This is a genomic window from Chryseobacterium capnotolerans (genome assembly GCF_021278965.1).
Lineage (GTDB): Bacteria > Bacteroidota > Bacteroidia > Flavobacteriales > Weeksellaceae > Chryseobacterium > Chryseobacterium capnotolerans.
The window spans coordinates 4,903,076-4,960,746 of record NZ_CP065589.1 but is presented as its reverse complement, the minus strand read 5'-3'; the positions used below and the strand labels follow the sequence as shown (position 1 = coordinate 4,960,746).

Here is a 57,671-nt window from a genome sequence, read left to right as displayed (position 1 = left end):
AAGTTATTATTATAACCAACTTAAAATTAAATATTTATGAAAAATTTATTAGCAATCATTTCTCTCGCTTTCTTATGTACAGCATGTGAGAAAGGGAAAACAAGCGCTTTAGATAGTTCTGATAAAAAAGATTCTGCAGCCACCACATCTGAATGGAAACCAGTAGATTCTGCAGCCGCAACAAAAGCATGGATGGAATTTGCAACTCCAGGTGACATGCATAAAATGCTGGCGAAATTTGATGGAAACTGGACGGGTGCAACCAGTATGTGGATGGATGACAGTGGAAAAGCAGTGACTTCTACTTCTGAATGCACTAATAAAATGATTTTCGAAGGCCGTTATCAGGTAAGTAATTACAAAGGTAATTTTATGGGAATGCCCTTTGAAGGTATGAGTATTATGGGCTATGATAATGCCAAGAAAAAGTTTGTAAGCACATGGATTGATAATATGGGAACAGGATTAATGCATGCAGAAGGAGACTGGAATCCAGCTAAGAAATCAATTGATTTTAAAGGTAAAATGACCGATCCAAGCCGGCCGGGCAAAGAATGTGAGGTAAGAGAAGTTTATACCTTTACTGATGATAACAACCATACTTTGGAAATGTATGGACCCAATCCAAAAACAGGAAAGGAAATGAAAACAATGGAAATAAAATTCACCCGTAAAAAATAAAATAAAAACCCCGTTTCAAGCTGAAATGGGGTTTGTTTTTATAATGATATTGAATTAGTCATTAAGCTTTAATACAGCCATGAACGCAGACTGTGGTACTTCTACCCTTCCAATCTGTTTCATCTTCTTCTTACCTTCTTTCTGCTTTTCCAATAGTTTACGCTTTCTGGAAATATCTCCACCGTAACATTTTGCAGTAACGTCTTTTCTTAAGGCTTTGATGGTTTCTCTGGCAATAACCTTCGTTCCTAAAGCTGCCTGAACAGCGATATCAAACTGTTGTCTTGGGATCAGCTCACGAAGCTTTTCACACATTCTCTTACCGATATAGTAAGCATTACTGTCGTGAATCAAAGATGAAAGGGCATCTACCATGTCACCATTGATCAGGATATCCATTTTTACAAGCTTGGAAGCTCTGAATCCGATTGGGTGGTAATCGAATGATGCATATCCTTTAGAGATTGATTTTAACCTGTCATAGAAGTCGAAAACTACTTCTGCCAATGGCATATTGAAAATTAATTCAACTCGTTCTGATGTTAAATAACTCTGGTTAACGATTTCTCCTCTTTTCTCGATACATAAAGTCATTACTGCTCCAACAAAGTCAGATTTTGTAATGATAGATGCTTTAATGAAAGGCTCTTCTACTCTATCCATTGTAGAAGGATCCATCATTTCAGATGGGTTATTGATCAAAATCGGAACTTCAGGTTCTTTTTTAGTATACCCGAAGTAAGATACGTTAGGAACCGTTGTAATCACGTTCATATTGAACTCTCTGTCCAAACGTTCCTGAACGATTTCCATGTGAAGCATTCCTAAGAATCCGCAACGGAATCCGAATCCAAGAGCGGCAGAACTTTCCGGTTCGAAAACCAAAGAAGCATCGTTTAATCTTAATTTCTCCAAAGAGAATCTCAACTCTTCAAAATCCTCAGAATCAATTGGGTAAATACCTGCAAATACCATCGGTTTTACTTCTTCAAATCCATCAATAGGTCCATCTGCTGGTTTCTCAAAAGAAGTAATGGTATCTCCTACTTTTACTTCACGGGCATCTTTAATCCCTGAAACCAAATATCCTACATCTCCACATTGAATGGTTTTCTTTGGAACCTGCTTCAGTTTTAGGGTACCTACTTCATCAGCTCCATATTCTTTTCCAGTTGCAAAGAATTTGATCTTTTCATTTTTGGTAATACTTCCATTCACTACTTTGAAGTAAGCTTCAATCCCTCTGAATGGGTTGTAAACAGAGTCAAAGATCAGAGCCTGAAGAGGGCCGTCAGGATTTCCTACCGGTGCAGGAATTCTTTCAACAATCTGTTCCAGTAAGTGATGAACACCTTCTCCCGTTTTTCCAGAAACTCTCAATACATCTTCATATTCACATCCGATAAGATTCATGATCTCATCAGTTACTTCTTCGGGGTTAGCAGACGGAAGGTCAATTTTATTTAAGATTGGAATGATTGTTAAATCATTTTCCAATGCTAAATACAAGTTACTAATAGTTTGTGCCTGAATACTCTGAGCGGCATCTACAATAAGAAGAGCTCCTTCACAGGCAGCAATAGAACGGGAAACTTCATAAGAGAAGTCTACGTGTCCCGGTGTATCAATCAGGTTTAGAATATATTTTTCTCCTTTATATTCATAATCCATCTGGATCGCGTGAGACTTAATCGTAATCCCACGTTCCTTTTCCAAATCCATATCATCAAGCGTCTGAGACTGTAATTCTCTTTGAGTAACGGTATTCGTGTACTCCAAAAGACGGTCTGCCAAGGTACTTTTACCGTGGTCGATATGAGCGATTATGCAAAAATTTCGTATGTTTTTCATTTAAGAATCTTGTAATTTGCAAAGATAAAAAAAAGCGAGAGATTATTGTCTTTCATCATCTTATTGTATCAATTTATTTAAAATATCTGGGAAAATCTAAAGAAGCAATCCAGTATTCTATCTTTAAAACTATTCAAAAACGGAGTTTTCCTTTTCTCTATGAGTTCGGTCACCAATGAAAGTTATTGATTTTGTAGAAAATTAAACGGCTCTCACAAAAAAGATCTGTAAGAGCCGTCCAACATTAAAAAAATAAACTATTATGGGTTTTGTTTAGGTCCCGAACTATTATTATGTACATGAGGTTTTCTTTCATTCATTTTATCTCTCATCATGCCCTCAGACTGAAACAGCTTCAGAACTTTCTGGCAGGGAATTACCTCCTGCATTTTCTCTGCGTATTTTTTTCTGTTATCCAGAAGCTTTTGTCCAATTTCAAAGCTTTGCTGTAATTTAGCTTTTGCTTCATCATCCGTTAAGGTTTCAGGGTTAAAGCCTGGATCAAATTGACTTTTTATCTGTTTCTGACTGTCAAGATACTCATTATAAAGCTGTGTAAATTCTGCTTTATCTCCCGGATCTACATTCAGATTATCCATGATCATATTATTCCGGAATTTCTTAAGGAGCTCTTTTCTTTCTTCAGGAGAAAGATTATTGATGACCTCCTTCCTTTGTTTAGGATCCATCTTTTTCCAGTCATAATCCGTTCTTTGAGCATTTAAGCCAAAGCTAAAACCATAAATAATAAAAAACGTCAATAGTATCTTTTTCATCTTTCTTTATTAATTATATAAATCCAAATAAACATCCTGAGTTGAATTATTTGCCAGTTCTGCAATTTCAGAATTGGAGAATGAATCCAAATATTCATTCATCCGTGTTTCTTCTTTTTTAGTTACAGGTTTCACTATTTTTTGTGAAACAGTTTGTTGTTCGTTTCCTCCTTCACTTTTTGAAGCTAAAGAAGTATTATTTTTCTGATTTACAACTGTTTGATTATTATTTTCAACAGAAGTTAAATCATTTTCCAATGTTTCATAAGCCAATTCGGCTTCCGTTTTAGGTCCCCCTTTATGAGCAGCATAGGCTTCTTTTGAATTCAATTCTTTATCTGCAGAATCGTTATTGGAATTATAAATAAAAGTGACTCCAAAGATCAAAGCCAAAGATGCCGCTGCGGCATACATCCAATTTAACTTAAAGACCGGTGCTGGTGCTTTTTGCTCCGGCTTTATATCATTCATAACCCTCTCCTGAATATTTTCAAACAAATTTTCAGGGACTGTGTAAATGTTTTTACGTTCTAGTTTTTCTAAGTCGAACTCTTTCATCTTTGTTTTGTCAAAAATTATCTTTCGTAATTTTCTTTAATATACTCTTCTATTTTCTGTTTGGCATAATGATAATTTGTTTTCAGCGTGCCTACTGACATATCTACAATTTTAGATATTTCTTCATAAGGCAAATCATCATAATACCGCATCATAAATACCAGTTTCTGCTTTTCCGGCAGGCTTTGTATGGCGTTCTGCAGTAAAATCTGTATTTCTTCAGCATCTCCTTCTACATTATCGGCAACGAGGTTTTGCATGTGATACTCCGGATCTTCATCTGTTTTCTGCATTTTCTTCAGTTTGTTTACCTGTTGCAGTGCCTCATTGGTTGCTATTCTATACAGCCATGTGTACAACTGGCTATCATTTTTAAACTGATGAAAATTCTGATAAGCTTTAATAAAAGTTTCCTGCAAAGTATCCTGAGCAAGATCTCCGTCCACAATAATTCTTCGTATGTGCCAGTACAATCTGCTTTGATAGGCATCCATCAAGGCACGAACACCTTTATCCTGTGTCCGTGGATTCTGCATCAACGAAATAATTTCCGCGTCCTTAATCTTCATAAGATGCCTTTCATTGTTTTGGATTACAAAAATAACTGAAAGTTAAATTAAAAATTCAATTTTCAGTTTAAATATTAAAAATAATATGAGACACTTACGCAATAAACGTGCCTATATTTAAGTTTGAAGTTTCTATCCTCTTCTTCCTTTCCCGGCTCAGCTTAAAATCCTATATTTGTTAGATGCAAATTGTAATAATCGGTTCTGGAAATGTGGCTTATCATATGGCCAAAGCGTTCACTTTGAAAGGCATTTCCATTGCTCAGATTTTTGGGCGGAACGAAAAAGAATTGAGTAAAATTTCTGAAGAACTTACTATTCCATATTCCACGGAACAGCTGGATGATGCAGATCTGTATATCATCTGTGTGAGTGATAATTCTGTAGAAGAGGTTTCTAAGATAATTTCCAAAAAAAACTGCCTGGTTGCCCATACTTCAGGCTCACTTCCAAAAGAAACTTTGAGCGGTGAATATAGAAAGGCCAGCTTTTATCCATTACAGACCTTTTCGAAATCGAAGGAGCTGGAATATGAAAAAATTCCGTTTTTCATTGAAACTGAGAATGAAGAGGATACAAAAACCCTCTTTGAGCTTGCTTCCAAAGTTTCGAAAAATGTGATGGAAAGCAATCATGAAAAAAGAAAGTACATTCATTTGACCGCCGTTTTCGCCTGCAATTTTGTGAATCATCTTTTTTCAAGAGCTAAGGAAATTTCAGATTCTCAGGAAATTCCATTCGATTATTTTTTACCGTTGATTGATGAAACGGTTCAGAAAATCCATGAGATAGAACCTAAAATGGCCCAAACAGGACCAGCGGTAAGAAATGACTTAAGGGTTTTAGAATTACATGAGCAATTAGTACAAGACGAAGAAAGTCTTGCTATTTATAAGACAATGAATCATTCTATTCAAAAAATGTATGAGTTATAAAGAGAAATTAAAGGATATTAAGGCCTTTGTATTTGATGTAGACGGTGTTTTCACAGATGGAAGCGTTTATCTGATGCCGGGTGGAAATATGTGCAGGGTAATGAATGTACTGGATGGTTATGCAGTAGTAAAAGCCTTAAAAAACAATTATTTGATTGGAGTTATTACAGGAGGAAATGATGAAATGGTAAAACACAGGATCAATTACCTCGGTATTCAGGACTATTATCCGAAATCCCATAATAAAATGGAGGATTTTGAAGATTTTAAGAGGAAATATAACCTTAAGAATGAGGAGATTCTCACTATGGGTGATGATCTTCCGGATATTCATATCATGGAAAGTTCAGCGATTGCAGCATGTCCTGAAAATGCAGTTCCTGAAGTAAAAGGGGTAGCAGATTATATTTCTCCAATAAAAGGAGGAAGTGGTGCTGTACGCGACGTCATCGAGCAGGTAATGAAAGTTCAGGGGAACTGGCATGATGATAATACTCAATCTGTATAATTCTACCCTATGAAATTACTTTTAGCATCGCAATCGCCAAGAAGAAAAGAACTTCTTTCAAGCCTTGGTTTTGAATTTGAGGTTGTAAAAATTGATTGTGAAGAAATTATTCCTGCTCATATTGCCATAGAAAATGCAGCGGGCTATTTATCTGAATTAAAAGCGGATGCTTTCAGAAGCCTGGAACCGGATGAAGTTTTACTGACAGCAGATACTGTAGTTGCCGTTGATCAAGAGATCCTGGGTAAGCCTAAGGATGAAGCAGATGCCCAAAGCATGCTGAGAAATCTTTCAGGAAGAACACATCAGGTTTATACAGGAATCACTATAAAAACTGCGGATAAGGTTTTTACAGAAACGGACGTTGCGGATGTAACCTTTGATGAGATCACTGATGATGAAATACAGTATTATATTCAAAATTACAAACCTTTTGACAAGGCTGGAAGCTATGGGATTCAGGAATGGCTGGGGATGGCAAAAATCAAAAGCCTGACAGGTAGTTTTTATACCATTATGGGCCTTCCTACCCACCTTGTTTACAAGATTTTGAATGAAATTTCCAAAATTTAAAAATCATATGATTTTTTACTTCAACAAAGATGAAATAAAATATTTCGGAGAGAAATATAAATATTATTCATTATAAAATTTTATTATTTTTACAAAATCATCAAACTGCTGATAATAAAAAGCAGATTAGCAAGTTATATTGAATAATGAAAAAGAATATATTGTTCCTTTTAGTGATCTGCCTTGTTGCTTCCTGTGGTACCAAAGTAAAAAAGCCGGAGCAGCGATCCAAACTATTGAAGGGATTTTCTACATACTACAACACACTATTTAATGCTAAGGACGCATTAAACAGTGAATTTACAACCAGGGATAAAGCGCATAAAGATAATTTTTATGCTCCTTATATCCCTATTCTTACTTTTGAAGATCAGCCTTTGGGAAGTGACCTGGGGCAATCAGCTGCTTTTGCAGAAAATTCCATGAAAATGGGAGAAGTTGCCAACAGGCCATCCGGAAGAAACTCCGGAATTCCTAACATGCCAAATGGTCCGGGAAGTGACCCTACCAATATGGATGGAGCAGCTCCTGCCAAAGGAGCAACTACTCTGGAAATTGCTGAAGCTAAGGCCTTAAAAGCCATCAATAAATATTCTGTTACCAGAAACGGTGAAGAGAAAAACAAACAGATTTTTGATGCCTATATGATCCTGGCCCAATCCAGAATCTATCGGAATAAACCTTTGGAAGCCATGGATGCTCTTAATTATGTCTTCGCTCATATGAAGGATGATAAAAGGATTCCGCTGGCAAGAATTTATCAGGGAGTAGCTTATGATAAAATAAAAGATTACCACAGAGCTCATGAGACTTTTGCTAAACTAAAAGGAGAAAAGATCAATAAAACTTACGCCAAATTATTGAGCATTTACTATGCTGAGTCCCTTTTGGATGCCGGAAAAAAAGAAGATGCTGCCAAAGAGCTTGATTTGGCTTTTGAGCTGAATTCTAACAGGAAGCTGAAGAGCAGAATTGCATATTTAAGAGGACAGGTCCTTGAAAATCTGGGGCAGAATGATAAGGCAAGAGAAAGCTATACTGCAGCCTATAAATATTCCAGTGATTTTGAATTTGAAGTGAAATCCCAAATTGCCATTGCCAAAACATTTAATGGTAAAGGGGATTATAATGGTGCTAAAAGCTATCTGGAGGGAATTAGTAAAAAAGGGACTTACGGTTCCAGAAAAAACGAATTTTTATATGCTTTAGGACTGATGGCCAATAAGGCCGGAAAAAAGGATGAAGCACAGCAGTTTTTCAGAAAGTCTTTGTTTGAAAAGGTTTCTGACCCTCAGATCCGTGGATTGGCATATTATGAGATAGGAAAAGGTTATCTTGAAAAGAATGATTATATCGGTGCGGGAACTTATTATGATTCTGCACTTGCTGTAATGACCTACGAGCCTTCAAAGATCTTGTTAAAAGATCAGTCTGCATACATTAAAAAAATCTCTAAGAACTATTATCTTATCAAAAAGAATGACAGTATTCTTTCTTTAGCTAAGATGGATAATGCTCAAAGAACAGACTTTTTCACAAAATATATTGCTAAACTAAAGATCAAAGAAGAGAAAGAGGAACAGGAAAGAAGACGTGCAGAACGAAACAAAGGATTTGATACCGGAGATTATAATGCCAATTCTATTTTTGCCAATAACAACTCTAATTCTTTCGAGGATTTTGGGGTTACCACAAAAGGTTTTTATTTCAACAATACCGGAACGGTAAGCAAGGGAACTTCTTCATTTAAGCAGGTTTGGGGTGAAAGAGCACTTTCTGACAACTGGCGTTTTTCTAAAAAAATGGCTTCTATTGAAGATATGAAAAGTGAAGCGCTTGGGGTAACTGCCGCTCCTAATCCGAGACGTTTTGAACCGGCTTATTATATTGAGCAAATTCCAACCAATCAGGAAAAACTGGGACAGCTTAAAAAGGACAGAGATACTGCATCTTTGGGATTGGGTATTATGTATCAGAACTATTTTACCAATACTCCCCTTGCCACCAAAACTCTGTATGATCTTGTAGATGTAAAACCGGAAGAAAAGGTAATGCTTCAGGCCTTGTATGAGATTTTTGCTATGAATTATGAAAAAACTCCTCAGTCTGCTGAAAGAGCCAAACAAATTCTATTAACTGATTATCCTTATACTTCCTACGCTGAATTTGCAAGAAACCCTAAAAACAATTCATTCGTAAAATCTACTGAGGATGTTGAAAATGAATACAAAAAAGCCTATGCTTTATACGAGTCTGAAAAGTTTGCGGAAAGTAAGGAAGTCATTGATCAAACTATTCAGAAGTATCCGAAAGATGCACTGGTACCTAAATTATACCTCCTGAATGCTTTCAATACAGGAAAATCCAGTGGAAAAGAAGTAATGATTTTACAGCTTGAACAAATTGCTTTAAATTACGCTAAAACTCCGGAAGGGATAAAGGCTAAAGAAATGCTGAATTATCTGAAAAGTGATCTCAGCTTCCAGGCTACTGACAATAAAGGAAACTCAATCTCTCAACAGCCTGGCACTCCTACCCAACCTACCGTTAAAAGTAAGAATATTCCGCAAAATGCGCCTGGGCAGCTCAATAGCCAAGGAAACTTAAATGTTACCCAGCAGGAAATAAAACAGGATTCTTTCCCTGCAGGAAATAATAATATGAATAATCCTCCTCAACAACAAAAAACAGACAAACCTAAGGCAAGAAACAGAAATGTTCCTGATGGGCCACAAAAACAATAAACAAAAAAGCGAAGAATACATCTTCGCTTTTTTATGTAATTATCTTTTTCAAAAAGATAGAATCTATGATCCTTTTTTCTTTACTCCATGGAAGTCTTTAAGATAAAAGGGCTCAAAATAAGCCATATCTTCAAATTCTTTGTTTTCTATTTTCTCCAATGTTTTTTTAATCAGGTATTGAGCAGACGGATAAATATCTTCTCTAAAATCGGCATCAGGCAGATTTAAAATATCTTTAGCTTTCTTCGCCCCATCTCCTACAAAGACCACTCTTCTACCTTTAAATTCTTCAAAAGAATTTTCATCCAGAATCTTTGCTTCCGTTGCAGAAATTTCTTTTCCCGTAGAACCGTCATAAACGGCCGTATATACCTCCATTCTCCTTGCATCGATTAATGGCACTATGAATTCATAGTTTTGGCCTAAAAAAGACTCTAACATGCTTTCAAGAGAATTAACGGCAATAAACGGAATCTTCAGTCCATAACAGAACCCTTTTGCAGAGGCAGCTCCAATTCTTAATCCGGTATAAGAACCCGGTCCTTTACCCAGAGAAACCGCTTCAATGTCCTGCAGTGATATCCCTGCCCCTTCTAAAGCCCATTCTACATAAGTATGAAGACTTTCAGACTGCTTATAGTTTTCAGAAACTTCCTCGCACAGACACAGCAGCTTTTCGTTATCTGATATGGCCACTGAACAGTTTTTAGACGATGTTTCGAGATATAGAATTTTCATTTTCTTATTTTAAGCTAAAATATAACCTTGCGGAAAAGCAAAATCCATTTTAAAATTTTCCACAAATTTAGTCCTTTATTTTGAGACTATTTTTTATAGATTGTTCTTGGTTCGGCCTGAGCGCATGGATAGATACACATATCGGCAATGGTAACATGTTTCGGAGCATTTACACAGTACGCAATTGCATCTGCAATATCTTCAGCTTTTAATGCCTCATATCCTGCATAAACCGTTGCAGCCTTTTCACTGTCTCCTTTGAATCTTACCAATGAAAAATCTGTTTCTACAGCTCCCGGCTGGATGTTGGTTACCTTAATTCCGAATTCAGTAAGCTCTAATCTCATTCCTTCAGAAATAACATCTACTGCTTTTTTGGTAGCACAGTACACTACTCCATTCGCATAGGTTTGTCTTGCTGCCACAGAGCTGATGTTTACGATATGACCTAAATTTTTAGTTTTCATTCCAGGGATAATCATTTTGGAAACATAAAGAAGTCCTTTTACATTTCCATCAATCATCGAATCCCAGTCATCAGTCTTACCGGATGAAAGCGGATCAAGCCCGTGTGCATTACCTGCATTATTAATCAGAACATCAATATCTTTCCATTCTTCGGGCAGCGAGTTAATCGCAGTTTCCACCTCTTGAAGATTCCTTACGTCAAATATTAAACTAAATATTTCGGTATATTGAGATAATTCGTCATTTAAAGATTTAAGTACGTCCTCTCTCCTTCCACAAATGATAATTCTGTTTCCTTGTTTTGCAAGAAGCTCTGCAGTAGATTTACCGATACCGGAAGTAGCTCCGGTGATGAATATTGTTTTCATACAACTGATTATTATTTTAAAGCAACAATACATTAGTCTAATATTATACCAATGTCTCATCTTTATTGTTACATTGATATGTTGCTAAACTGATACATTATTTATCGTTATTTTTATATTTGATTAATTGGCATCCAAAGCATGGAAAGCATCGCTTATATGATCAATAATTAAGTTCTTCTTTTCGTCAGGCAAGACGGAAATAATATCAAATCTCACCTCATTCTGTTTATTGAATTCTTCCAAATAATGGTTTGCAGCCAAGACAATAGACTTGATTTTTGCTTTGGTTACTGCTTCCTGAGGCAGGATGAAAAAATCGGTAGATCTTGCCTTAACTTCAACGATAATAATCAGTTCATCTTTTTCAGCAATAATATCAATCTCTGCTTTCTGAAATCTGAAGTTTCTGGCCAGGATTTTATATCCGTTTTTCTGAAGGTAACCGGCAGCCATATCTTCAGCTATCTTTCCAAAGTCATTATGATCTGCCATAATTCTATTTTTAATAAGTGAATAGGAGAGTGATACTCCTTAAAATTCGATCTTAACCTTAGTACCGGCTTTTACTTTAACCGTTCCCCCAATTAAAAGAGGTCGGTTGTCTTTAATGTGTCCGTTTGGAAAACCAAATACTGTAGTGAATTTGTATTTTGAAATCCTATCTGAGATCAATTTATAGGCAAATTCATCAAAGCTGGCTTCATACTCCTTATTGTCTTTTTCATCACCCATATTGGTCATTCCACCAACGATAAGTCCTTTGATCTTGTTGAAAACTCCTGCCAGTTCCAGGCTCATTATCATACGATCCAGTGCGTAGAAGTTTTCCCCAATATCTTCAATGAACAAAATTTTATCCTTAAAATCAAAAGAATATTTGGTCCCCAGAAGAGCATAGATAAGGGCTAAATTCCCACCAATCAATTCTCCTTCAATATTCCCTGTTTTATTTAATCGGTGAGATTTTAAGCTATATTTAGGTGCTTTTCCTTTTAAAATATCAAAGACCAGATCGTAGCTTTCATCAGTAACTCCAAAACTGGATGTTTTGATGGTCTGCCCATGAATGGAAGCAAAGCCTTTTTTCAATAGATAGCTTTGTATAACGGTATTATCAGAATATCCAATATACCATTTCGGATTTTCTGTGAAGTTTTTCAGATTTAAATGCTGAATCAGATGCTGGCATCCGTAGCCACCTCTAGAGGCCCAGATTGCTCCAATTTCTCTATCATTTAAAGCCCAGTTGATATCTTTTATTCTTTCCTTTTCTGTTCCGGCGTAATTATATCCGTTAGAATATTTAGTATAGAGATGTTCCCCTAAAACAGGTTCGAATCCTTTACTTTTAATTAATTTTATTCCCTTTTCAAGTTGTGCAGCATCTACAGCTCCAGCAGGGGAAATAACAGCTATTTTGGCTCCTTTTTTAAGAGCTTTTGGAAAGATAATTTTTTTCATTTTGTTTGTTGATATTTTACTTCTTTTTTCTCAGCCTCTTCCAGTTGTCTGTCAAACTGATTGAACTTCTTAAAGCTCTGCAGGAAGATAAAGAAACTGAAAACAATAAGAATCACACCTACAACTCTTCTGATCCTATTGGCAAGCTTTTGGGTAAGTTTATCGTGAAACTGTTTAGCCAAAAATATTTTGGCAAGATCAATACCCAGATAAGTTCCTATTACAATGCTTATATATAAAATAAAACTGCTGGTGTCCGGATATTGATTCCTTACAGAAATTACCGTTACCAGCCAGAAAAGGATAACTCCTACATTTAAAAGATTAAAGAAAAAACCATTGAAAAAAGTCTTAATATAATTTTGACTAATAATTTTCTCTTCACCAGGCATATGCATTTTGGTTTTCGTTACCAGCATTACAATTCCGTAAATAAAAATCAGGATGGAAGTGATCCTGTAAAAGCCCGGATGCTTATCTATTAGGGTGACAATATCTGCACTGGCATAATAAGCTGCTACAATACACAATAAATCTGCAGTAATGACTCCAAGATCTAATGATAAGGCATGTTTGGGACCTCTGGAGAAACTGGTTTCAATTAAAAGGAAGAAAATAGGTCCTATAAAAACCAGACTCAACATGAATCCTAAAACAATAGCAGATAGTACAAGTTCAAGCATTAAGTGGTGTTTTAAAATGAATAAGATTTCATTTCGTTTTATACAAAGTTATACTTTATGATTTAATTATTCAATAAAGATGTGATATATCAACTTTTATTTTGGCTGCTATTTGAGGTATAGATTTTAGAAAGGAAGCGGGAAGCGGGGAGAAGGGGAGTTATGGTAGTATGAAAAATGAATTGTGGTTTAAAGCATTATTTTTCTAAATTTTCTATTAAAATAAATAGGTTATTCCTGCATTGGAATAACCTATTTATTTTTATTCTGTTTCCAGAGCTTACTGAGAAAGTCAGATTTCAGTTTTCTTTATCTGAACAGTTCTCGTTGTATATAAATTCAAAATCTTTTCGAATTTTGAATCCAAAAATACCTTTTTCGAAGGTATATATAATCTGATTTTTAAATAACATTCTTTTATAATCAATCAAAAAGCTTCTGGTCATATAGGAATATTCATATGCATTTCCGCTTAGATAGATGTAAGTAGTTTTACCTTTCTGATGGCTATATTTTCCACCAACTTCAGCAATCATATTTTTATAACAATATGTCTCTTTCACAGGATTCATTCCTGTAAGATAGTTAATCAAAAAGAATACATTAATGACAAGTGGAAATGTAACTCCGAAAAAATATTTTTTCCCTTGTTTTTTAACATCAATAATATTTCTGTTGATTAAAATATTACTTAGTACTATGAGAATAATAATAGCAGCAACAAACAGATAAAAATTGATAACAGTATTAAAAATTACTGTTACCAACAATATTGTATTCAGAATACTAAAAACAATATACTTATCTATTACGGTCATTATTCAACAATCTTAAAGTCCAATTGTTTCTGGATTAGATTCGCTTTTACTACTTTGATCTGAACCTGATCTCCCAACTGGTATTTGTTTCCGTGTCTCACTCCGTATACAGCATGTGTTTTGGCATCATACATATAAGAATCATCTACTAAATCTCTTAATTTGATAAGGCCTTCAGCACCGTTTTCAGGAATTTCTACCCAGAATCCAAATTCTGCCACTCCGGAAATGACTCCAGTGAAAGTTTCACCAAGATGTTTTTCCATAAATTTCACCTGCATATACTTGATAGAATCCCTTTCTGCATCAGCTGCTAATCTTTCCATAGAACTGCAGTGTTTTGCTTTTTCTTCCAGTTCAGGTCTGCTTGGAGATTTTCCTCCATCAAGATAATGTTGAAGAAGACGGTGGGCAAGCAAATCCGGATAACGACGGATAGGAGAGGTGAAGTGGCTATAGTATGCAAACCCTAATCCATAGTGTCCTATAGGTTCCGTAGAATATACCGCCTTACTCATACTTCTCATCGCAAGGGTTTCGATCATATTTTCTTCTCCTTTTCCTTTGACGTCATGAAGAAGTTTATTCAAAGATTCTGCAACCTTTTTGGTATTCGCTAAGTTCATCTTATATCCGAAAGTAGAAACAAAATCTCTTAACGATTCTAACTTAGCAGGATCCGGATCATCGTGAACCCTGTAGATGAAAGTATTATTAGTAATTTCTCCCTTTCTGGTTAAGGAAATAAATTCAGATACTTTTTTATTGGCTAAAAGCATGAATTCCTCGATCAGGTGATTGGAATCTTTACTGATTTTAAAGTATACTCCAACTGGCTCATTATTTTCATCCAGGTTGAATCTTACTTCACTTCTGTCAAAAGTAATGGCTCCGTTTTTAATACGATCATTACGCATAATCTTCGCTAATCTGTCAAGAGTATTGATCTCTTCAGCCAAATCTCCCTGACCTGTTTCAATACGTTCCTGAGCTTCTTCATAGGTAAATCTTCTGTCTGAATGAATTACTGTTCTTCCAAACCATTGTTTCTGGATTTCTGCCTGATCATTCAGTTCAAAAACTGCTGAGAAGGTATATTTATCCTCATTCGGGCGAAGAGAACATACATCATTACTTAATACTTCCGGAAGCATTGGTACGACTCTGTCTACTAAATACACTGAAGTAGCTCTCTGGTAAGCTTCATCATCAAGGATCGTTCCCGGAACTACATAATGCGATACATCAGCAATGTGAACCCCGATTTCCCAGTTTCCGTTTTCCAGCTTTCTTATGGATAGAGCATCATCAAAATCTTTCGCATCTTTAGGGTCAATGGTAAACGTACAAATATTACGCATATCCCAACGTTTTGCTACTTCTTCATCCGTAATACTTCTGTCTATTTTATCAGCATCTGCTTCTACTTCCTGTGGAAACTCATAAGGTAGACCATATTCAGCAAGAATAGCATGAATTTCTGTTTCATGTTCTCCCGGAGCACCTAATACCTGTATGATTTCTCCTTCAGGATTTTTATCTCCAGGTTTCCATTCTGTCATCTTTACAATAACCTTATCCCCATCTTCTGCATTATTGAATTTTGTCTTCGGAATAAAGATATCTGTATTGATTGATTTTTTATCACAAACCACAAATCCAAAATCCTTATGAGCCACCTTCTGAAAAGTCCCCACAAACTCTGTTCTGTTTCGCTCCAAAACCTCCAAAACGGACCCTTCAAGTTTCTTTCCTTTATAATGATAAGTTATAATAAGAACCTTATCTCCCTGTAGCGCATCCTTTACATTTTTAGAATGAACGAAGACATCGTCTTCTAATCCTTCCACATTTACATAGGCATTTCCGCTCTGGTTAAAATCAATAATTCCAGTAAGTGTTCCCGCAATTTTCAGGTTTACGATATACTTTCCTCTTTCTACTTCTTTGATCTTTTCAGATCCCTGAAGTTTATGCAGTGCCTGAATGACAAGTTCTCTTTGTCTTGGATTTTTATAATCTATTCCATCAGCAATCTGCTTATAATTATAAATTTTTGATGCATTCGCATTCATGAAACGAAGAATCAATCTTCCGATTTCCATCAGTTTCAAATCATTTTTATGACTTATATATTTTCTTTTTTTTGGCATTTTAATTTTTTTTAATTGTTGTATTCCGAACCCGAAATCTCTTCAATTTTTGAATTCTTACATCTAAAATAAAAATCCTTTTCATTGAGAGAAATGGCTACTTTATTATCTTCAACGAATAAAAATAAAGTTATTCCATCACTGTCCGAAATTATTTTCTCATTAGAATCTGATATTTCTGCAAATCTTCCTTTTGCATTATAAACCGTTCCATATTTTGTTACTAATTTAGGTACCCCTTTAAGGTTTCCTATACTCTTGCTACTCTCGTAATCATAAATACGAGGTCTTCCTATTGGAAGAATTGTTTTATTAGGAAAAAGATTAGCAAACTTTTTAAAGTTTCTCTCATCCCAGAATGATTGGAATATCAATCGCTGTACCAAGTTCACATCAGAATAATCAGTCCTGTCCAGCCCGCATCCCGCTTGATATATTCTATAAATAGAAAGATAAAGCACTTTCTTATTGAGATTCTTTGTATCTATTTTTTTGAAAATGTAATCTGCTAATGCATGATAATTAATATTTTTATTATTAGCTAAAAAATCATTTTCTATTTTTTGCAGCTCTTCTGCTGTATAACTTTTTGAGCTGGGAATTGCTTTACAACCTTTATTTTCCCTATCTCCGGGTATTGTAGGACACGCATCATCCTTGTCCAGAATTCCATCACCATCTGTATCTGGCCATGGGCAGCCATTATTTTCCGCGGGTCCTTCTACAGTAGGGCATGCATCATATTTATCAATCACTCCATCATTATCTGTATCTGCCCAAGGACATCCATTATTATCTTCTGATCCTTTTACCTCAGGGCACTGATCCATATAGAATGGAACTCCATCTTTATCCTTATCGGAAAGGCAAATCTTTTTACTGAATTCTTTTTGCATTTTTTTAATTCACTATGATCCATAATCTCTTGGGCATGGAAACAACTGATCATAAAAAATAATACTACAGATCCTTTTATTTTCATCAAACCTTAATGTTTAATTTAATCTTGTTTTATCTAAATCTACTTTATAACGGAGTCTTTAGTTTTGTATAAATTTACTACAAATCTGGAGAAGAAAAGAGAAAAACCTTCTATAAAATATCTTTTAAATATTACAAAGGTTCAGGAGAAGTATAGAATGTTATTTCTATTGAACACTGCAAATGTACAAATAAAAAATAAATAAGGCCTGCAATCAAATTACAGGCCTCAGTATATTTAGCAAACAGCAATCTTATCAACTCTGTTTTGGTGTCTTCCACCTTCAAATTCTGTAGAAAGAAATTTATCTACAATTTCAATTGCCAGTTCTTTTGATATAAACCTTGCCGGCATGGAAATCATGTTCGCATCATTATGCAGTCTTGCCAGTGTTGCAATCTCCGGCATCCAGCAAAGTGCGCATCTGATCTTCTGGTGTTTGTTCGCAGTGATCTGAACCCCGTTTCCGCTTCCACAGATCAAAATTCCCAGCTCATTTTCTCCGTTTTCCACAGAGGTTGCAGCAGGGTGGACAAAGTCTGGATAATCCACACTGTTTGTGGAAAACGTTCCAAAATCCTGAACCTCAAACTTTTCTGAAAGATAGTTCTTAACAATCTCCTTATATTCATAGCCTGCATGGTCCGCTGCGATAGCAATTTTTCTTTTCATAATACTCTTATTAAGCTTTTTTAGATTTTATTTCCTTACAAAGGTAAGAATAATAACAATTCGTGTTAGTAAACCGTGAGTTAATTGTGAAAAGGTATGTTAATAAGTGTGGAAAACTTTTTTCAACTTTCTATTTTCAAACCTGAATTTATTTCGTAATAGAAAATCTATTCTAAACTTTTCCCCACAACTTTCCAGATCTTTTCTTCAGCTATCCCCAAGCTTTTCCATAATAAAATAACTAATAATGCCTTGTTGGCAAAGTTATCAACAATTGTGAATAAGTGTGTGAATATGCATGTTTACAGAGATTTACATTGTGAGTTATTTATGAATTGTATACCAGTTGAGTATTATCAACTTTATGCCTAAAACTTATCCCCGTTACTAACAATACATAACAACAACAGCTTTATTTTTTTTTATAAAGAGAAAAGATTTGTTGATTAATGGGTGATTGGGTTCGGGGAAAGTTTTTGAAAACTTTTATTTCGATCAATCTGTTGAAAAAGTTTAAAACCTTACATTTGTGAAACGAAAAATCAAAGAAGTTTATAGAATTGCCCTTGCCGAAATTTGCTAGAATGTAACCTGGGCTGAAGAGGGCGATTGCCTGAAATTTGAGAAAAAATAAATCTAAAGATAAAAATGAAAACAATTAACGACTTCAATTTTAAAGATAAGAAAGCTCTTGTAAGAGTTGACTTCAATGTTCCACAAGATGATCAGTTGAATGTGACCGACAATACCAGAATTGTAGCAGTGAAACCAACTGTTGAAAAAATCCTTCAGGATGGAGGTTCTGTTATTTTAGTGACACACCTTGGGAGACCGAAAGGAGAAGTGAAGGATGAGTTTTCTCTAAAACATATTCTTGGTGAAGTTTCCAATGTTCTTGGGCGTGAAGTGAAATTTGTGGATGAGTGTATCGGAGAGAAAGCTGAACAGGCTGCTGCAGATTTGAAGCCGGGGGAAATTTTATTACTGGAGAATGTTCGTTTTCACAATGAAGAAGAAAAAGGAGACGAAGGTTTCGCTGAGAAGCTTTCAAAACTAGGAGATGCTTATGTAAATGATGCTTTTGGAACCGCACACAGAGCTCATGCTTCTACAGCTGTAATTGCTCAATTCTTTCCATCAACTAAATTTTTCGGTTTACTTATGGCTAAAGAACTTAAAGCAATTGATAAAGTTTTGAAAAGTGGTGAGAAACCAGTGACTGCAATCTTGGGGGGATCTAAGGTTTCTACTAAAATTACTATTATAGAAAATATTCTTCCGGCAGTAGACAATTTAATTATTGGTGGTGGAATGGCTTTCACTTTTATTAAAGCATTAGGAGGAAAAATCGGAACTTCATTAGTAGAAGATGATAAGCTTCCTTTAGCTTTAGAAATTTTAGCGAAAGCAAAAGAACATAAAGTAAAAGTATATCTTCCATCTGATGCAATCATCGCTGAGAGTTTCAGCAATGATGTTGAAAGAAAAGAAGTAGATATCTACGCAATTCCAGAAGGATGGATGGGATTAGACGCAGGTAATAAATCAAGAGATCAGTTCAACGATGTATTATTAAATTCAAGAACCATTCTTTGGAATGGACCGATTGGTGTTTTTGAAATGTCGCATTTTGCTGGCGGAACAATTGCTCTTGGAGACAGTATTGCTGAAGCAACAAGATTGGGAGCTTTCTCTCTAGTAGGAGGTGGTGACAGTGTTGCATTCGTTAAGCAATTTGGATATGCTGATAAAGTAAGTTATGTTTCTACAGGTGGAGGAGCAATGCTTGAAAGTCTTGAAGGACTTGAGCTTCCTGGTGTAGCTGCTATTAACAATTAAAAGAGATAAAAATTAAATATTTTGAAGCCTGCTAATAAAATTAGCAGGCTTTTTTTATGCTTGATTTCTCATTGAAGAATCCTGAATTTGGATGGAACTTTATTTCTTTTTGTTATAACCTTATGTTATATTGAAGACATGTCTTTTGATTTAGTGGAAGTTACGTTTTGACCTCGATTAACAAAGGATAAATTGAGGATTAAACCTTAGTAGAATAATGGAATTATTAGTATTTAATCATAGAAGTATTGCTAATAAAATGTATTCTTTTTAGTTTGAATTTTATAATTTTTTAGAACACTGAAAAATTAAATTTCAGTGATGAAAAATAATTTTTTACGACAAGTTTTGACGCTGACAGGGAATACATTTGCAATACTAAATTACAATATTATGATGTATACAAATGAATTTTTCGCCGTTGGAAATACTGCTCCCAATGATGATCTTGTACAGCTTATTGATAGCTTTACTAATGAAGTTGTTGTTTTTAAAAAAATAGCAACTTGGGTTGATGGTGATTCTTTAACAGCTAATGATCCTAGAGTTTTACAAGATCAGATTATTTATCGCTCCAGAGGAAATGATTATTATGTAAATACAATAATTTTTTCTAGTAAAAGGGTCTACGTAACGACTTTTGGTGTAAAGTCTTCCTATACTGTGGATCAAAGACCTGCCATTCAGAAGGCTATTGATATTTCTTCTCAACTAGGGTTGAAACTTGTTTTTCCTAGTGGCCATTATCTTATTAATTCTTATAGTGACAATGCAGAATTAGTTACTGCTCATGGAAATGTTCTGGAATTGAGATCTTATTTAGATATTGAATTTGAAGAATATAGTGTAATCAAGGTAGGGGAATTCTTCGATAATAAACCATTTGTTTTATTTTCTGGATTTAATCATACTGATTCTTCAAAATTTTTACCATTGTTTAATATTACATTGAAGGGGAGAGGAGTTATTGATTTTAATGGACAAGTTTCACAAATGAGAACTTCATATGTGAGAAGAATTGGCTTTGAAGGAGGAAATTGTACCAATATTGAAATTGATGGATTGTATTGGACGAATGGTGATTTAACTAATTGTATTGGAGCTGGTTGGAAAGGTAATGGTAATAAGGTAACCATTCAAAACTGTATTTTTGAAGATCTTGCTAAAAGCGTTGAAACAATTAATTACGATCATTCCACTATTTATGGAAATGCTAATTTTTTATCAGTTCACAATAATACTTTTATCGGAAATGAGCAAATGAGATTAATTGGATGTGCATGTGAGATCCATGCTAGTAATAGTTCTTTTTCAAATAATAAGGTTTATAATTATACGAGAATGAATTTTGTTGCTGGAGTTGGATCTGAGAAAGGAAATATTACTAATATTTCAATTTCAGATAATATTGCGGAAATTGTTAATTCCGGAGTATATATCTGGCCGGATAAAAACTGTACTATATCAAACGTATTAATTACTTCTAACAATATTAAACATGTTCATGTACAGGGAAAAAATAATATGTTGTATAATGGAGGTCAGGCTTTATTTATTGTCCAAGGGAAAGGTGGAAATTGTAAAAGAATTATAGTGAAAGGCAATACATCGCATATTCTTTATACTGAAGGTGATTATTCCAGAGTTGCAGCAGCTATTTTAGCTGATACAGAGTCTCTTGAAATTACTGATAACAATTTTATTGGTCATTATTCGGGAATTTTATTTGATTGGGACCAAGATGAGGAAATTAAAAAGCATAATAATTATTCTTTTGTAAAAATTTCAGGGAACAATATTACAGCAGCTTCTCAATTAGTAAAGATGGTTGCTGAAAAAGTTAATTATTGCCTAATTACCAATAATTCAACGGTTCTTGAGCATAATGGAATGGCAGATCTAATTAAAATTGAAAGCCCCATTATTCAATCAACAACTGTAAGAGATAATATTTACATTTCTAATCAACCAAAAGTTGAGTTTACACCTTCTTCTGTATTTTTAGCGGATCCATCCAATAAGGCAAAATACGCTGTATCTCTTGTAAGTACTCCTGTACCTAGTATTAATGCTGGAGCGTCAGTTTTGGTCAGTCCGGTGCTTTCTGGCAGCCATAAGAGGGTAGGAGGGATGTATACTATTCAGCCAACATATCCTTTCCCTGAACTCTTCTTCAATGCACACACTTTTGGAGCTGGAGGAACCGGAGATATTAAGTTTAAAGTTGATAATATGACTTCTACTGCTTTTTCAGGAAATCCAAATTTAGTTAGTAACTTGATTATTAATTTATAATGATGAAGACCGGTGCTTATCCGGTCTTTTTTATTGTGTTATATTTTCTTTTTTAATCATGTATTATTTTTTATATTTTATATTATTGTATATCAGTGTTTAAACTTATTTTTATTATTCGTTTTCTATCTGTTTTATCCTGTATTTTATCAATATTTTCTTGTTATATTATTTTTTAAGTTCTTATATTTTATTTTTCATTTTAATTATCTGTAAAACAGCGTTTTAACTTTTTAATTGTGATTTTGTAATTAAATTTTCGATTGATTTAATAGTTATATATTAGGTTTGAATATGTAATTCTGTTTTTTTATGTCTGAATTAAAAGTTCACGTGAAAATTATAATGCTCTTATATTTTATTGAAAATTTTTAGTTTTTCCTTCTGTGAAAAGTTTCGCGATGTATTGTTCCTATATTTATTTTTTAAGTGAATTTTATTTGAGATACTTTCCTAATTCTTAAAATATCAAAAACCCTATTGTATTTTTTTAAAATTCAAATAGTGAATTCATTCTAATTTTCTAATCGAACATAGATAATTTTTTTAGTCTTCTAAAATTTGAAATTAATTGAAACTTCTCTGAAGAGTAAATACAGAGTTGTAAATTTTTATTCAAAAAAATGACATTGAGAAATGAGTTAAAAATCGAATAACTAAAATTCTTTAAGGATTTATACGTAAAATGGAAATAATGGTTTAAATAATGTGTTTTTGCAAGAATTTGCTTTTGTATTTATGATTTCAAGCTTTTTCTATGGCTTACTTGCTAAATTTTTTTTGAGTTATAAAGATGTTATGACTTAGTTTATCTAACTAAAAAAATTATAGAATTATAAAAATGGAGTAGGGGGTGGAAAAAATCCAATTAACTATTTTTCGTTTAACTAAGAACTGACATAAATCTGTTTATTTAGATTTAAGTAAATAAAAAAACTCAGAGAAGATTTCCCTGAGTTTTTAAGTTTTTTAGTTCAAAATACTGAAAATTGACTTTCAGAAACGGTGCAAAAATCGATTATCTATCTTTTTTCGATAATATATATCAAACTTGAAAATTCGTTCGAAAATGAGGCTTTTATGTTCGAAATTGTTCCGTAGATGCTTGCTTTTAGCCAGAATAGAGGTGATTTTTTATATTTTTCGCTTAACATAGAGATGTAGTAAGAGTCAAGGATCAAAGGTTTGATCTTTCTCATTTTCCAATCTGGTTTTTTAGCAATCAGATTTTCCATTCCGTTTTTAGAAAAATGATAGATGTGTCTAGGTACATCATAGGCGGCCCAATATTCTTTATAATGTTTAGCATCATAAGAAGTAGGATTGGGTACAGCAATAATAAGAAGTCCTTTGTCTTTTAATTTTGAGTGAAAAATATTGAGCATTTCATCCTGGTTCTCTATATGTTCAAATACGTGCCATAATGTAATTGCATCTAAACTTTTGTCTTCGATTTTTTGAATATCATTCAGGATCTTTGCTTTGGTAATTTTCCCCTGGGCTGCTTTTCTTGCATCAGCATCCGGTTCAAATCCTAGGGTTTCAAAATCATTTTCTATATACTTTACAAATTCTCCTGCACCACATCCATAGTCTAATACTTTTGATCCTTGTGGTATTCTTTCAACAAGAATATTTTTTTTGTACCGAAGATTAAAAGACTGAAGAAATTTGTATAATTTTTCTTTCAGGCTTCCGGAATCCTGGTGATGAGAAATGTAATCTTCACTTTCATAATATCTGGAAATATTGGATGGAATAGGGGAGGTCTTATAGACTCCTTTGGTTTCTGTTTCTTTAATTTCAAATATTTCCTGTGAAAGAAAATGATCTTTTATTTTCATTGAATTTGCTATCTGTTATATTTAAATAAAATAGTAAGTATATACAAATTTAGTTCTTTATAGCATCCTTTTTGTTTGAAGATTGTGTAGAATTGTAGTGATAAATCTATACTATAATTTAATATTCTTCATCAGAATGATAATTATGTTTTAAAGTGTATATAACTTAAAAAATTAAGATATTCATCAACTTTTAAAAGTTAAATAAATACCTTAATTTTTGTTTTTATTACAAGAAATGTTTCACGTGAAACATTTTTATTTTAACGTCCTAAATAGACTAGTAAAACGTTAATATCAGCTGGAGAAACACCGCTTATCCTTCCTGCTTGTGCAATAGTTTTAGGACGTACATTAGACATCTTCTGTTTTGCCTCTGCAGAAAGACTTGAAAGCTTCGTATAATCAAAATCTTCTGGAATTTTAATGTTTTCCAGACGGTTTAATTTAGCTACATTCTCTTTTTCTTTTTCAATATAGCCTTTGTACTTGATGTTAATCTCAGCCTGTTCTCTTACTTCTTCGTTGTACTGAGATGAAGTTTCCTTAATAAAATCAATACCATCAAGTTTATCTAAAGTCATATTAGGTCTTGTAAGTATTTGAGCGGCTCTGTAAGCCTGATCTACAGGGCTGCTTTCTATTGATTCTAAAATAGGGTTGATAACGCCTGGTTTTAAAGAAGTTTCGCGTAAAAATTCTTCAAGTTGCTGACTTTCAGTTATTTTAGCCTCTACTTTTCTTAATCTATCTTCTTTTGCTAATCCAAGGTGGTATGCTTTTTCAGTTAATCTGATATCTGCGTTATCTTGTCTCAATAGAAGTCTGTACTCGGCACGTGAAGTAAACATTCTGTAGGGTTCTTCAGTTCCTTTTGTAATCAGGTCATCAATCAATACGCCGATGTAAGCTTCATCTCTGTTCAGGATAAATTCATCTTTTTCATGAACTTTATTGTGGGCATTAATCCCTGCAATCAGACCTTGGCCTGCTGCTTCTTCATATCCTGTAGTTCCATTGATCTGTCCTGCGAAATATAAATTGTCTATCAATTTTGTTTCTAAGGTATGCTTCAATTGGGTAGGAGGGAAGTAGTCATATTCAATAGCGTATCCCGGACGGAAAACTTTTACATTCTCAAATCCTGGAATATGTTTCATTGCTTTGATCTGTACATCCTCAGGAAGTGAAGAACTGAATCCGTTCACGTAGATCTCAACAGTTTTCCATCCTTCCGGTTCTACGAAAAGCTGGTGTCTGTTTCTTTCTGCAAAACGATTGATTTTATCTTCAATACTTGGGCAGTATCTTGGACCTAAACTTTGAATGGTTCCATTAAACATTGGACTTCTATCAAAACCTTCACGAAGAATATCATGAACAGTTTCGTTAGTATATACAATATGGCAACTTAATTGTTTCGTTAATTTCGGAGTGTCAAGATAGCTGAACTTTTGAGGTTTTTCATCTCCTCTCTGTTCTTCCATTTTTGAATAATCCAAACTTCTTCCATCAACTCTTGGTGGGGTACCGGTTTTCATTCTTCCAGCTTCGAAACCTAAACTTACCAATTGTTCGGTGATCCCAAATGCTCTTGGTTCACCCATTCTTCCACCACCTAGTTGTTTGTCTCCAACGTGAATTAATCCGTTCAAAAAAGTTCCGTTGGTAAGAACTACAGATTTTGCTTTAATCTCAATTCCTAAAGAAGTAATTACTCCGGTTACTTTATTATTTTCAACAACCAGTTGTTTCACCATATCCTGAAAGAAATCAAGATTGGGAGTATTCTCTAAAGCCAGTCGCCATTCTTCGGCAAAAAGCATTCTGTCATTCTGGGTTCTCGGGGACCACATGGCAGGACCTTTTGAAAGATTCAGCATTTTGAATTGGATGGCAGATTTGTCTGCTACGATTCCGGAGTATCCACCCATCGCGTCAATCTCTCTTACGATTTGTCCTTTTGCGATTCCACCCATTGCGGGGTTGCAACTCATCTGTCCGATGGTCTGCATATTCATTGTAACCAATAGTGTTTTTGAACCCAAGTTGGCTGCCGCTGCTGCTGCTTCACATCCTGCGTGTCCTGCACCTACTACGATTACGTCATATATTTCTGAAATCATTTTTATCTCGCTTGTTTAAGCTTTAAACCTTAACTTTAACTACAATGTTTCACGTGAAACATTTTTGAAGAATGCACTCTAGGTAAACGTATATTACTGCTAGAATTGAGTACTTTAGATATGGGACTTAAAGTGATATTTAATTTAATTCTTTGAATCCCTATACTTGCTTAAGTACAAATCTTCCATTCTTCGCATCTCTTTTTCTTCTTCCTCTGTCTTGTCTTTATAGCCTATTAGGTGTAAAATTCCGTGGGCTAAAACCCTTCTTAATTCATCTTCATAATCTCGGGAAAGGGTAGAGGCATTATCCGAAATGCGTTGCAAAGATACGAAAATCTCAGCGCTTATTGTCTTGCCTTTTACATAATCAAAAGTGATGATGTCCGTATAATAATCATGCTGTAAATAATCCTGATTAATCTTTAAAAGATATTCATCATCACAGAAAATGTAGTTGATTTCTCCTAGTTTTTTTCCTTCTGAAAGAATGAGATCTTCCAGCCATTGTTTGTAATCTGTATCTACCGACTCCGGTAAATTTTCGTAAAAGAATTGTATCATTGTATTAAAACCAGTGTCCTAAAATAACACTGAATATGCCTTTTTGATTGTTTTTAAGTGAGTGGCTGAAGTTCACTTTAATCTGCCCGAAAGGAGATTTATATCCAGCCGTAATGCCAAGCGAGCTATAATTTACTTTAACTGCATCTTCAAATTTAATATCGTTGGAAAGGTTGGCAAAGCTAAAATTTCCGCTGATAAAATAGTTTTTATTAAACTTAAACTGAAGATCATTAGATGCCAAAATTACGTTATTCGTTTGTAATTGGGCAAAGTAAAACCCTCCAAAACGTTTGAAGTTGATAATATTTTGTTCGAAAATTCCCCCCAATCTGTATTGATAATAGAGTGGAAGATGTTCTCCAAGAGTAATTCCACCAAATAAATTAAGACGGTAAGTAAACTGTTTTCCTAAAGGAATATTGATCTTTAAATCTGCCTTTATCTGAACGATTCTTTTTTCAACCTCAGATTTTAAAAGGTCAACTACCTTTCCTTCAGCCATAAAATAGACTCCTTTGGTTGGAAATTCCTTGTCATCCTGAGTATCAGTCTTAAGAAATACATAAGGATTTAAAAAGCGGCTATAACGTCTGTTATCGCCATTAATTTCAGCTTTGAAATAGTCATGGCTTATACCACCACCAATAGCGTATTTATCCTTCCATACAGACTGTATATAAGCCTCGTTTCTCATCCATTCCCATTTGTCGATAATATTATTATCTGCATTTTTCAGATCAAAACTCATTCCGGAAGAATAAATACCAAATCCTGGAATATATCCGTTATCAATAAAATAATTCAGGTAATATCTTAATTTATCACCTACTACTACATCTACTGAAAGGTTAGAATTTTTAAATAAAAGTCTTTTTGCGGAATAATTCAAGAGTAATCCGGTTTTGAAAATTTCATCATAATGCAATCCGAATTTTAAGAAATGTCGCGCATCATCTTCGGTAACATAAAGCTTTAAATAATTGGCATCATTTTCCTGAACAATATCATAGTTAATGAATTTGTAGTTGTTGGTAGCAACAAGTTTATCCACCATTTTATTGATATTACCATAGGTCTGCAAAGAGGGTAGACGTAGTCCCATTTTCCCGAGAGTATAGTTTTTACCATATATTTTGCTTCCTTCTATAGAAATACTGTCTATCTTATATACATTGGAATAAATTGGATTTACGCGCTGTCTGAGGCGGTCAAACGTGCGCTTGGGAAGCTGATCCAGAATCTGGGAATATTTTAAACCTTCTACGTAGCCGCTGTCAAGAATTTTTTTCTTCTCGTCATAGCTTGTAGCAGACATTCCCTTAAGGTTAGGTTTAATATTAATGTCTGTGTATTTATATTGTTTTCTGGTATCTCTTTTGATTCCGAAATCAATGACCTGATTCAGAATGGATATAATATTGTTTAAATCTTCTCTTTTGGATAGATCCTGGTTCAGATCCACACCGATAACGATGTCAATTCCACGATCCTTTAATGGCTTTGATGGATAGTTTACCGTCATCGCTCCATCAATATAAATACTGTCACCAATTTTAACCGGATCCATTAAAGAAGGAAAGGCAGAACTGGCCATAATAGACTGTACGAGATCTCCTTTTTCAAAAATTTGCATATTGCCGCTTTCAAGATTGGTAGCAACGCATAAAAAAGGAATAGGCATCTTAGAAAAGTCTTCAATATTGGAAACATTTTTAAAAAGTTCCTTTAAAAGATAAACATTTCTTTGCCCGGTACTGATAGAAGAAGGAAGTGTTATTTTCCCATTTTTTAAGGGAATAGATAAAAGATATTTATCTACAGACTTATTGAAAAAGGTGGTTTCCTTTCTGGATTTCGGGTCCATAATTAAAGAATAGAAATCCGTATCCATCACGATTTTTTCTATTTCTTTACCGGAATATCCGGAAGCATACAAGCCGCCAACAATGGCTCCCATGCTGGTTCCGGCTATATAATCCACTTTTACTCCTAATGAATCTAATACTTTAAGCACTCCTACATGTGAAAAACCTTTGGCACCACCACCGGCAAGCGATAGTCCTATTTTAGGGTTTTTCGGAATCACCAGGTCTTTCTTTACCTGTGACTGGATCCATAGTAATGGGAATATGAAAAGAAGAATCAGGAGCTTTCTCATAGTTAATCTTTTATATAAATCCGTTTCACCCGAGGTGAAATGGACGTTAATACTTCATAGGTTATCGTTTTGCAGTAGCCTGCGAATTCTTTTAAACTTGGTTTTGCATTAAAGACGGTTACCATATCGCCTTCCTTTACATTGGGAACATTTTCTACATTAATCATCATCATATCCATGCAGATATTTCCAACAATTGGAGCTAGCGTTTTATTTACCCCGAGGCTTCCAACCTGATTTCCGATCAGTCTTGGAATACCATCAGCATATCCAACAGGGATGGTCGCGATCTTTGTAAGGTGATCAGCTTTAAATCTTCTGCTATACCCAACGGATTCACCATCTTCAACCATTGATATCTGTGAAATTACGGTTTTAAAACTTACCACAGACTGTAATTGTTTCTGAATTTCAGAATCAGGAGATTCTCCAAGCATTCCGATACCGATTCTTACCATATCATACTGATGATCTGTATAGCTTGTAATTCCTGAAGAATTTAAAATATGACGAAGAGGAGTATAGCCTAGTTTTTCGATCAGATAGCTGGAGTTTTTATCAAATACCTTGAATTGATTCATTGTAAATTCTCTTTCTTCAGGCATATCTGAAGAAGATAAATGACTGAACATACTCTGAACTTTAAGATTCTTTTCACTTAAAGTTTCACTCAGCTGATCCAGTTCAAAATCTTTAAATCCAAGACGATGCATTCCTGTTTCAAGCTTAATATGAATAGGATATTTTTTATCATATCCGGATTTTTGAACAGCTTCATAGAAAAGTTCCAAAACCCTGAAACTATAAATCTCAGGTTCCAGGTTGTATTCTATGATGGTTTGGTAACTGTGCTGCTCAGGGTTCATCACTATAATAGGAGTGGTGATCCCTTTTTTACGAAGTTCCACACCTTCATCTGCAAAAGCTACTCCTAAATAATCAATGTGGTGATGTTGCAGAAATTCTGAAATTTCATAACTCCCCAAGCCATAAGCATTGGCTTTTACCATAGCCATCATTTTTGTATTTGGCTTTAGCAGTGATTTATGGTAATTGATATTATGAAGAATAGCATTCAGATTAATTTCTAAAACCGTATCATGTTTTCTGAGCTCCAGAATATCTTTCAGTTTTTCTATTTCAAATTTTCTGGCTCCTTTCAGAAGGATAATCTGATTTTCTATTTCAGAAAGATGTTTGCTTTCGATCAGTTCTTTCGTATCAATGAAAGTATAGGTTTTAGATTTAAATAATTCACTGAACTTTGAAATTTCATCACCAATCAGGAATACGGAATCAAAATTCTGTTCATTCACCAATTCGGAAACTTCTTCATACAATTCCTTAGAATTGGTATTCACCCCTACGATGTCTGTTAAGACCAAAGATTTTTTCGGTTTATTATATTCCTTTAAAAATTGAAGGGCAGTTTTCAGAGAATCGAGGTCAAGGTTGAAAGAATCATTGATGACAATATTGCCCTTAATTCCTTCAATCGCTTCAAGCCTCATTTCGACGGCCTTTAAAAGGTTGATTTTTTCAACGATCTTTTTATTTTCGACCTGTAACACCTTAAGCACTGCGATAAGCGCCGTAGCATTGGTTAACGTCGATTCGTCTCTTTGGTGAGCCGGAAAACTGATTTCTTCGCCAAAATACTCAACAATGACGTTTTCATCCTTCGTATTTTTTTGATGAAGACCTGATTTTCTTTTTTAAACCCGTAAGAGATTAATTTTTTATCAGCGTATAATTTTTTAATTTTTTGATCTACCAGAGAATGGTCTCCATTATAAATGATGATCTCAGAATCTTTAAAAAGTTTAATCTTTTCATCAATCAGCTCTTCTTCGGAAGAAAAGTTGGCAGCATGAGCATTTCCGATATGTGTTAGTAATCCGATTTGAGGATGGAAAATATTTTCCAGTTTTTCCATTTCATTCGGATGAGAAATTCCAACTTCAAAAATTCCCAGTTCGTGAGAATCGTTAATTTGAAGAAGAGAAAGAGGTAGTCCAATCTGAGAATTAAAACTCTTCGGACTTTTTACAGTCGGGAATTCATTCCACAGACATTGATATAACCATTCCTTTAAAATGGTTTTACCATTACTTCCTGTGATTCCAATAGATCGTAAATGAGAATTTTCAAAATGATATTTGGCTAATTGCTGCAGAAAATCCACAGAATTGTTAACAATAATCCAGGTTATATCTTCAAACTGTGGATATTGATGTTCAGAAATAATGACATTGATACCTCTGTCTATGGCAGCCTCAATGAATTTTTCACCAGAATTTTTATGGGGGTATTGATCGCAATAAACGCAGTATTCTTAATTGAATAAATAATCCTGCTGTCATAGGCTATATTTTTAACCGCTAAATTCTTGTCTCCAATAACCTCTGCATTGGTGATCTCTGCAATTTGTTGTACTGTATAGTTCATTGATACCCTTTCTGCTTTATTTTAAAGTGAAATTGCAAAAAGGTAAAATTGCAAAGAGGCTGGAAGAGCTCATGTAAGCAGATCTCCTTTTGGAATTTTACAAAATTGCTTTTTCGTTTTTCATTTATATTATATGAAGTGAATATATTTTATGGTTTGTCTTTTATTGATATCCGTTACTTCCTTTTTGAAAGCACTTCATCAATAAAAACACGGCGGCTTACGGCTTCATAGCTTTCTGTCTCACCCAGCTCTACCAGATTGTCTCCTTGAGAAGTTCTCATAGAGTAATTGGCAAGATTTCCTGTTCTCTTGCAAATAGCATGCACTTTTGTGACATATTCTGCGGTAGCCATCAAATTGGGCATAGGTCCGAAAGGACGTCCCAGAAAATCCATATCTAATCCTGCAATAACAACTCTTATACCGCTGTTAGCAAGCTGATTGGCAACATCCACAATGCTTTCATCAAAAAACTGAGCTTCGTCAATGGCTACTACATCACAATTGGAAGCCAACAGAAGAATCTCATTAGGATTTTCTACTGCGGTACTGCGGATTTTATTCTGATTATGAGAAACAACGTCCTCTTCAGAATACCGGATATCCAGTTTCGGTTTAAAAATTTCCACATTCTGTCCTGCCATTTCTGCTCTACGTAATCTTCGGATCAACTCCTCGGTTTTACCCGAAAACATAGAGCCACAAATCACTTCCATCCAACCACTTTGTTTGGAATGATTAATTGTATTTTCTAAAAACATTTGTTAAATTAGCCGTATATTTTCAACATCAAAAGTAAGCAATTTTAATAAGAATCTTATCATGCAAAATATCCAAGATTTAAAGGAAAAGATTTTATTTGAGGCCAAGAATATCATTGATAATCTGGATAAAATAAATAATGTAGACGAATTACTTTCCAAGCAAGATCTTGTAGATGAGCTTGCTAACAGGATTTCTTTTTTGAAATTACTGGAAAAAAACATCGAATATTTCATAGCAGATGATTCTGTTCTGCACTCGGAAGGACTCCCTGTTTCTTTTATCTCCGGTGAAACAGACCACCATCATCATGATTCAGGAAATGAAGTGACGGAAGAAGAAGCTATTTTTAATAATGAGCTGAACGAGATTGATGAGCATGAAAATGACAGTTTTATCAGTGGATCAGCAGATGAAGAAGAAATATTTAATAACCAGCTTAATGAAATTGTTGAAAATGAATTTCATGAAAATATCATCAGCTTTGTAGCAGAAAATAACGAAGAAAGAGTGGTTAAAAATATTCAGATTCCTGTTGTATCTGAGGATGTAACGGAAGAAGAAGCTATTTTCAATAATCAGTTGAATGAAATTGAGGAAAATGAACATTCAATTGCCCATGAAAATGTGTTAAACTTTGTAGATGAAGAGAAAATTCTTGCAGATGCAAAACCAGATTCAGATGAAGATATCAATGAAGATATGTTTGATGATGAAGTGACAGAGGAAGAAGCTATCTTTAATAATCAGCTGAATGAAATGGATGCTGACGATGATGAAATTGAAGGTAAAAAAGAGGTAGATTTTGCAAAAGTAAGTGATACCAATGAAAATAAGGTCAGAGAAACCATACCAAGTATTTTCGATACAGAAATGCTGGATGACGAAATACTGATTGAAGAGAATGAAGAGCAGTTTGTAGCTTCCAATATTTCTTTAGAACAAGGAGAGCTGGCCAACGAAACTTCCAATGTTGAAAACATTGTGAATGAGATTAAAAATGAGCATTCTGTGGAAGAAAGACAGCAAGAAAATGTTCTCGCTGAAGTATATGACAGAAGAAAAATTGTTGAAATAGATAAACCTGTTCCTGAAGAAACAGAGAGACATCCTTCTGATGAGAGTTTTGAAAACCTAGACGAATATCATCAGGAGAAAAAAATAAAATTAGCCAATATCAAAGGATTGAAAGCTGTTCAATCCCTATTTGATGATGATCCGCTGGAAAGAGAGCTTCCAAAAGAAACTCAGCCTGAACCCATAAAAGAAGATACGGGAAGTATTCTGAAATCTAATATTCCTACTAATTTTATGGAGGCTGATAAGCCCAAAACAGAGTTTAAACTGGATTTGAATGACAGAATTGCTTTTTCAAAAATGTTATTTGAAGGAAGCCAGACCGATCTGAATGATACGGTAGCACAGTTGAATCATTTCAAAACACTGGAGGAAGCAAAAGAATACCTGAGCGATCTGTACTACGAAAGGAAATGGAGTAAAGTGGATGAATATGCACAGAGACTTTGGATATTGGTGGAAAATAAATTCTTATAATTTTGAGCGGAATCCTATATTTTGTTCCCACACCCGTTGGGAACCTGGAAGATATGACCTTCAGAGCAGTGAATGTTCTGAAAGAAGTAGATTATATTTTATGTGAAGATACCAGAACTTCCGGAATACTTTTAAAACACTTTGAAATATCCAAGCCTTTAAAATCGTATCATTTACATAATGAACATCAGGCAACGGAGAAAGTAATAACAGACCTTAAAAACGGTCAGAATATCGCAATTATTACTGATGCAGGAACTCCAGGAATTTCAGACCCTGGATATTTATTGGCAAAGGCAGGAGCAGATAACAATATTGAAATGATCTGTCTTCCTGGTGCAACAGCTTTAATTCCCGCTTTGGTAGTTTCAGGACTTCCGAATAACGAATTTTTATTTGCAGGATTTTTACCACAAAAGAAAGGAAGGCAAACCAAGCTGAAACAGCTTGCTGAGGAAAAGAAAACCATTGTATTGTACGAAAGTCCACATAAGATCAATACGACACTGGAACAGATTAAAGAGTTCTTTGGTGAAAACACCAAGGCCAGTTTAAGCCGTGAAATCTCTAAGAAATTTGAAGAAACTAAACGCGGAACAATCAATGAATTAATTGAATTTTCCAAGAGTAAGACTCTAAAAGGAGAGATTGTTCTTATTGTCAATAATTCTATTTGATTCTTCATTGAAAAAACTAATTTTTGTATTGTGTTCTACAGTTTGTATGGGACAAACGAACCAATACACTAAAGTTCTTCTTTCCAAAAAGACAGGGAAGGAGGTAAGTGCATATTCTGAAGGTTTCGGAATTGTCTATGATCCTGTTTCCAAAAAACAAGGTATTGTAGATTCCAAAGGAAATATAACCTTTGAATCATCTTACAGAGGTGGTATTTCCCACATTTTTAAAAACAGGTTTATTCTTTATTCTGAAGAAGGAAACAGAAGAAAATCGGCAATTATTGATGAAAAAGGGAATGAACTGGTTCCGCTTGAAGATCAGGATTTCAATACACCCTGGTGGAGTAAGGAAAGAATTATTGCTACCAAACAAGGAAAAGAAGCTGTCTACGATTATAATGGAAAGCTTATTATTCCAGACTCAGACAAAATCCGGTTTGCCGGAAAAGATGCTTTTTTTGTTTCAAAAGATAAAAGATGGTTCCTCTATGACTTTAATGGAAAGCAGCTTAGTGACAGGGAATTTAAGGATGATTATAGCTTTGAAAATGGAAAAGCGCTGATCATTAACGAAGAAAATCAAAGCGAAATTATTGGTAAAAACGGTCAAACTTTGCACAAGTTTTCAAAGAATGTGGTAGATATGAATGCTTATCCTTACCTGATTACTCAAAACAAAGCTACCGGAAAATATGGACTGATTGATGCTGAAGATAACCTCATAGCGGATGAAATTTACAGTGATATCACTCCGGAATATTTTGGTAAGAGAGAATATATTTATCTTAGAAAAAGCAACAAAACGAGTGTTTTTTATAAGAAGGATCAGAAGCTTTATCCCAGTAGTTTTAAGTATTTGTACCCGCTGTGTAACAACCTTTTTAGGGGTTCAAGCGACAAGTCGGATCAATCAGGTATTGTAGACTTGCAGGGCAATACTATTGTTCCTCAGGAATATGACTTTATTAAAAGTTTTACAATCTCAGGAAAAGATCTTATTTATCTAAAAAAAGAAAATGAAGAAAAACTCTTAGATAAAGATTTGCAAAATATTTTAAATGCAGGAGATCAGATTGTTGGCTTCTATCCTGACAATATAATCATCAGAAGAAGTGATCTGTATTACCGATTTTCGGTGACCAATAAGTCAGCAGCTGAACTTAAGGGAGTGAAACAGATAAAGAACCAGGATGTTGGATACTTTACTATTCTGAATGAGTATTCAAAGCCGCTTGTTTGTATGAACAATAGTAATCTTTATGGTATTCTGGACGCTAAGGGTACGGAAATTGTTCCATTTGCCTATGAAGATATTATCGCTTTTGAAAACTTTGAAAATGAAATCGTTGTAAAGAAAGAAGGTAAATACGGAGTTCTGAACTTTCAGAATGAACCTTTAACGGAGATCATTTATGATAAATATATCTGGATGAAAGAAGTCCTAAAATTAAGCAAAGATAAAAGAACAGACTTAATTTATTTCACCAGATTTAGAAATGTAGGTGCAGAATTATAGCAGTAATCATAGAAATTTAGCAAAAAAGTTCAGTATTTTAATGTTTTCAATGTCTTGAATAACAATTTATAATATCTTTGCAAACCGATTAATTCTGAAAAAGAATTATGATACTAAGTAAGTCAGCTTTCAGTAGCTGAATGAGTTATAAAAAAATAATCGTCAATAGATATGAAATTATTAGAAGGAAAGGTAGCACTAATTACCGGAGCTACAAGAGGAATCGGGAAGGGTATTGCTGAAATGTATGCTCAACAGGGAGCAAAAGTAGCATTTACTTATGCCGGTTCTGTAGACAAAGCTAAAGAATTAGAAGCAGCTTTAAGTTCTGTAACCCAGATTAAAGGGTATCAGTCTGACGCATCAGATTATGATGCCGCTCAAAAATTGGTAGAGGAAGTAATGGCGGAGTTTGGACAGATTGATATTTTGGTAAACAATGCAGGGATTACAAAAGATAACTTGCTATTGAGAATGTCAAAAGAAGATTGGGATAAAGTAATCAAAGTAAACCTGGACTCTGTATTTAACCTTACAAAAGCGGTAATTAAGCCGATGATGAAGGCAAAATCCGGATCTATTATCAATATGACTTCTGTAGTTGGAGTAAAAGGGAATGCAGGACAAGCGAATTATGCAGCTTCGAAGGCAGGTGTAATCGGGTTTACAAAATCAGTGGCACTAGAATTAGGTTCTAGAAATATCAGATGTAATGCCATTGCACCAGGATTTATTGAAACAGAAATGACAGCAGTGCTGGATGAGAAAACAGTTCAGGGATGGAGAGACGGAGTTCCTTTGAAAAGAGGAGGACAGCCGGAAGATATCGCTAATGCTTGTGTATTCTTCGGAAGTGATATGTCATCATACGTTACAGGTCAGACGTTAAACGTAGACGGTGGAATGTTGATGTAAAAAATACAAAGAGGCTATACAAAATGTGTAGCCTCTTTTTTATTACTGAAAGGTCTAATAAATCTACTGAAGAAAAAATTATCCGTTAAAGACCTGATTTTCCTGTTCCTGAACCCTGATAAAAGTTGTTCTTTTGGAAAGTTCTTTAAGTTTGGATGCTCCTACATAAGTACATGTGGAACGTACTCCTCCTAAAATATCCTTCACGGTTTCAGCAACGGGTCCTTTATAAGCTACTTTTACCGTTTTTCCTTCTGAAGCACGGTATTCAGCAACACCTCCGGAATGCTTATCCATTGCCGTTTTTGAACTCATACCATAGAATAAACGATATTTTTTCCCATTTTCTTCAATCATTTCACCACCACTTTCATCGTGGCCGGCAAACATTCCGCCAAGCATTACAAAGTCTGCTCCGCCGCCAAAAGCTTTGGCAACATCTCCGGGAACTTTACAGCCTCCGTCTGCAATGATATGGCCTCCTAAACCATGGGCAGCATCAGCACATTCGATGATAGCAGATAATTGAGGATAGCCAACTCCGGTTTTTACACGGGTTGTACATACTGAACCGGGCCCGATACCCACTTTGATGATATCTGCACCTACTAAAAGAAGTTCTTCCACCATTTCACCGGTTACTACATTTCCAGCAATAATAATTTTATCAGGGAAATTAGCCCTTGCGGTCTTTACAAACTGAACGAAATGCTCAGAATAACCATTGGCAACATCTATACAGAGAAACTCGATTTTTGGATGCTTTTCCAGAATCAGTCTGATTTTTTCTTCATCCGCTTTTCCTGTACCCGTACTTAAAGCAATATACTGATGAATACTTTCAGGCTGGCTTTGCAGAAACTGATCCCATTCTTCAGGAGTATAATGTTTATGTATTGCTGTGATGATCTTATCTTTAGCCAGTTCTACAGCCATTTCAAAAGTTCCTACGGTATCCATATTAGCACCAATAACAGGAACTCCACTCCATTTTTTTTGAGTATGTTTAAAAATAAATTCTCTTTCAAGATTTACTTCTGAACGGGATTTCAAGGTTGAACGCTTAGGGCGGAACATTACATCCTTAAACCCTAATTTTATGTCATATTCTATACGCATTTTGTAATTATTTGTCAGAATAAAGGTAGTAAATAATCTTAAATGGACTATTTTTGAAACTATGGATTTTCCTGTAACTTTTTATATTTTCGGTACAACAATTCTTGCCCATCCTCTCTTTGAGGCAGTTGGAATGTTTCTGGGTATGCGGTATTATTTTTACCTTAAAAGAAAATCTAAAGAGAAGCTGCCTTTTAATACTTCTGCTGCTGTTTTGATTGGGGCAACTGCCGGAGCATTGCTAGGTTCCAAACTCATTGGAAATCTGGAAAATCCTTATACCTTATTTGAAAATTTCAATTTTCATAAATTTTGGTCCAGCAATACCATCGTTGGAGGACTGGCTTTTGGATTATTAGGAGTGGAATTGGCTAAAAAAGTGGTGAGTCACAAAGAAAGTACAAGTGATTTAATTGTTTTTCCCTTAATGCTGGCTATAATTATTGGAAGAATTGGCTGTTTTCTTACAGGAATTCATGAAGAAACTTATGGTATTCCCACAGATTCAGTCTTTGGAATGCATTTGGGAGATCAATATCTCAGACATCCGGTTGCCTTATATGAAATTGGTTTTTTAGTCATTCTCTGGGTAGTTCTTAAATATATTCAGAAGCATGTAAAATATCCTTCCGGGTTTCTTTTTCAGATCTTTATGCTAAGCTATTTTACCTTTAGATTCTTATTAGACTTTATTAAACCAAGAATTGAAATTATAGGAAACCTTGGGACAATTCAATTTGTATGTATTTGTGTAATTATTTACTACATTTATACTATTAAAATATCCAAACCACTTTAAAATATTCAAAATGAAATCATTAACACTTTTGGAAGTTGGCGATCTTACGGGATTGGTAGTCATGATCGTTGGTATGATAATTATAGGTGCTTTGTTCTTTTCTATTATTGTTACGTTTATTGTGAAGTTGGTTTATGAAAGTAAAGATAACAGGAAATTCAGCCGAAAACAGTTTATACAGACCTTTGTGATTTGTTTATTAGTCTGTGGTCTGATCAGTGGATATATCTGTGGATAAGCATTAACAAATCAACTATGCCAGTAAGAAACTATACGTATTACGATTATACAATCAGTCTTTGTCCCGAATGCCTGAAAAGAGTAGGCGCAAAGATTATTATTGAGGATGAAGCTGTTTTCATGACCAAAAGATGTCCTGACCATGGTTTTTTCAAAACAAAGATTGCTTCGGATGTCCAATATTATAAAAATATAAGAAACTATAATAAAGCTTCGGAAATGCCGCTTCATTTCGGGACAGATGTAGAATATGGATGTCCGTATGATTGTGGGCTTTGTGTAGATCATGAGCAGCACAGCTGTCTTTCCATTGTGGAAGTAACGGATCGTTGTAATCTGACCTGTCCCACCTGCTATGCCATGTCTTCCCCACATTATGGAAGCCACAGAAGTCTGGAGGAAATCGAAGCGATGTTTGATGTGATTGTTAAAAACGAAGGGGAGCCGGATGTTGTTCAGATCAGTGGTGGGGAACCTACCATTCATCCGGAGTTCTTTAAAATTATGGAGATTGCCAAGTCAAAACCTATTAAACATTTAATGTTGAATACCAATGGGATAAGAATTGCCAATGATCCGGGTTTTGCTGAAAAACTGGCCACTTACGCCCCTGAATTTGAAGTTTATCTTCAGTTTGACTCCTTTAAACCTGATGTTTTGGAAGATTTCAGAGGCAAAGATCTTACTTCTGTAAGAATGAAAGCCTTGGAGAAACTCAATGAGCTCAATCTCTCAACCACTTTGGTTATTGTTCTTCAAAAAGATAAAAATATCGATGAGATCGGAAAGATCATAGAATTTGCTTTAAAACAGAAATGTGTTCGGGGAATTACCTTCCAGCCTGTAGAAATTGCAGGAAGGAACAGAGAAGATTCTGTTCATGAAAAAATTACATTAACGGAAGTAAGACAGGAAATTTTGAATCAATTTCCACTCTTGAACGCTGATGATATTATTCCTGTTCCATGTAATCCGGATGCTTTGGCAATGGGATATATTTTAAAAATTCAGGACGAAATCATCCCTTTAACCCGGTATATCAACCCAGCCGATCTTTTGAATAATGAATCAAGAAATACCATTGTTTATGAACAGGATACGGGGCTGCAGATGCAGTTGCTGGATATTTTCAGTACTGGTATTTCTGTAGACAAAGTAAAACCTAAAGTTAATCAGTTACTTTGCTGTCTTCCGGAAGTATGTGCTCCCGATCTGGATTATGATAACCTTTTTAGAATTATTATTATGAACTTCATGGACGCTCATGATTTTGATGTAAGAGCAGTGAAAAAATCCTGTGTTCATATCGTTAATAAAGACCTGAAATTAATTCCGTTTGAAACCATGAATCTTTTCTACCGCGATGATAAGAAAAGCTATCTGGAAGAACTTAGAAAAGAAGATAAAGTATTATTTTAAAACAAAAATAAATATTATTAATTAATCTCCACATTTTTAAAGCACAAACAGCTGTGCTCATCTGCGAAAATCTGTGGTTAATCAAATAATTTAATTTTCCCACAGATGGCACTGATTTTCACAGATGATTATGTATAAGTTATTCTGAATAACCAAAAATCTGCGTTATCTGTTCAATCTGCGAGATAAAAAAAACAAAAAGCGTGAAATCAAATTTCACGCTTTTTCTATCTTTAAATAATCGTATTATTTAGACTCTTTTACCGTGTCAAAAGCCATTACTTCCTCCAATGTCTTCATGTATTCATATGCTGTAAGGTCAAATTTTACAGGGACGATGGATATATACCCGTTAGCCAAAGCTGTTTCATCAGCATCTTCAGAATCATCCATATTGTTGAAGTAACCCGTCAGCCAATAGTATTTTTTTCCATGTGGGTTGATTCTCTCATCAAAACTTTCCTCCCATTTAGCATGAGCTTGCTTACAAACCTTTACTCCTTTTATCTCCGATGCAGGAAGCTTCGGGATGTTCACATTCAAAACAATACCTTTAGGCATTGGGTTTTCAAGAGTTCTTCGTACAATGTTTTGAATAAACTCTTTAGCCTGAGTAAAATCTGCCTCCCAGCTGAAATCCAGTAATGAGAATCCAATGGCAGGAATTCCTTCTACACCTGCTTCTACAGCAGCAGACATTGTTCCTGAATAAATTACATTAATGGATGAATTGGCACCATGATTAATTCCTGAAACTACAATATCAGGTCTTCTTGTTAGGATTTTATCCAACGCCATTTTTACACAATCTACAGGTGTTCCACTACAGGAATAATCTGTTTGGGGTCCATCAAGAGTAACCTCTTCATAGCTAAGCGTAGAATTAATGGTAATGGCGTGGCCTTTACCACTTTGGGGAGAATTAGGGGCTACTACCACTACTTCTCCGATTTCATTCATAAAACTGATCAAATTTCTGATACCCGGAGCTGTAATTCCATCATCATTAGTCACCAGAATAAGCGGTCTTTCCATATATTATCTTAATTTTTTATACAAATGCAGTACAGTTTGTTCATTTTAGAATTGAACAAAAAGAATTTTCAACACATCAAATGTAGTTAAAAATAAGACGCCATAAAATAAGAGGGCTATCATTCACTCATTTAGTGTAAGCAATAAACATCCTGTATTTTAGGAAGGAAAGAAAGCTGGATACCAGAAAAGAGAGCGTATTGAGAAATTAAATGACTATTAAATTTTAGTATAAAATTATCATCTTCTCAAGAATATTTAACATTTAAATTAGTCCAGCGGTTTTCTTCCAGTAATGATGTTATAAAGAATAACAATAATAGCAATAACAAGCAAAACATGTATTAAGTAACCAGTGCTGATTCCAGGTACGATCCCCAAAATTCCCAGCAGCCATACAACGATACAGATGACTGCAACTAACCATAATAGACTTCTCATGACATTATATTTTAAAGTTATTTAATCAATTATCAGCATATTTTATGCCTTTATAGAGTGAAACTAACTTTTGTGGTATATGTTTATGAATTTTTGTGATAGTTTTTTTAATCCTTATTTTTTTTAGAAATGAAAGAAATAATGCTTATATGCTTTGTATTTTATAATAGAGAGGTCTTTAGAAAATAAAACATATAGATTTCATTGAATAAAAAATCTTAAAACTGTGCGATATTTATAAATAAGGTATTAAATTTGATCGTTTGTAACAGTCTGCAAATTATTGCTACTTATTACAATACTTATTTTTCAAAAAATTAATAAATAAAGACAGTTTATGTGGAAAAATTTCAAACTGAATAAATTTTTACTACTGATTCCATTAACCAGTCTAATGTTTTGCTTCAACTCGCCCAAGAACGATGATGAAAAGATGCAGACAATAATGGTGAGCGTAAAAAACACTCTTTCTTACCTGCATTATAGTCCGAAGCCTATCAATGATGCCTACTCAAAAGATGTCTATAAGCACTATTTCGAATTGGTAGATCCTGCCAAAAGATATTTCTTACAGTCTGATATGGATGAATTCAGCAAGCATGAAACAAAGCTTGATGATTATATCAACCAAGGAGATCTAAGTTTTTATAAGCTTACGATCGACAGACTTTATCAAAGGGTAGATGAAATCGATAAAATTACTCAGGATATTTTCAGCAAGCCTATTAACCTTCAGGAAGATGAAACGCTTACTCTGGAACCGAAACTTAAAAAAGTACCTGCTAATAAACAGGAACAATATAATGAGTGGAAAAAATTCATCAAATACAACATTCTTCAGGAAGTTGAATCGATGAACAGTAAAGAAGAAGCCCAGAAAGAGAAAAAAGATTCTGTTCAGAAGTATAAATTAAATGATACGATCAAGCTTAAAGTTCTTACTCAGGATGAGAAGATCAAAAAAGCTACAGATGAGGTGAAAGATCTTGTAAAAGAAACCTTTACCCGATTCAAAAAGAGAAAGAAAATGGATTGGTTTACGGTGTATATGAATGCTTATACTGAGGTATTCGATCCCCATACCAACTATTATTCTCCAAAAGATAAAGAAGATTTTGATACTCAGTTTACCGGAAAAGTAATTGGTATTGGAGCATTGATCCAGGAGAAAAAAGGAAACCTTTACCTTGGAGCACTTACCATTGGTGCTCCTGCGTGGAAGTCTAAACAGCTTTCAGAAGGAGATAAGATCCTGAAGGTAAAATCAAAACCAAAAGATGATGCAGTCAATGTAGTAGGAATGCTTTCTGATGAAGCTGTAAGATTAATCAGAGGTGAAAAAGGAACTCCTGTTACCTTAACTGTTCAGAAAAAGACGGAACCATCAAGGATGTGACGATGATTCGTGAAGAAGTTGCTATTGAAGATACTTTTGCAAGAAGTATTGTCGTAAATGCTCCGAATGGTAAGAAATATGGGTTTATCAACCTTCCAAGTTTTAACGCTGATTTTGAAAATTCAAAAGGAAGAAATGCTTCTGATGATATCAAAAATGAGATTGTTAAACTCAAGTCTCAGAATATTGAAGGAATCATTCTTGACCTTAGAAATAATGGTGGTGGATCATTAACAGAAGTAGGGGATATTATGGGGCTTTTCATGGATGCCGGACCTTATGTACAGGTGAAGGATGGAAATGGAAAAATACAGACGCTGAAGAACAAATATGAGACACCAATCTGGACAGGCCCGCTTGTGATTATGCAAAACGAGCTTTCTGCATCGGCTTCTGAGATCTTAGCAGGAGTAATGCAGGATTATGGAAGAGCTATGGTAATCGGATCTCCACAGTCTTTCGGAAAAGGAACCGTTCAGACTTTTGTTGATCTGAACAGATTCCTGAATACGGAAGATGATTTTGGTTCTTTAAAGCTGACGATTCAGAAATTCTATAGAATTACAGGAGAATCTACGCAGAGAAAAGGGATTGTTTCTGATATTCAAATGAAAGATTTCTTTACCTATGCAGAAGTAGGAGAGCGTTATGATGACTTTGCCCTGGCTTGGGATAAAATTCCAGCGACTAAATTCGAAAAACTGAACTCCTTTAATATCCAGGCTCTTGAAAAAGCAAGTGCAGACAGAATGGCTAAGAATAAGAATTACCAGCTTCTGTTAGAATCAGCTCAATGGAGAGAAAAATTGGATAAGGAGGAAAACATTACTTTGAATATCAATAAATTCAATGAAGTAATGAAGCACAGAAAATCTCAGATTGAAAAATTCAAAGTTCTGACTAAATTCGAGAATGGATTACAGTTTATCATGTATCCAAGCGAGATTGAAAGAGAGAAAAAGATGAAGCTTTCAAAAAGAAATCTGAAATGTGGATCAAGAATCTGAAAAAAGATCTTTACCTGCAGGAAGCAATGAATATTGTATCAGATATGGGAGTAAAATCATAAACATAAAAAAACCGATAATGAAAATTATCGGTTTTTTTATTGTGTAAATGGGGGATTACTTAATTTCTACACATCCCACTCTACCTCCGGCATTCCCGGTTGGCTGAGTATGGAAATCATCAGCGGCTGCATGTACAATCAGCCCTTTTCCGATGATATTTTTGGATTCATCTGTACAGCCAAGACACCATTTATCTGTCTTGAAGGTTAAAACGGCAGTTCCGTTCTGATCAGCTACCAAATTTCCTATATCTCCCATGTGGAAATGTTCAGCTCCCCATTTTCCGTGATCGTTCTTAGATGGGTTCCAGTGTCCGCCCGTAGAAGTTCCGTCTGCTGCAGAGCAATCTCCTTTTTCATGAATGTGTACTGCATGGATTCCAGGAGTAAGATTCGTTACATTCAGTTTCATGATTACCTCATTTCCCTGTTGGGTAAACTTAGCTGTTCCTCCTGTTTGTGTTGCGCTTTTGGCATTTACGGCGTATGTTTTTGTAGTTCCGCATGAAACAGCCAAAAATGCAAATCCTGCCAATAATGCTAGTGTTTGTACTTTCATTTTTAAATGATTTATAGTGATAATTATGTTAAAATTAAAAAAGATTTTCCAAAACGCTTTATGATTTCAGTCTTTTTTATGAAAGTATATTTTATAGAAGGCTTTAATATGTCTGTGTTTACCCTCAAAATACAGGTTTATGATTTATATAGATTGGCCTGAAAACAAGTTTAAAAATGCTTATTTTTATCTTTCTGATATGAAACCTATATTCATATTTTAAAATCATTACAATACATTTGAAGCACATTAAGAATGATTATCCTACATACATTTATCAGTGAATCAAGACATGAATATTTTTTAGAAAAGTATTTAAAGACTTTTCCCGAAGATTTCAGAAAGGATATTCTGAAATACAGAAGATGGGAAGATGCACAGCTTTCGCTTTTAGGCAGAGTACTTTTGCAGTTGGGACTAAAATTTCATTATCTGATTAATGATGCAGAGATACTGAGATCAGCAGACAATAAACCTTATTTAAAAGACAGTCATCTTCACTTTAATATCTCTCATTCTAAAGAACTTGTGGTTTGTGCTATTGCAGAATTTCCCATAGGAATTGATATTGAATTTATAGATCCAAAAATTAATTATCTGGACTTTCAATATCAAATGACAGAGCAGGAATTTCTTAAAATTGACTGTTCTGAGGATCGAATTAATGCTTTTTTTTCCTATTGGACCCAAAAAGAAGCGGTGATGAAAGCTCATGGAGGAGGAATGATGATTCCTCTGGATTCTTTTGAAATTATAAATGGTGAGTGTGAAATCGATAGTATAAAATTCTTTACCAAAGATATTTTTATTGACAAAAATTATCAGAGCAGCATAGCTTCATATGATAAAACACTTAAAAATGTGGTACCACATTTTTTGATTCCTAAAGTTTGAGTTAATTGATTTAGGTACCCTTTAATTCCTTTTATTTAAATGAATTTCAATTATTTATATTGAAATGTAAAATCATCATTTAGTGATTAAGTTTGCAATTTTCATTGTTTTTTTTTGGGAAATTCATTTTTAACATATATCTTTACTGAGAGAAAAAATTATTTAAACACTAAGACTTATACAAATGAAGAAAAAAGTATTATTGCTGATTACCGCCAGTTCTTTCAGTGTGCTTTCCTTTGCACAGGTAGGAATCAAAAAAGACAATCCCAATCTCAGTGCAGATCTTGAACTGGGTTCCAACAACAAAACTTTACTGTTAAACAGAGTTGCTAACACGACAGCTGTAGCCAACCCAACCAACGGTATGATGATTTATGATCAATCTGAAGAATGTGTCAAAGCATTTCAAGGTGGTAAATGGTCTAAATGCCTTGGAAAAGGACTAAGTGGAAAAAAGGGAGTAGCTAGCCCGGTTTCTTTAACATGTACTTCAGCATCTTTGTCCTCAAATCCCATTGCAGGGCAGGCTTTTAATGGTGTTCTGACCATTCCTTATACAGGAGGAAATGGTAGTAGCTATGAAGCACAAGCTTTTCAAGCCAATGGATTAACTGCTGCTTTACCTACAGGAAACTTTGCAGTAGGAAACGGAAGCTTACAGTATTCTGTTACTGGAGTTCCCGACAAGACCGGAAATATCACTTTCAATGTAAATATTGCAGGAAATACCTGTTCAGTTGTTTCTAAGTAAGGGAATAGGTTTTTCCGGTGTCCGTTTCAAAATCATCATCATATTATGATGTAATTTTATTGTATATCCATCATTACCTTTTCATATAGGTATATGTATTACGTCTATAAAGTTATTTCTGAATCCGCTTACTGGAACTTGTTATACTTTACTTTCATTACAACTGCAATGAAAAGGATTTATATAGACAAATTTTAATAAACCGCAACAAAAATTCAAACATGAAAAAAAAGTTATTATTACCTATTTACATTAGTATTAGCTCATTTTCCTTTGCTCAGGTAGGGATCAATCAGCCTAATCCTAATTTAAGTGCAGATCTTGAACTTGGGTCTACCAACAAGAGTTTACTACTAAATAGAGTTCCTAATACAGGAGCAATTAATAATCCGGTCAACGGGATGCTTATCTATGATGTTGCTGAACAGTGTGTAAAGGCATTCCAAGGTGGTGCCTGGTCACAATGTTTTTGGAAAGATAATCCTGCCTTTACTTTAAATTGTGGGGCCGCTACATTTGCTCCAAATCCAGCAACGCAGGGACAATCTTATACGGGAACTTTAACAATTCCTTATACAGGTGGTGACGGAAGTGCATATGCTGCACAAACCTTCCAGTCCAATGGCTTAACAGCTACATTAGCAGCAGGTACATTAGCTGTAGGAAATGGGACATTACAGCTATCTGTCACTGGTTTTCCCATTGCCTCAGGAAGTGCAACATTCAATGTTACAGTGAATGGAAGTTCGTGTCCGGCTCTTACCCTTACGGTAAACCCAGGAACTCCTATAATCCCACCCAATATTACAATAGAAGGAAGATACTTTATCGCCTCTATTTTTGATCAGGATTATTCACCATTTACAACGCCTACAGGGCCTGCTACTACTGCAAGACCTGTTGCTGCTGATGGAAGTCCTGATACATTGGTTGATTTGCAAGGGATAATTCCTACTTCAGGTCTTACTGTAAATATTCCTGCAACAGCAACGGGAAGCGGAACTGTTGGTGCATGGAGCCAAACAATTAATATTCCTGCAAATCTTACAGAAGACGGAATTTCAAGAAATATTACCCTTTCATGGAACTCGCAGTCATACAATACGGCCACGAAATCAATTACTGCAACTCTGAAATCTGAAGTTGGAACATTAAATGCCCGTAAGCTAGATATAAATGCTGGTATTGGAAATGATTTTCTTGGAGTATTATTGGGGAAATTCTTACTTCCTAACTCGGGAGCTCAAAAAGGCTATGAAGTTCGTATCATAGCAGCTATTCCGGATAGAATGTTTAATGATCCAGATGCTCAAGGAAACTTTACGCATAACTTCCTTTACCTTCCAGTTCAAGCTGAGGATAATAATGTATGGTTGAACCACAATTTAGGAGCAGATTATACTAATGTGAATGATCCTAATTTTAATTTAGGTAAAAGACCAACTTCAGCAAGTGATTTCCGCGCTTATGGTTCATTATTCCAATGGGGAAGAAGACCAGATGGACATGATTTAATCAAATGGACATCTTCTAGCTCAGGATCAGGTGTGTACGGGACAACGAGTACTAGAACAGATATTCCTGCTAACCCATTATTTATAACAGCAGGTGGAGACTGGAGAACAGATGCGGGTACAAGTACAACGTTATGGCAAAATAGTACATCAACGAATAACCCTTGCCCTATTGGATTTAAAGTTCCATCGCAGTCACAAATGCAAAGCTATTTAAGTTCAGCTAATATGAACAATGGAATTACTAGTGCTGCAGCAAGTAAATTAGGACTTACAGCAGCGGGAACCCGAGTTTCTTCATCAGGAGATATATCACCTGTTACCACAGGAACATCAGGACTTTATTGGACCAGCACTGCCGGATCAATATCCAGTCCATCAGCATTTGCATTACAAATAGCTCAATTTGGTGCTCCTTCGGCAACATTTGGAGCGAGTAAAGCACAAGGTGTATCTGTTCGTTGTATTAAAGAGTAAAAGGATCATTGAAATACCATTATTTGATAGTGACCAGCATTATGCTGGTTGCTATTAAATAATTATTAAATAACCAATAAAAAGTAAAAAAAATCTTTAAATATTATTTTTTGAATAAGAAAAATACGCCTAATAGATAAAAAATCTCATTTTTAGTGAGTCTGGATTCTTCAGGAAATCATATGAATATTTGATTTAAATGCACCTGAAAATACAATCTATACTCACTTTCATTTAAACATTCACCCTTACATGTAAAGCTTGTTATAAAACAGGCTCTGGTTATTCTCTTTTGTAAAATCAAAGGAGTGGTTGCTGCTTTACAGATCTTCTGAAATATCCGTTCAGAAATGGTTTAAAGCAAAGGAGTGAATAAAAACCGTACCTAAACCTAACCTAACCTACTGTCCTTCGGGATATATTGCTATGAAGCTAACACCTTATCAATCTACCTTTTATAATGAATGGATACTGAATCCATCAAGAAGCGACTATAATATTATCTTTGATCAGTCTATGTCCGGATATATAGATATCCAGAGACTGAATTCAAGTTTAGTCCGATTTGTTAACAATAATTTACTATTGAACAGTAATGTTGTAAGTGAGTCAGAAAATCTGGTTTGGAAGCACAGACCTTTGCTTTCTGAAGAGGCCCAAATACTAACATTTGTTGCTGAGGAACCAAGCCCTGAAGAAGTTTTACAGCTTGCTTTGCAGCCTTTTGATTTGGAGAAAGAACAATTGGCAAGATTTTATGCCATCAAGCTGAATAATGGCGGTTATAGAATCATTCATATATTCTCCCATATCCTTGTTGATGGCTTGAGTGCAAACAGTATCTATGCTGAACTCAGCACTTTTTACAATGACCTTAGTTATGTAAATCCTATCAATCTTACAGAGCAGGAAATACGGTACGAAAAATTGAGAAATCAGCTTGAAGAGATATTGGGAAAAGGAAAAACAAAAATGTCAGATTTCTGGAAGTCCGAATTGGAAGAAGTTGAAAATATCGGATTTAAATTTTTACAAACATCTGATTCACTTCTCTTTGGATCTCAGGGAAAAGATAGTATTCAGACTAATCCAGTGAGTGAGCTTCGTTTTCATTTTCCTGAATCAGTATCCCTGAAAGTAAGACAATTGATATCAAAATATAAACTGACACCCTATACTTATGGTCAGTTGGTTTTTGCCGTTTTACTTCATAGAATTTCAGGAGTTAATAACCTGGTCATCAATTATCCTGTTGGGATTACAGAAGGACAGGATTTTATCTTTGGAGCCCATATTAATACAATTTTAAAAGGATACAGATTCGAGACGAAATCGTCTTTGCAGGATCTTATCCATCAAAATATAGAATACACCAATCAATTAAAAACAAGTAAGGCTAGATATTTGCCTATTGAAGAGCTTATCAGCTATGCTCCAACTTCCAATATATTAGAATTCGGATTTGTTCAAACCAGTCTTAAAGATGTGGTTATTCACTACGAAGGCGCTAGTAATGTGCTTATTAACAATGATCTGAACGTTGACTTGGTTGGGAAATTGTCATTTGAGCAGGAAGTAAGAGATGGTCAGATTAATTATAAGGTTCGTTATGCGAATCAAAAGCTTGATGCTGAATTAATATCCAATTTTGTAGAGACTTATCAGAGGTTGTTTATTGAAATATTGGAGGATTTACTGGAAGGAAATGCTGATAAACTGATTTCTCAATACAATCTCTTAAATGAAAATTCCTATCAGAAAACAACAGAAAGCTGGAATACGATTGATTGGGACTATCAGAATAGTAAACCCATTCATAAAGCCTTTGAAGATCAGGTTATAAAAACTCCAGAAAATACTGCATTAGTTTATCAGGATGTTAAACTCACCTATCAGGAGCTTAATGAGCGTTCAAACCGTTTAGCTAATTATTTAATCAACACTTTTGATCTTAAACCTGATGAATTGGTTCCATTATGTCTGGAAAGATCAGAAAATATGTTAATTGCGATTTTAGCAGTATTGAAAGCCGGTGCAGCTTATGTTCCTATGGATCCTTCATATCCTGTAGACAGAATTGAGCATATCCTCAAAGATACGGGAGCCAGAATTATTCTGGCAGAAGATAGCACTATAGAGAAGATTAATCATCTTTCCGTACAATATTTATCTTTAAATGATTCCAACTTCAGAATTCTGATGGATTCACAAGAGTCATCAAACCCTGTAACGGATGTTTCTGCTGATCGTTTAGCTTATGTGATTTACACCAGTGGGACTACAGGACTTCCAAAAGGGGTAATGGTAGAGCACCAGAACGTCATGAATGTTGTGGATAAGGTAAGGGAAGCCTATGGCTTTTCTGCAGGAGAAAAAATAACAGCCTATACCTCTTATGTTTTCGACGTTTCCGTATCTGAATTTTTTAATGCCTTGCTATACGGAAACGAACTTCATGTATTGGATGAAGCGACTAAGAAAGATGCCGATCTGATAAGCAGATATTTGTTAGATAATGAGATTGCTTATACTTATTTACCTCCGGTAATGTTATCTGTTTTACCACGAGTAGATTATCCTTCAGTGAAAGGGTTCCTGTACGCGGGAGAACCCTGTGATTATGAAACAGGAAAATATTGGTCGGAAAAAAAGGAGCTTTATAATCTGTATGGTCCTACGGAAGCAACTATTTATGCGATTTACAAAAAGATAAAACATGGAGATGTTCATGTTATCGGTAAACCTGTAGGAAACAGTTCTGCATATATTCTGGATGGATGCCAACAGTTATCACCCGTAGGAGCTGTTGGTGAGTTATATCTGGGAGGTATAGGCATTGCAAGAGGTTATCTGAACCGCCCTGATCTTACTGAAGAACGCTTTATAAAAAACCCTTTCCAAACGGAAATCCAAAAGCAAAAAGGAGTAAACGGGAAATTATATAAAACCGGGGACCTGGTACGATGGCTTCCTGATGGAAATATAGAATACATCGGCAGAAACGATTTTCAGGTAAAAATCAGAGGGTACAGGATCGAATTGGGGGAGATTGAAGAAAGATTAGCTCAGCACCCTGAAATCAAGCAATCTGTAGTTCTTGCAAAAGAAAATAATACAGGGATGAAGTACCTGGCCGGCTATTATGTAGCTGAAGAAGAACTGAATGCAGAAACGTTGACAGAATATTTATCAGAAACATTGCCTGAATATATGGTACCAAGTGTTTTTGTTCAATTAACAGCTTTGCCATTAACCATTAATGGAAAACTGGACAGAAAGCAGCTGCCTGAACCTGAATTCAGTGGAGAAAGAGAATATACTGGCCCTGAAAATGAATTACAGGAGAAATTATGTCAGATTTATAGTCAGATTTTAGGAATTGAATCTGGAAGTATTGGGATTCATGATGATTTCTTCCGCCTTGGAGGAAATAGTATTATGGCTATTAAACTGATCAGTAAAATTAAACAGGAGCTGGAAATTCCAGTGAATGTATCCATGGTATTTGGGCATAAAACAGTGGCGTCATTATCTCATGTACTTGATAAAAACAATGATGTTTCTGAGCCAATAATCATCAATGCAATACCTGTTTCTCAACCTGAAGAACAGCGTTTGTCTTTTGCTCAGGAAAGACTTTGGTTCATAGAGTCCTATGAAGGAAGCAGCAGTGTTTATAATGTTCCAATGGTGTTTACATTGAGAAAAAATGTTTCCCAGGAAGTTCTTCAGCAGGCTTTCGATCTGTTGATGCAGCGTCATGAAGTATTGCGAAGTATTATTCTTACTACAGAAGATGGGGTAGGATATCAGGAGGTAACCGATCAAAAGCTTAAGATTCACTTCGGAAAGGTTGAAACCAGAACAGAACTTGATCAGGCGATAGACTATGTAGCCAATAAAGTTTTCCGACTGGATCAGGAACTTCCAATAAGTGCCTCTGTTTTCAGAATGGAAGATAATCATTATTTATCTGTTGTTATTCATCATATTGCTTTTGATGGATGGTCAACAGAGGTCTTTATCAATGAATTCAATACCATTTACCAGGCTCTTATTGAAGGTGAAAATCCTGAACTTCCAGTATTACCTATTCAATACAAAGACTTTGCCCTATGGCAGAGAAATTATCTTTCCGGGGAAATACTTAAGGAGCAGGTATCGTATTGGAAAAACAAATTGGAAGGATTCCAAACCCTGGATCTTCCTTTGGACTTTAAGAGGCCAGCCCACGTTTCATATACTGGGGCCACAACTTATTTTGATCTTTCGGAGCAGCTTGCTTCAGAATTACAAAAACTTTCAAAAGATCTTGGAGTAAGTTTATACAGCGTGATGCTGAGTGGATATTATCTGATGCTGTCTGCTTATTCAGGGCAGGATGATATTATTGTGGGAAGCCCCGTTGCCAACCGTCACCATGCAGGTCTTGAAAATATTATCGGATTCTTTGTTAATACTTTTGCTTTAAGAGAAACAATAGATCCTGAGCAGCAGATAAAAGATTTCATTGTGCAGGTTTCAGAGTCTATCACCAATGCTCAGTCTCATCAGGATCTTCCTTTCGAAAAGCTGGTAGAAGAAATGGGAGTAGAGCAGGATAATTCAAGAAACCCTATTTTCCAGGTGATGTTTGGTATTCAGAGTTTTGAAGAAAAAGTTTCTCATATAAATAATAATACTGTACTCCTTCCTTTTGATGGAGATATAGATTATAAATCTGCCAAATTTGATGTAACGATGATGATTGATGTTCACGGAGACAATATCCGGGGAATCTTCAATTATGCAGTAGCTCTTTTCAAAAACGAGACCATTATCCGTATGAAAGAGACCTATATGCTAATCCTGAAACAATTGGCTGAAATAGGAAGTGTAATCTCAAAAAACAATACAATTAAAAGCCTTCAGCTTCTAAATGATGAACATTATCAGAAGATTACGAAGGACGGGAATGCCAAAGAACACGATTATCCGGAAGGATATACGATTCACAGATTATTCGAAGAACAGGCAGCAAAGACACCCGATGCCACGGCATTGGTCTATCAGAATATCAGATTGTCTTATCAGGAGCTGAATGAGCGCGCCAATCGTCTGGCTAACCATCTTATTGCTGCATATGACGTGAAGCCTGATGATTTGATTCCTATGTGTTTAGATCGTTCTGAAAATATGCTTGTTGCCATTTTGGGCGTTTTAAAAGCCGGTGCTGCTTATGTTCCTATGGATCCTCAATATCCGTCAGATAGAATCCAGCATATTCTTCAAGATACTCAAGCAAAAGTAGTTCTTACAGAAGAAAAATTGAAAGATAAAATAGACTCAGAGAATGCCCATATTCTATCCTTAAATAATCCTGTATTTCAGACAATTATTGAGGAAGTCTCTTCTCAAAATCCTGTTACAAAAGTTACCCCTGAGAATCTTTCGTATATAATTTATACCAGTGGAACTACAGGGATGCCTAAAGGCGTAATGATTGAGCACCAGAATGTTGTGAACGTAGTTTCACAGATCAGAGATGCCTATGGTTTCAGTGAAGGAGAAAAAATAACAGCCTATACCTCTTACGTTTTTGATGTATCAGTATCAGAATTTTTTAATGCCCTGTTATATGGAAACGAGCTGCATATCCTTGATGAAGCCATTAAAAAAGATGCCGATTCCATAAGCCAATACCTTTTAGAAAACGATATTGCATATGCTTATCTGCCGCCGGTGATGCTTTCAGTATTACCAAAAATAAAATATCCTTCTCTGAAAGGAATGTTGTATGCCGGAGAACCTTGTGATTATGAAACCGGGAAATACTGGTCAGAATATACCCGTTTATACAACCTTTACGGACCAACAGAAGCAACTATTTATGCCACCTACAAACAGGTTGAACATGGCGATGTATATCTTATTGGCCGTCCTGTTAATAATACTTCAGCCTATGTATTGGATACCTATTACCGTCCCGTTCCAATAGGGGCTATAGGTGAACTTTATCTTGGCGGAAACGGAATTGCAAGAGGATATCTGAACAGACCTGATCTTACTTCCGATCGTTTTATTGTCAATCCTTTCCAGACTCCGATACAGAAAATCAGAAGAAAAAACGGAAAAATTTATAAAACAGGAGATTTGGTACGCCTTCATCCGGATGGAAATATTGAGTATATCGGCAGAAATGACTTCCAGGTAAAAATCCGTGGTTATAGAATTGAATTAGGTGAAATTGAAAACAAGCTGCAGGAATATAAAGAGATAAAACAGGCAGTGATTCTTGCCAAAGAAAATAAGGCAGGAATGAAGTTTCTTGTCGGATATTATGTATCTGACGAAGGGCTAGATGAAACTCATCTTTCAGCATTTTTATCAGAAACATTGCCGGAATATATGATTCCTGCTGCTTATGTACAGCTTGATGCCCTTCCGTTAACCATTAACGGGAAATTAGACAGAGGAGCCCTTCCGGAACCAGAATTTACCGGAACCAAAAAATATACAGCTCCACAAACAGAACTTCAGGAAAAACTTTGCCGCATTTATGGGGAAATATTAGGGCTTGATGCTGATGAAATCAGTATTCATGATGATTTCTTCCGCCTGGGAGGAAACAGTATCATGGCGATAAAGCTGATCAGTAAGATAAAAAACTATCTGAATCTCCGTATTCAGGTAACGTCTGTATTTAATCATAAAACAATTGCCTCTCTTGCCTATTTTCTGGAAACAGAATTCAAGGAAGAAAACATACATATAGAGCCTGTAATGGTTTCCTCTCCTGAGGATCAGCGCTTATCTTTTGCCCAGGAAAGGCTTTGGTTTATTGAAGCCTATGAGGGCGGAAGCAGTGCTTATAATATTCCGATGGTACTCACTTTGAGCCCGGATGTACAGTTGGAAGAACTTCAAAAGTCTCTGGAAACAGTCATTTTGCGGCATGAAGTCCTTCGTTCTGTGATTAAAACAACGGCAGAAGGAATAGGATATCAGATGGTTATAGATTCTATGCCGGAATTCAGAATAGTAGAAGTAAATACCAGAGAAGAGCTGGAAACAACCATCAATTCTATAGCTAATAAGGTATTCCGTCTGGAAGAAGAGCTTCCTTTGGATATCACTCTGCTTAGATTGAAAGATCAGTATTATTTATCTGTGGTAGTCCACCATATTGCATTTGATGGATGGTCTGTAGATATTGTGTTGAAGGAAATTCAGGCCGTGTATGAAGCCCTGATTAACAAAATCCCTCATCAACTTCCTGATCTTGCTGTTCAGTATAAAGATTTTGCCCTTTGGCAAAGAAATTACCTGAAAGGAGAAATTCTGGATAAGCAGATTAATTATTGGAAAGGGATATTAGAAGACTTTGAATCTCTTAATTTACCTTTAGATTTCAAACGTCCGGCTCAGATTTCTTATGAAGGGGCTGCCATTTACTTTGATTTGTCTTTAGAAGTAGCTTCAGGATTAAGGGCGATTTCCAGAGACCTTGGCGTAAGTTTGTATAGTGTGATGCTGGGCGGATACTATTTAATGCTTTCTGCTTATTCAGGTCAGGATGATATTATTGTGGGAAGCCCAATCTCCAATCGCCATCATGCAGGTCTTGAGGATATTGTTGGTTTCTTTGTGAATACACTGGCACTGAGAGGAAATGTGAATTCCGAACAGAATTTTAAAAACTTTATTCTTCAGGTATCCCAATCTGTAGCAGAAGCGCAGTCGCATCAGGATCTTCCATTTGAAAAATTGGTGGAAGAATTGGGCGTAGAACAGGATATGTCCCGTCATCCGGTATTTCAGGTGATGTTTGGTGTTCAAAGCTTTGGTAGGGAAACCGGAAAAGATAATGTATTCTCTCTTTTTGAAGGCGAAATAGATTATCAGGCGGCAAAATTTGACCTTACCACAATGATTGATGATGGAGAGGAAAAGATAAGAGGAATGTTTAATTATGCCGTTTCTCTTTTCAGTAAGGAGACCATTTTGAGGATGAAAGATACCTATGTTCTGTTGTTGGAACAAATTGCAGCAATAGGGTCTGAAAATGCAGAGAATATTAAGATCAATGATTTCCAACTCCTTAAAAATACAGATTATAAAACAGTTATTGAAAACTGGAACAATACGGTTTCTGAATATCCATTTGATAAAACCATCCATCAGCTTTTTGAAGATCAGGTGGTAAAAACTCCGGATCATACTGCTTTAGTATATCAGGATATTCAATTTTCCTATCAGGAATTAAACGAAAAAGCAAATCAATTGGCCAATGATCTGATCGGAAAATATACTATTCAACCAGACGAAATTATTCCCCTATGTTTGGACCGTTCCGAAAATATGTTGATTGCGATGCTGGGAGTTCTGAAATCCGGAGGAGCCTATGTGCCGATTGATCCTTCATATCCTTCAGACAGAATCAGGCATATTATAAAAGACACCAAGGCCAGATTGGTGATAGGTCAGGAGAGTACAATTGAAAAATTAAAAGATCAAAATGCTGAATATATTTCTTTGGATGAGGTTCAATATAAGGCACAATTAGAGATTGCAGATTCAAATAACCCTGTTACGGAAACAAAGTCTGGAAATTTAGCGTATGTGATCTATACCAGCGGAACAACAGGACTTCCGAAAGGAGTAATGGTAGAACATAGAGGAGTTTCAAACCTTGTGACCCAATTTGCAGAAAAGCTGGAGTTAAATACCAGAGAAAGTGCCACGAAAAATTGTCTTTGGTATGCCAATTATGTTTTTGATGCACATGTTGCAGAACTTTTCCCTGTTATTACCCATGGTCATAGCATTTATCTGCTGGATAAAGAAAGACAAACCGATATTGCAGCATTACAGCACTATATCCGTGAAAATGATATCAGGATTGCAACAATCCCTCCGGTACTTCTTACCAAAGATTATATTTTACCACTGGAGAAACTTATGGTTGCCGGAGATGTTACCAATCCTCAATTGATGGCCCTTTATCAGGCTCAGGGAATAGATATTATTAATGCTTATGGTCCTACAGAAGGAACCGTTTGTGCCACCCTTCATTACTATAAAGAAGACAACAATCCACTGAATATAGGAAAGGCTATCGGAAATATGACTTCTTATGTTTTGGATGATAAGCTACGTCCGGTTCCTGTTGGAGCAATAGGTGAGCTTTATATTGGCGGAGCAGGCATTACCAGAGGATATCTGAACCGTCCGGAGCTTACAGAAGAACGTTTTATGATCAATCCTTTCCAAAGTAGAGCTGAAAAAGCAGTAGATAAAAATGGACGATTATATAAAACAGGGGATTTGGTACGCTGGCTTTCTAATGGAGAGCTGGAATACCTGGGAAGAAATGATTTCCAGGTGAAAATCCGTGGTTATAGAATTGAATTAGGAGAAATTGAAAATACATTAGTTCGTTATCCGGACATCCGCCAGACAGCAGTGCTGGCTAAAGAAAATAATACCGGTTTGAAATATCTGGCCGGATATTATGTTGCTGATTCAGCAATAGATTCTCAGCTTCTTTCGGAATATGTATCAGAATCTTTACCAGAGTATATGGTTCCCGGAGCCTTTGTTCACTTAGAATCTTTACCGCTTACAATTAACGGAAAACTGGATAAAAAACAGCTGCCTGAACCTGAATTTACAGGAAGTAAAGACTATATTGCTCCAGAGACTGAACTTCAATCCAGATTATGCCA

The 57,671-nt window shown here is 35.2% G+C and carries 44 protein-coding genes and 1 pseudogene (1 of these 45 cut by a window edge); 20 read left to right on the top strand and 25 right to left on the bottom strand.

Annotated features, from left to right (window positions below):
• Positions 1–36: 36 nt before the first annotated feature.
• Complete coding sequence (locus H5J24_RS23590) at positions 37–681, top strand: DUF1579 domain-containing protein (RefSeq protein ID WP_068941222.1); 645 nt, start codon at positions 37–39, stop codon at positions 679–681.
• 54 nt (positions 682–735) lie between these two features.
• Here the strand turns inward: H5J24_RS23590 and lepA are convergent, their stop codons facing one another.
• The 4 genes from lepA to H5J24_RS23570 form a co-directional block, all read right to left on the bottom strand.
• On the bottom strand, positions 736–2,532 hold the full coding sequence (lepA, locus tag H5J24_RS23585) for a translation elongation factor 4 (RefSeq protein WP_068941220.1): 1,797 nt from the start codon (positions 2,530–2,532) through the stop codon (positions 736–738).
• A gap of 260 nt (positions 2,533–2,792) precedes the next feature.
• Positions 2,793–3,308, bottom strand: coding sequence for a hypothetical protein (locus H5J24_RS23580; protein WP_068941218.1), 516 nt, complete (start codon positions 3,306–3,308; stop codon positions 2,793–2,795).
• A gap of 9 nt (positions 3,309–3,317) precedes the next feature.
• Complete coding sequence (locus H5J24_RS23575; protein WP_068941216.1) at positions 3,318–3,866, bottom strand: hypothetical protein; 549 nt, start codon at positions 3,864–3,866, stop codon at positions 3,318–3,320.
• Between the two features lie 17 nt (positions 3,867–3,883).
• Positions 3,884–4,435 carry an RNA polymerase sigma factor gene (locus H5J24_RS23570; RefSeq protein ID WP_068941214.1) on the bottom strand — a complete coding sequence of 184 codons (552 nt, stop codon included), beginning with the start codon at positions 4,433–4,435 and terminating at the stop codon, positions 3,884–3,886.
• 182 nt (positions 4,436–4,617) lie between these two features.
• On the opposite strand from H5J24_RS23570, the gene H5J24_RS23565 reads away from it, so the two are divergent.
• The 4 genes from H5J24_RS23565 (at position 4,618) to porW (ending at position 9,195) form a co-directional block, all read left to right on the top strand.
• On the top strand, positions 4,618–5,370 hold the full coding sequence (locus H5J24_RS23565) for a Rossmann-like and DUF2520 domain-containing protein (RefSeq protein WP_068941212.1): 753 nt from the start codon (positions 4,618–4,620) through the stop codon (positions 5,368–5,370).
• Entirely contained in the window at positions 5,360–5,878 is a 519-nt protein-coding gene (locus tag H5J24_RS23560) for a KdsC family phosphatase (RefSeq protein ID WP_068941210.1), read from the top strand. The genes H5J24_RS23565 and H5J24_RS23560 overlap by 11 nt, the downstream gene beginning before the upstream one ends.
• A 9-nt stretch (positions 5,879–5,887) precedes the next feature.
• Positions 5,888–6,451, top strand: coding sequence for a Maf family protein (locus H5J24_RS23555; RefSeq protein ID WP_068941208.1), 564 nt, complete (start codon positions 5,888–5,890; stop codon positions 6,449–6,451).
• Positions 6,452–6,597: 146 nt separating this feature from the next.
• Positions 6,598–9,195: a type IX secretion system periplasmic lipoprotein PorW/SprE gene (gene porW, locus H5J24_RS23550; RefSeq protein ID WP_068941206.1), complete on the top strand. Its 2,598-nt coding sequence runs from the start codon at positions 6,598–6,600 to the stop codon at positions 9,193–9,195.
• Positions 9,196–9,258: 63 nt separating this feature from the next.
• Here porW and tsaB read toward each other — a convergent pair whose 3' ends face one another.
• The 9 genes and pseudogenes from tsaB to rpiB form a co-directional block, all read right to left on the bottom strand.
• On the bottom strand, positions 9,259–9,933 hold the full coding sequence (gene tsaB, locus H5J24_RS23545) for a tRNA (adenosine(37)-N6)-threonylcarbamoyltransferase complex dimerization subunit type 1 TsaB (RefSeq protein WP_068941204.1): 675 nt from the start codon (positions 9,931–9,933) through the stop codon (positions 9,259–9,261).
• 86 nt (positions 9,934–10,019) lie between these two features.
• Entirely contained in the window at positions 10,020–10,769 is a 750-nt protein-coding gene (locus H5J24_RS23540; protein ID WP_068941202.1) for an SDR family NAD(P)-dependent oxidoreductase, read from the bottom strand.
• A gap of 123 nt (positions 10,770–10,892) precedes the next feature.
• Positions 10,893–11,264 carry a YraN family protein gene (locus tag H5J24_RS23535; RefSeq protein WP_068941200.1) on the bottom strand — a complete coding sequence of 124 codons (372 nt, stop codon included), beginning with the start codon at positions 11,262–11,264 and terminating at the stop codon, positions 10,893–10,895.
• A 39-nt stretch (positions 11,265–11,303) separates the two neighbouring features.
• Positions 11,304–12,233: a S66 peptidase family protein gene (locus tag H5J24_RS23530; protein WP_068941199.1), complete on the bottom strand. Its 930-nt coding sequence runs from the start codon at positions 12,231–12,233 to the stop codon at positions 11,304–11,306.
• Positions 12,230–12,916 carry a LysE family translocator gene (locus tag H5J24_RS23525; protein WP_068941197.1) on the bottom strand — a complete coding sequence of 229 codons (687 nt, stop codon included), beginning with the start codon at positions 12,914–12,916 and terminating at the stop codon, positions 12,230–12,232. Before H5J24_RS23525 ends, H5J24_RS23530 begins: the two co-directional genes overlap by 4 nt.
• A 299-nt stretch (positions 12,917–13,215) precedes the next feature.
• On the bottom strand, positions 13,216–13,734 hold the full coding sequence (locus H5J24_RS23520; protein ID WP_068941195.1) for a hypothetical protein: 519 nt from the start codon (positions 13,732–13,734) through the stop codon (positions 13,216–13,218).
• Positions 13,734–15,887 carry a ribonuclease R gene (gene rnr, locus H5J24_RS23515; protein ID WP_068941496.1) on the bottom strand — a complete coding sequence of 718 codons (2,154 nt, stop codon included), beginning with the start codon at positions 15,885–15,887 and terminating at the stop codon, positions 13,734–13,736. Before rnr ends, H5J24_RS23520 begins: the two co-directional genes overlap by 1 nt.
• Before the next feature lie 608 nt (positions 15,888–16,495).
• Positions 16,496–16,747, bottom strand: a pseudogene (locus tag H5J24_RS23510) (thrombospondin type 3 repeat-containing protein); the annotation flags it as partial.
• A 359-nt stretch (positions 16,748–17,106) separates the two neighbouring features.
• Entirely contained in the window at positions 17,107–17,541 is a 435-nt protein-coding gene (gene rpiB / locus H5J24_RS23505) for a ribose 5-phosphate isomerase B (RefSeq protein ID WP_065395543.1), read from the bottom strand.
• Positions 17,542–18,189: 648 nt separating this feature from the next.
• On the opposite strand from rpiB, the gene H5J24_RS23500 reads away from it, so the two are divergent.
• Both H5J24_RS23500 and H5J24_RS23495 read left to right on the top strand, forming a co-directional pair.
• Positions 18,190–19,380, top strand: a complete 1,191-nt coding sequence (locus H5J24_RS23500) for a phosphoglycerate kinase (protein ID WP_068941191.1) — start codon at positions 18,190–18,192, stop codon at positions 19,378–19,380.
• A gap of 321 nt (positions 19,381–19,701) precedes the next feature.
• A complete protein-coding gene (locus tag H5J24_RS23495; RefSeq protein ID WP_141395632.1) occupies positions 19,702–21,675 on the top strand; it encodes a glycoside hydrolase family protein in 1,974 nt (657 codons plus the stop codon).
• Positions 21,676–22,697: 1,022 nt separating this feature from the next.
• Here H5J24_RS23495 and H5J24_RS23490 read toward each other — a convergent pair.
• From H5J24_RS23490 to H5J24_RS23465, 8 genes are all read right to left on the bottom strand, one after another.
• Entirely contained in the window at positions 22,698–23,519 is an 822-nt protein-coding gene (locus H5J24_RS23490; RefSeq protein WP_068941187.1) for a class I SAM-dependent methyltransferase, read from the bottom strand.
• A 263-nt stretch (positions 23,520–23,782) separates the two neighbouring features.
• On the bottom strand, positions 23,783–25,645 hold the full coding sequence (mnmG, locus tag H5J24_RS23485) for a tRNA uridine-5-carboxymethylaminomethyl(34) synthesis enzyme MnmG (RefSeq protein WP_068941185.1): 1,863 nt from the start codon (positions 25,643–25,645) through the stop codon (positions 23,783–23,785).
• A 144-nt stretch (positions 25,646–25,789) separates the two neighbouring features.
• A complete protein-coding gene (gene ybeY / locus H5J24_RS23480; protein WP_068941183.1) occupies positions 25,790–26,209 on the bottom strand; it encodes an rRNA maturation RNase YbeY in 420 nt (139 codons plus the stop codon).
• A 4-nt stretch (positions 26,210–26,213) separates the two neighbouring features.
• Entirely contained in the window at positions 26,214–28,370 is a 2,157-nt protein-coding gene (locus H5J24_RS23475) for a patatin-like phospholipase family protein (protein WP_068941181.1), read from the bottom strand.
• Between the two features lie 2 nt (positions 28,371–28,372).
• On the bottom strand, positions 28,373–29,941 hold the full coding sequence (alr, locus tag H5J24_RS26305) for an alanine racemase (RefSeq protein WP_429831970.1): 1,569 nt from the start codon (positions 29,939–29,941) through the stop codon (positions 28,373–28,375).
• Positions 29,942–29,973: 32 nt separating this feature from the next.
• Positions 29,974–30,555, bottom strand: a complete 582-nt coding sequence (locus tag H5J24_RS26300) for a Mur ligase family protein (protein WP_429831968.1) — start codon at positions 30,553–30,555, stop codon at positions 29,974–29,976.
• 80 nt (positions 30,556–30,635) lie between these two features.
• A complete protein-coding gene (locus H5J24_RS26295) occupies positions 30,636–30,818 on the bottom strand; it encodes a hypothetical protein (protein ID WP_429831966.1) in 183 nt (60 codons plus the stop codon).
• 176 nt (positions 30,819–30,994) lie between these two features.
• Positions 30,995–31,582, bottom strand: coding sequence for a thymidine kinase (locus H5J24_RS23465; RefSeq protein WP_068941178.1), 588 nt, complete (start codon positions 31,580–31,582; stop codon positions 30,995–30,997).
• A gap of 61 nt (positions 31,583–31,643) precedes the next feature.
• Between H5J24_RS23465 and H5J24_RS23460 the strand changes: the two genes are divergently transcribed.
• From H5J24_RS23460 to fabG, 4 genes are all read left to right on the top strand, one after another.
• Entirely contained in the window at positions 31,644–33,137 is a 1,494-nt protein-coding gene (locus H5J24_RS23460; RefSeq protein WP_068941176.1) for a hypothetical protein, read from the top strand.
• Between the two features lie 2 nt (positions 33,138–33,139).
• Positions 33,140–33,814, top strand: a complete 675-nt coding sequence (rsmI, locus tag H5J24_RS23455; RefSeq protein ID WP_068941174.1) for a 16S rRNA (cytidine(1402)-2'-O)-methyltransferase — start codon at positions 33,140–33,142, stop codon at positions 33,812–33,814.
• 7 nt (positions 33,815–33,821) lie between these two features.
• On the top strand, positions 33,822–35,333 hold the full coding sequence (locus H5J24_RS23450; RefSeq protein WP_141395631.1) for a WG repeat-containing protein: 1,512 nt from the start codon (positions 33,822–33,824) through the stop codon (positions 35,331–35,333).
• Positions 35,334–35,504: 171 nt separating this feature from the next.
• On the top strand, positions 35,505–36,248 hold the full coding sequence (gene fabG / locus H5J24_RS23445) for a 3-oxoacyl-[acyl-carrier-protein] reductase (protein ID WP_068941170.1): 744 nt from the start codon (positions 35,505–35,507) through the stop codon (positions 36,246–36,248).
• A gap of 78 nt (positions 36,249–36,326) precedes the next feature.
• Here fabG and H5J24_RS23440 read toward each other — a convergent pair whose 3' ends face one another.
• Positions 36,327–37,367 carry a GMP reductase gene (locus H5J24_RS23440; protein ID WP_068941168.1) on the bottom strand — a complete coding sequence of 347 codons (1,041 nt, stop codon included), beginning with the start codon at positions 37,365–37,367 and terminating at the stop codon, positions 36,327–36,329.
• Positions 37,368–37,428: 61 nt separating this feature from the next.
• Between H5J24_RS23440 and H5J24_RS23435 the strand changes: the two genes are divergently transcribed.
• Genes H5J24_RS23435 through H5J24_RS23425 form a run of 3 tightly spaced genes read left to right on the top strand, consistent with a single transcriptional unit; the run spans position 37,429 to position 39,825 of the window.
• The gene (locus tag H5J24_RS23435; protein ID WP_232815913.1) at positions 37,429–38,166 is read left to right on the top strand and encodes a prolipoprotein diacylglyceryl transferase; all 738 of its coding nucleotides are present in this window, start codon (positions 37,429–37,431) and stop codon (positions 38,164–38,166) included.
• A 10-nt stretch (positions 38,167–38,176) separates the two neighbouring features.
• Positions 38,177–38,404 carry a hypothetical protein gene (locus H5J24_RS23430; RefSeq protein WP_068941164.1) on the top strand — a complete coding sequence of 76 codons (228 nt, stop codon included), beginning with the start codon at positions 38,177–38,179 and terminating at the stop codon, positions 38,402–38,404.
• Between the two features lie 17 nt (positions 38,405–38,421).
• A complete protein-coding gene (locus H5J24_RS23425) occupies positions 38,422–39,825 on the top strand; it encodes a radical SAM protein (RefSeq protein ID WP_068941161.1) in 1,404 nt (467 codons plus the stop codon).
• A 246-nt stretch (positions 39,826–40,071) separates the two neighbouring features.
• Here H5J24_RS23425 and surE read toward each other — a convergent pair whose 3' ends face one another.
• Positions 40,072–40,860, bottom strand: coding sequence for a 5'/3'-nucleotidase SurE (surE, locus tag H5J24_RS23420; RefSeq protein WP_068941159.1), 789 nt, complete (start codon positions 40,858–40,860; stop codon positions 40,072–40,074).
• Positions 40,861–41,130: 270 nt separating this feature from the next.
• On the bottom strand, positions 41,131–41,301 hold the full coding sequence (locus tag H5J24_RS23415) for a lmo0937 family membrane protein (protein ID WP_141395630.1): 171 nt from the start codon (positions 41,299–41,301) through the stop codon (positions 41,131–41,133).
• A 433-nt stretch (positions 41,302–41,734) separates the two neighbouring features.
• Here H5J24_RS23415 and H5J24_RS26400 point away from each other — a divergent pair, with 433 nt between their 5' ends.
• Positions 41,735–42,697, top strand: a complete 963-nt coding sequence (locus H5J24_RS26400; protein ID WP_488153954.1) for a hypothetical protein — start codon at positions 41,735–41,737, stop codon at positions 42,695–42,697.
• A 2-nt stretch (positions 42,698–42,699) separates the two neighbouring features.
• The gene (locus H5J24_RS26395; protein WP_488153953.1) at positions 42,700–43,704 is read left to right on the top strand and encodes a carboxy terminal-processing peptidase; all 1,005 of its coding nucleotides are present in this window, start codon (positions 42,700–42,702) and stop codon (positions 43,702–43,704) included.
• A 117-nt stretch (positions 43,705–43,821) separates the two neighbouring features.
• Here H5J24_RS26395 and H5J24_RS23405 read toward each other — a convergent pair whose 3' ends face one another.
• Positions 43,822–44,325, bottom strand: a complete 504-nt coding sequence (locus tag H5J24_RS23405) for a superoxide dismutase family protein (RefSeq protein WP_068941155.1) — start codon at positions 44,323–44,325, stop codon at positions 43,822–43,824.
• A gap of 255 nt (positions 44,326–44,580) precedes the next feature.
• On the opposite strand from H5J24_RS23405, the gene H5J24_RS23400 reads away from it, so the two are divergent.
• The 4 genes from H5J24_RS23400 to H5J24_RS23385 all read left to right on the top strand — a co-directional run.
• Positions 44,581–45,219: a 4'-phosphopantetheinyl transferase family protein gene (locus H5J24_RS23400; protein WP_068941153.1), complete on the top strand. Its 639-nt coding sequence runs from the start codon at positions 44,581–44,583 to the stop codon at positions 45,217–45,219.
• A 184-nt stretch (positions 45,220–45,403) separates the two neighbouring features.
• Positions 45,404–45,973, top strand: a complete 570-nt coding sequence (locus H5J24_RS23395) for a hypothetical protein (RefSeq protein ID WP_068941151.1) — start codon at positions 45,404–45,406, stop codon at positions 45,971–45,973.
• A gap of 221 nt (positions 45,974–46,194) precedes the next feature.
• A complete protein-coding gene (locus H5J24_RS23390; RefSeq protein WP_068941149.1) occupies positions 46,195–47,964 on the top strand; it encodes a fibrobacter succinogenes major paralogous domain-containing protein in 1,770 nt (589 codons plus the stop codon).
• 426 nt (positions 47,965–48,390) lie between these two features.
• A protein-coding gene (locus H5J24_RS23385; protein WP_283250748.1) for a non-ribosomal peptide synthetase crosses the window boundary here: on the top strand, positions 48,391–57,671 show its 5' portion. The gene runs 7,081 nt beyond the window's last position; the window shows 9,281 of its 16,362 coding nt (coding positions 1–9,281); the start codon lies at positions 48,391–48,393; its stop codon lies off the right edge, out of view.

Coding starts and splice junctions, on each gene's coding strand:
- H5J24_RS23590 (WP_068941222.1), top strand. CDS start 37: ATGAAAAATTTATTAGCAATCATTTCTCTCGCTTTCTTATGTACAGCA.
- lepA (WP_068941220.1), bottom strand. CDS start 2,532: ATGAAAAACATACGAAATTTTTGCATAATCGCTCATATCGACCACGGT.
- H5J24_RS23580 (WP_068941218.1), bottom strand. CDS start 3,308: ATGAAAAAGATACTATTGACGTTTTTTATTATTTATGGTTTTAGCTTT.
- H5J24_RS23575 (WP_068941216.1), bottom strand. CDS start 3,866: ATGAAAGAGTTCGACTTAGAAAAACTAGAACGTAAAAACATTTACACA.
- H5J24_RS23570 (WP_068941214.1), bottom strand. CDS start 4,435: ATGAAGATTAAGGACGCGGAAATTATTTCGTTGATGCAGAATCCACGG.
- H5J24_RS23565 (WP_068941212.1), top strand. CDS start 4,618: ATGCAAATTGTAATAATCGGTTCTGGAAATGTGGCTTATCATATGGCC.
- H5J24_RS23560 (WP_068941210.1), top strand. CDS start 5,360: ATGAGTTATAAAGAGAAATTAAAGGATATTAAGGCCTTTGTATTTGAT.
- H5J24_RS23555 (WP_068941208.1), top strand. CDS start 5,888: ATGAAATTACTTTTAGCATCGCAATCGCCAAGAAGAAAAGAACTTCTT.
- porW (WP_068941206.1), top strand. CDS start 6,598: ATGAAAAAGAATATATTGTTCCTTTTAGTGATCTGCCTTGTTGCTTCC.
- tsaB (WP_068941204.1), bottom strand. CDS start 9,933: ATGAAAATTCTATATCTCGAAACATCGTCTAAAAACTGTTCAGTGGCC.
- H5J24_RS23540 (WP_068941202.1), bottom strand. CDS start 10,769: ATGAAAACAATATTCATCACCGGAGCTACTTCCGGTATCGGTAAATCT.
- H5J24_RS23535 (WP_068941200.1), bottom strand. CDS start 11,264: ATGGCAGATCATAATGACTTTGGAAAGATAGCTGAAGATATGGCTGCC.
- H5J24_RS23530 (WP_068941199.1), bottom strand. CDS start 12,233: ATGAAAAAAATTATCTTTCCAAAAGCTCTTAAAAAAGGAGCCAAAATA.
- H5J24_RS23525 (WP_068941197.1), bottom strand. CDS start 12,916: ATGCTTGAACTTGTACTATCTGCTATTGTTTTAGGATTCATGTTGAGT.
- H5J24_RS23520 (WP_068941195.1), bottom strand. CDS start 13,734: ATGACCGTAATAGATAAGTATATTGTTTTTAGTATTCTGAATACAATA.
- rnr (WP_068941496.1), bottom strand. CDS start 15,887: ATGCCAAAAAAAAGAAAATATATAAGTCATAAAAATGATTTGAAACTG.
- rpiB (WP_065395543.1), bottom strand. CDS start 17,541: ATGAAAAGAAAAATTGCTATCGCAGCGGACCATGCAGGCTATGAATAT.
- H5J24_RS23500 (WP_068941191.1), top strand. CDS start 18,190: ATGAAAACAATTAACGACTTCAATTTTAAAGATAAGAAAGCTCTTGTA.
- H5J24_RS23495 (WP_141395632.1), top strand. CDS start 19,702: ATGAAAAATAATTTTTTACGACAAGTTTTGACGCTGACAGGGAATACA.
- H5J24_RS23490 (WP_068941187.1), bottom strand. CDS start 23,519: ATGAAAATAAAAGATCATTTTCTTTCACAGGAAATATTTGAAATTAAA.
- mnmG (WP_068941185.1), bottom strand. CDS start 25,645: ATGATTTCAGAAATATATGACGTAATCGTAGTAGGTGCAGGACACGCA.
- ybeY (WP_068941183.1), bottom strand. CDS start 26,209: ATGATACAATTCTTTTACGAAAATTTACCGGAGTCGGTAGATACAGAT.
- H5J24_RS23475 (WP_068941181.1), bottom strand. CDS start 28,370: ATGAGAAAGCTCCTGATTCTTCTTTTCATATTCCCATTACTATGGATC.
- H5J24_RS26295 (WP_429831966.1), bottom strand. CDS start 30,818: ATGAACTATACAGTACAACAAATTGCAGAGATCACCAATGCAGAGGTT.
- H5J24_RS23465 (WP_068941178.1), bottom strand. CDS start 31,582: ATGTTTTTAGAAAATACAATTAATCATTCCAAACAAAGTGGTTGGATG.
- H5J24_RS23460 (WP_068941176.1), top strand. CDS start 31,644: ATGCAAAATATCCAAGATTTAAAGGAAAAGATTTTATTTGAGGCCAAG.
- fabG (WP_068941170.1), top strand. CDS start 35,505: ATGAAATTATTAGAAGGAAAGGTAGCACTAATTACCGGAGCTACAAGA.
- H5J24_RS23440 (WP_068941168.1), bottom strand. CDS start 37,367: ATGCGTATAGAATATGACATAAAATTAGGGTTTAAGGATGTAATGTTC.
- H5J24_RS23435 (WP_232815913.1), top strand. CDS start 37,429: ATGGATTTTCCTGTAACTTTTTATATTTTCGGTACAACAATTCTTGCC.
- H5J24_RS23430 (WP_068941164.1), top strand. CDS start 38,177: ATGAAATCATTAACACTTTTGGAAGTTGGCGATCTTACGGGATTGGTA.
- H5J24_RS23425 (WP_068941161.1), top strand. CDS start 38,422: ATGCCAGTAAGAAACTATACGTATTACGATTATACAATCAGTCTTTGT.
- surE (WP_068941159.1), bottom strand. CDS start 40,860: ATGGAAAGACCGCTTATTCTGGTGACTAATGATGATGGAATTACAGCT.
- H5J24_RS23415 (WP_141395630.1), bottom strand. CDS start 41,301: ATGAGAAGTCTATTATGGTTAGTTGCAGTCATCTGTATCGTTGTATGG.
- H5J24_RS26400 (WP_488153954.1), top strand. CDS start 41,735: ATGCAGACAATAATGGTGAGCGTAAAAAACACTCTTTCTTACCTGCAT.
- H5J24_RS26395 (WP_488153953.1), top strand. CDS start 42,700: ATGATTCGTGAAGAAGTTGCTATTGAAGATACTTTTGCAAGAAGTATT.
- H5J24_RS23405 (WP_068941155.1), bottom strand. CDS start 44,325: ATGAAAGTACAAACACTAGCATTATTGGCAGGATTTGCATTTTTGGCT.
- H5J24_RS23400 (WP_068941153.1), top strand. CDS start 44,581: ATGATTATCCTACATACATTTATCAGTGAATCAAGACATGAATATTTT.
- H5J24_RS23395 (WP_068941151.1), top strand. CDS start 45,404: ATGAAGAAAAAAGTATTATTGCTGATTACCGCCAGTTCTTTCAGTGTG.
- H5J24_RS23390 (WP_068941149.1), top strand. CDS start 46,195: ATGAAAAAAAAGTTATTATTACCTATTTACATTAGTATTAGCTCATTT.